Raw genomic sequence first — 57,671 nt, 5'->3', positions numbered from 1 at the left:
ACCCAGTCCCTGGACTGGACGATCATGAATGACGAGAGCCGCACCGGCTACATCAAGAGGCTCCTCGACCACGACGACCTCAAGGTGAAGGCCACCCAGGCCTCCCACATCCCGTACGAGCGCGGCCTCGTACTCCGCCTGCCCTACCACGGGCACATCGAGAAGGACCGCATCGACTGGGAGCGTGTGCCCGGCGAAGTGCAGGCCCGTTTCGGCGAATTGCTCGATGCCGGCATGTTCGAAGAGCGGCCCGGTTCCTACGCGATCACCGAGACCGGATGGACCTGGTACGTCAACATGATGTACTACATGTCGCCGGAGGCGGACCGGAAGATCCTCGACGAATTCATCGAGGCCCGCTCGAAGAACGGCGGAATCACCGACGGGGACCGCCGCATGACCCCCGTCGACACCAACCTCCTCGGTGCAACGCCCCGTAAGCCCCTGCCGCTCGCCGTCGCCGGCTGAGGGGGCCGGCAATGGTTGCCACAGCGAACGCCGCTCACAGGACCGATGACGAACTCCTCGCAGCGGGAGGGCGGTTCCTCGCCGGGACGGACTGGCAGTCGGCGGCGGCGAAGGCCCTCACGCTCGCCGGAACGTCCATCGACTGCAACATCGGCTGGCTGGCCGGCGAAGCGAAGGACGAGGCCTCCGCTTCGCACAACACCGCACGGTACGCGCAGTTCGCCGCCGCCCTCGGCGAACTGCCGCCCGGTACCTGGCTGGAGGCCGACGCACCCCACCTCGGCGTGGACGTCTCCACCGACCTGTGTCTGCACAACCTGCGCACGGTCGCCGGGAATCTGCCTGCCGGGCGCTTCATCCAGGTCGGAGCCGAGGACGCGACCCGCACCGACTCCGTCCTCGCCACGGTGCTCGCCGCACACCGGGAGGGCCTGCCCGTCAGAGCGACCGTGCAGGCCAACCTCCGCCGCAGCGAACGGGACGTGGAGAAGCTGGTCCGGGCGGGAACACCGGTCAGGCTCGTCAAGGGCGGGTTCGCCGAGACCAGTGCGACGGCGTTCCAGAGCCGTGCCGAGATCGACGCGGTCTTCGTCCGACTCGCCCGGCGCATCCGGGATGCCGGCACTCCGCTCAGCCTGGCCACACACGACGCCCGCATGTGGGACAGGCTGCTGCCCGTGACCCCGGGGGCCACGGTCGAGCTTCTGCTGGGGGTGCTGCCGGACGAGGCGCGGAGACTGCGCGCCTCGGGAGTTCCCGTGCGTCTCTACACGCCCTTCGGCTCCGACTGGCGGGGCTACGTGGCCAAGAGGATCAGCGACGAAGCAGCCCTCACCCCCCTGAGCGACGGGGCCGACGCCGAGGAGGAGCCGGAATGCAGGTGACCGTGGAGACCGCCGTACCGGGTTCCGCCTCCCGTCGGCGACCCCGGCTGCGCGACGCCGTCGTCCTCGTCGACGGGGTCCTCAACGGCGAACCGTTCAAACGGGCTTGCATGGACGCCGGCCTGCCCGTGATCGGCGTGTACACCTTCGACAGGCCGACCCTGGAGTCGATGTCTCCGCTGCACGCGCAGGGCGACACCGTCAGCTTGTACGGCAGCGATCCGCACAGTCTCGACGGCCGGTTACGGGAGTTGACCGAGTCGGTCGCGGCGGTCATCCCGGCAACGGAGCCGGGAGTGTGCTGCGCCGCCTCGCTGGCGGCCCGGTGGGGACTCCCCTCGAACCCGGTCTCCACCGCGGCCGCCTGCCGGGACAAGCGCCTCATGCGGGAACTGGCACGACGCGAGGGGCTCAGGGTTCCCCGCCATCAGGTCGCGGACAGCGCGGAGGCCGTCCACGACGCGGCATTGCGCATCGGGTTCCCGGTGATCGTGAAGCCGGCGACGGGCGCGGCCTCTCACAACGTCTTCCTCGTGGACGGCCCGGCGGCTCTCTCGGAGATCTTCGAGAAGGACCGGCGCGACCTGTTCGGAGCCTCGGTGGACCAGTGGCTGGTCGAGGAGTACGTACGGGGACGCGAGTTCGCGGTCAACACCTTCACGGTAAACGGACGGCACACCGTGCTCGACACCTGGGAGTACCGGATGCCGTCCGGGGAGGACTACGACAACCCCTACTGGGACTTCGTACAGCTCGACGAGCCCAGCACCGTCCGGACCGCCGTCGAGCGCTTCGCGATCGCCGTCCTCGAAGCCTTCGGCATCCGGATCGGGCCGTGCCACATCGAGGTGAAGGCGGACGAAGCAGGCAGGCCCGTGCTGATCGAAGTGGGTGCACGGCTTCCGGGTGCGGGCATCCCCCTGATGTGGGAGCGGCACAGCACGTGGCGGCCGTACCACGACACCCTGGCCTGCTACCTGGGACGGCGGCCTTCGCTGTCCCATGCACCGCCCAGCTTCGACGCCACGATCGGCATGTGCTTCATCCGCAACGACGGTGAACCCGGTGTCCTGCGCGAGCTGACGGGTCTCGACCTGATCGCCGGTCAGCCCGGTGTGGAGCAGGTCCTCGCTCCGTACACCGTCGGCGATCTCGTCCCGACGACCCGGGACCTGGGCACCGAACTGGCGAAGGTCCGCATGTCCGCTCCGTCCGGTGCGGCCTTGAGTTCCCTGATCCGCACGGTCCGCCGGACGGTGCGGGCCGACATCGAGCGCGAAGCGGTGATCGTATGACTCCCACGCCCGACGCGGGCCCGCTGCCGCCCGCCCGCTCCCTGTACTGGGACGACGGCACCGTCGTGGCCGTCGACCAGCGCGCCCTGCCGCACGAGGTGCGGCAACTGCGCCTGAGGACCGCCGACGACGTGATCGACGCGGTCAAGTCCCTTGCCGTGCGCGGCGCCCCGGCCATCGGCCTGGCAGGCGGACTGGGCGTCGCCCTGAGCGCCGTGGCGCACACCTCCGGCGACGCAGGCACCGACGAGGCGGCCGTACGCGCCGACGCCGAGCGCCTCATCGCGGCCCGCCCCACTGCGGTGAACCTCGAATGGGGAGTCCGCAGAGCCGTCGCACAGCTGGGGAAGGGGCCGGAGGCCGTCGTGGACGAGGCGGTCGGCATGCTGCGCGAGGACGCGGCTTTGAACGCCGCCCTCGCCGAACGGGCGTGCGCCCTGGTGGAGTCGCTGACGCCGGGCAGGCCGCTGCGGCTGCTCACCCACTGCAACACCGGGCACCTCGCGACCGGGGCGGTGGGAACCGCGCTGGGCGCGGTCATCGGGCTGGCGGCCGAGGGCCGCGTGGAGAGCGTGCTGGTGGACGAGACGCGGCCGCTCCTGCAGGGCTCCCGGCTGACCGCCTGGGAACTGGAGCAGGCAGGCATCCCGTACCGGCTGTGCGTCGACTCCGCGGCCGCGGCAGCCATGGCCCGGGGCATGGTCGACTGTGTGCTCGTGGGCGCGGACCGCATCGCCGCGAACGGCGACACCGCGAACAAGATCGGTACGTACGGGCTGGCCGTCGCCGCCGCACGCCACGGCATACCTCTCGTGGTCGTCGCCCCCGAGTCCACGTGGGACGGCCAACTGGCGGACGGGGCGGGGATCGTCGTCGAGGAACGCTCCGCGGAGGAGGTGACCGGCTTCGCCGGAACTCCCTGTGCCCCGGCCGGCGCGGGAGCGTTCAACCCGGCTTTCGACGTGACTCCCGCCGAGCTGATCACCGCGATCGTCACGGAGCAGCGGGTCTTCCGCCCGAGCCGCGCGGACAGGCCCCTTCCGGAGCCTTCGGGTGACCACAGCGCGTCTTCCGGCCGGATCGCCGGGCTCATCGAAGAGTTCCCGGACCATCCCGCACCCGGTGTCCTCTTCCGCGACCTTTCGGCGCTGTATGCCGAGCCCGGAGTGCTGGCCGCTCTCGCCGACCGGCTGGCGGAGCGCTACTTCGGCGAGTACGACCGCGTACTCGCCGTCGAGTCAAGGGGGTTCGTGCTCGGGGCCGCGCTCGCGGCCCGGACCGCGACGCCGCTGACGCTCGCGCGCAAACCGGGCAAGCTGCCGGGCGAGGTGCTCTCGGCCGCGTACGCCCTGGAGTACGGCGATGACCGGCTCGAACTGCGGCGGGATGCGTTTCGCCCCGGCGAACGGGTGCTGTGCGTCGACGATGTCCTCGCCACCGGCGGCACGCTGGGTGCCGCGGCCCGGCTGGTCGAGGAGTGCGGAGCCAAGGTCGCGGGGATGGCGGTCGTGGCCGATCTTGCACTCGGCGGCGGCGAGCGGCTCTCCCCGTACCGGGTGGAGGCGCTGTGGGAGGTGCCGGCATGAGCCGCCCCCCGGCCGCCGTGCGGTCTGCGCCGTCTCCGGTCCCGCAGCCGCCGGCCGCACCTGCCGGGCACTCGGCAGGTGCGGCGGCCCAGGCCGCCGAGATCGCTCGATGCGCACGGGACCTGTACGAGCGCGGCTGGATGCCCGGAACCTCCGGCAACCTCTCCGTGCGCCTGCGCGGAGAGCTGTCCGGCACGGCTCTGATCACCGCGAGCGGCCGGAGCAAGGGGGAGCTGAACGAGGACGACATGGTCGCGGTAGACGCGGAGACGGGCGAGGCGCTGCGGACCGGCGCACCTCGCGCTTCCGCGGAGACCGCGATCCACGCCGCCGTGTACCGCACGACACGGGCCGGTGCCGTCATCCACGTGCATTCCCCGTTCGCCACGGCCGTCGCCTGCGGGACGGACACCCCCGAGCGGCAGAGCACCCTCGAACTGAGCCGGTTCGAGCTGCTGAAGGGACTGGGGCTCGACGACCCGTCGCGCACCGGGATTCCGGTCTTCCCCAACCGGCCCGTCGTGGCGGAACTCGCCCGGGAGGTGGCCGCCCGTCTGCGCGAGGCCCCGCAGGGACCTCCCGCTCTGCTCGTCGTCGACCACGGGATCACCGTTTGGGGACGCGACCTCACGCAGGCACGCAACCGCCTGGAATGCATCGAAAGCATCTGCCAGCTCTGCACGCTCGGAGCGCGGTCGGTCACCTTCCGGCCGGCCGCCTGACGCCCGCCCGCCACGGCGGAGAAACGGACTCGGTATGACCAGAAGCAACCCTCACGCGGACGTCGCGGTCATCGGCGGCAGCGGCTTCTACTCCCTGCTCGACAACGCCCGGCAGGTGAAGGTGGAGACACCGTTCGGCGAGCCGTCCGACGCCATAGCAGTGGGCGAGGCGGGCGGCCGCGGGGTGGCGTTCCTTCCACGGCACGGACAGGGACACGCGATTCCCGCGCACCGGATCAACTACCGGGCGAACCTCTGGGCCCTCCGCTCGCTCGGCGTGCGCCAGATCCTCGCCCCCTGCGCGGTCGGCTCGCTCAAGCGGGAGCTGGGGCCTGGCAGCGTCGTCGTCCCCGACCAGCTCGTCGACCGCACCGGCGGCCGGGTGCAGAGCTTCTACGACGAGGGAGCCGTGCATGTCTCCTTCGCCGACCCCTACTGCGAGACGGGCCGGACCACCGTCCTCAAGCAGTGTGCGGCAGCGGGATCGGCCGCGTCGGACGGCGGAACGATGGTCGTGGTCGACGGCCCCCGCTTCTCCACCCGCGCCGAGTCCCGCTGGTACGCGGCCGCCGGCTGGTCGCTGGTGAACATGACCGGGCACCCCGAAGCCGTCCTCGCCCGCGAGCTGGCTCTCTGCTACACGTCGGTGGCTCTCGTCACGGACTTCGACGCCGGCATCGACGCTGCGGACAGCGTCTCGCAGCAGGAGGTGTTCTCGGTCTTCGCGGAGAACGTCGGCCGCCTCAAGGACGTGATGTCCGAAGCGGTCACGGCTCTTCCGGCAGAGCGGACTTGCAGGTGCGCGCACGCGCTCGACGGCATGAAGCCTCCGCCTCTCCCCGGACTCCCCTAGGGGGTGTCCGACAAATCCCTCCCCCAGCTGCCGCTGGGAGGTGCCCCCAGGCGCGCGGTGGCTTGCACGCACGCTCTCCCCCGCTTCGCGGGAGGTGCCCCCAGCGTTGTCGGTCGTCGGCGCAGCCCTCCCCCTGGCTTCGCCGGGGTGGGGTCTCCCCCGCGGAGCCAGGGGAAGTACCCCCAGCGCTCTCTCCCCCTGGGCCTGGCGGCCCGGGAGGTACCCCCACCCTCCGCCTTGCGATCGCACGCACCAGCCACCGCGCGCCCCACCCTGCTCGGCCCGGCCCGGCGGCCAGGCCCAGAGGAGGACGACGCTATTTGTCAGACGCCCCCTAGGGGCTGTCCGACGCCGTTCGCCGGAGAGGCCCAGCGATTCTCTCCGCCTCCCTCTACTCCCCTGCCGATTGGATGAGTTGGCATGACATTGCTTGTCACCTGGCCGGAGACGGATCCGGGCACCGAGGTGCGCCGAACCACCGACCCCGCCGTCGTCGAAGCGGTGCTGGCGCCGCTCGGTGTGCGCTACGAACAGTGGCCGGTGCGCGAGAACCTGCGCCCCGGCGCGGGCGAAGCCGCCGTGCTCGGCGCCTACCGGGCGGAAGTCGGCAGGCTGAAGGAACAGGAGAGGTTCTCCACCGTCGACGTGGTCTCCCTGCACCCGGACGGGACATCCGAGTGGCGCGCCACGGCGTCCGCCGCACGCGAGCGGTTCCTCAGCGAACACACCCACGACGATGACGACGAGGTCCGGTTCTTCGTCCACGGAGCAGGCGCGTTCTACCTTCACGTGCACGGTGAAGTTCACGCCGTGCGCTGCGAAGCGGGTGATCTTTTGGGACTGCCCAGAGGCATGTCCCACTGGTTCGACATGGGCAGTGAGCCCTCCTTCACAGCGATCCGCTTCTTCCACGAGGAGGACGGCTGGGTCGGGACCTTCAGTGGAAGCGGAATCGCCGCCAGGTTCCCCGGCTTCGAAACTCTGCACGCCGGAAGTGCCGCATGACGCAACGGTTCGAAGCCGACAGCGTGCTGCTCGACATCGAGGGCACGACAAGCGCCTCTCGTTACGTCACGGAGGTGCTCTTCCCGTACTGCGAGGGCCGGCTGGGGGCTCTGCTCGCCGAGCGGGCCGCCGAGCCGGAGGTCCGGCGCGCCGTGGACCAGGTCCGCGAGATGACCGGAGAGCCCGGCGCGGACACCGCACGTGTCGAAGCCGTTCTGGCGGCCTGGATCCGGGAAGACCGCAAGGCCACTCCGCTGAAGACGCTTCAGGGCCTGCTGTGGGCGGATGCCTTCGCCCGCGGCGACCTCGTTCCGCACTTCTACGGCGACGTCCCGGCGGCGCTGCGGCGCTGGAGTTCCTCGGGCGTGCGGCTGTACGTCTACTCGTCCGGGTCCGTCACGGCTCAGCGCGCATGGTTCTCCCACGGCGCGACGGGCGGCACGCCGCTGCCGCCCGTCGACGGCTTCTTCGACACCGGGAACGCCGGTCCCAAGCACTTTCCCGCCTCCTACCGGACCATCACCGACTCCCTGGCCTCTCCCCCGGGACGGACTCTCTTCCTCTCCGACCGCCCCGGGGAACTGGACGCGGCGGGTGCCGCCGGTCTGCTGACCGCCGGTGTGCGGCGTCCGGGAGAACCCGGCTACGAGGCGGGTACGCCCGGCCACCCGGAGGTGGCGTCGTTCGCCGAACTGGATGTCGTGCGCCGAGCGAAGGACGAGTGCGACGTGTGACCAGGAAGGACGCGCACTCCCGCAGGGTCACGGTCGGGCGGGGCGAGTCGCCTGCTTTCGGGTAAGACCCGTGCGCGCAAGGGGATTTGGGACGGTTGCCCCGACCAGGGGGCGTGTGACCGGGTAGATTGCCCCCGTGTCGTCCACCAAAGGGTCATCGCAGCCACCGAACGTGGGATCGACCCCGGCCGGCCGCCCCGAGCCGGTCGCGCCCGCCGCAGGGCGGTGCCCGGCCGGCGGGGCAAGGCGGTGCCCGGCCGGCGGCGGCCCGCGTGGGACGCCGCCGGCATCGCGCCACCGTCGGCCGGTGCGTACCCGACGCAGCTGAGGGGCGCCTGTCCCGAAGTCGCGAGCCGGACCGGGCCCGCTGCGGCGCTGCGGCGGACCAGGTACCCAAGCCCGGAGCTGACGTCTCGTTCGGCTTCCGCGGTGGTCACTCCGGCGCCACCGGCGGCCGGCCTGACGCCCGGTCAGCGTGCGTTCCGAGTCGGACTGACGGAAGACCACCCCCGCGCGGCCGCACGGGGGAACTGCGTTCTGGCAAGGAGAGCGATGGAACAGGCGAACCTCGGTTTCCTGGGAGTCGGCCCCGAGGACGAGGAGTTGTACAGGCTTCTGCTGCGCCGCGGCCATTTCAGCCAGTCGGAACTCGAACGCCACCTTGCCGACGACCACGGCCGGGGAGGGGACGCGCGGGAGATCTACCACCAGTTGACCGAGCTGGGGCTGGCGCGGGAATCGCCCTCGGGCCAGCTCCTGCCCGTCTCACCCGCCAGGGCGGTGGAGGGGCTGGTCGAGAACAAGGTCAGGCACTTCCGCGGCGAGCTGGAAAGCCGGACCGCCACGAGTCGGGTCGTCGACTCCCTGCTGCTCGAACAGGAGAAGTCCCTGGCCGTGGACACCGCCGCCACGAACCCCGGGGAATCGGTTCAGCACATCGAGGGGATGGGCGCGGTACGGGCAGTGATCGACGAGCTGACGTTCTTCACCCGCACCGAGAGCATGACCACCAACCCGAGAGGGGTCCTGAGCGAGGAGAGCATCGCCCACGCGCGGCTGCTGGACACCCGGGTGCTGCGCCGCGGAGTGCACATGCGGACCCTGCTCGACTCGGCGGCCCTCGACTGTCCCACCACGATGAGCTACGTACGGGAACTCACGGCGGCCGGAGCCCAGATACGCATCTCCTACCAGCCTCTTGAACGCCTGATCATCTGTGACCGTTCCGCCGCGCTCACCCCCATAGACCCCGCGCGCACGTCGAAGGGGGCGATTCTCACGCGCGATCCGGGTCTCGTCGCGGCCCTTGTGGCGCTGTTCGAGCGCATGTGGGACATGGGCCGTGAACTCCCCGCGCCCGAGGACGAGGAGACGGCCGAGAACGCCGTCGCGAACGCGTTCGAACGGCAGATCCTCCACTCCCTGTGCACCGCGGAGAAGGACGAGACGGGAGCGCGGGAACTCGGCATAGCCGTACGCACATACCGCAAGCACGTGGCTTCGCTGATGCGGCGGCTCAATGCGACCAACCGTTTCCAGGCCGCCCTGCTCGCCCGCGAACGAGGATGGATCTGAACGACCGGCGCCGGTGCGCCGCCTGACCACGTGGGTGGTGCCCGGAGCCGGACTTGAACCGGCACGGCCCTCAGGGCCAACGAGGTTTAAGCTCGTCGTGTCTACATTCCACCATCCGGGCACCGGCTCCGAACCCGCGATCGGTTACTCAGCGCGCGGGCTCCTATACCCCAGGGTGCAGGAAGAGCCTATCCAGCGTCAGGCCCCCAACTGCGGGGCGTCAGCCCGATGTTGTCTTATTTTATGGGCAACTGACGAGGCGTCAGTACCGCGTCTCCCACTTCGGAGCGCGTCCGGATCACGTCCCTGGCGCGGGGAAATGACGGAAAGTCGCCGTCCGGACACCGGAACCCGTCTTCCGCCGGCCGGCTCCCGCCCCCGCCCGCCGTTCATGAGCGATGCCCCCGCCTCGGGGACGCCGTCATACCCAGGGATGACCGCGCGAGCGGGAGGTACCTCGCAAGGGGTGCCCAGATACCGGCACGGGGGGTGATCCGCGGGGGCGCACGGAAGGACAACATGGTGTGGTCCCGAGATCACTACACCGTCCGACAGGAGCGCACTCCCGTGACCACCACCTACTCCTCCCGCGTACCGGCCGCCGCAGCGCCCGCCGGCATCGCCGCAGCGCGCGCCACGGACCTCTCGAAGGTCTACGGGCAGGGCGAGACCAAGGTGGTCGCGCTCGACCGGGTCTCCGTCGAATTCCGCAAGGCCGAATTCACCGCGATCATGGGGCCGTCGGGGTCCGGCAAGTCGACCCTGATGCACTGCATGGCCGGCCTCGACTCGGTCTCCAGCGGCAGCGCCCTGATCGGCGACACCGAACTGACCAAGCTCAAGGACAAGAAGCTGACGAAGCTGCGCCGCGACCGCATCGGCTTCATCTTCCAGGCGTACAACCTGCTTCCGACACTCAACGCCCTGGAGAACATCACGCTGCCCCTCGACATCGCGGGCCGCAAGACGGAACAGGCCTGGCTGGACCGCGTCATCGAGACGGTGGGACTCTCCGGACGGCTCAAGCACCGCCCGAGCCAGCTCTCCGGCGGTCAGCAGCAGCGCGTCGCCGTGGCCCGCGCACTCGCGAGCAGGCCGGAGATCATCTTCGGCGACGAGCCGACGGGCAACCTCGACTCCCGCGCCGGAGCGGAGGTACTGGGCTTCCTGCGCAACTCCGTACGGGAGTTGGGCCAGACGATCGTCATGGTCACCCACGACCCGGTGGCCGCCTCCTACGCGGACCGCGTCGTCTTCCTCGCGGACGGGCGCATCGTCGACGACATGTCCGGGCCGACCGCCGAGTCGGTGCTCGAGCGCATGAAGAACCTCGACGCCAGGGTGCGCACGAACTGAGCCGCGCCCCGGCGGACACCCCGGCGCGGGACGCACAGCCGCGCCACTCCCGCCGAGGCGAACGACAGCAGGACCCGGACCCGGAACCCGGAGCCGGCCCAGGACAGCCGGGCCGCCCCGCGGCCCCCAGAACCCGCGTTCCCGGAACCCCGCGTCCCCGGAACCCCGCGTCCCCGGAACCCCGAATTCAGGACTCACCGATGCTCCGTACAGCCTTGCGCAACGTCTTCGCGCACAAGGCCCGGCTGCTGATGACCGTGCTCGCCGTGATGCTCGGCGTGGCATTCGTCTCCGGCACCCTGGTCTTCACATCGACCATCTCCGACGCGTACCAGAAGAGTTCGGAGAAGGGATACAGCAACGTCGACCTCGCCATCGAACCGGCGGCGGGGGGCGACCCCGGAGCGCCGGGCCGGCCCCCGGGTGACCGGAAGCGGCTGACGCAGGCCACTCTCGACAAGGCACGCGAGCTGCCCGGCACCGAGAGCGCCAGCGGCTCCGTCACCGGCTTCACCGCGCTCGCCGACAAGGACGGCAAACTCGTCGGCGAGGGCTGGCAGACCACCGGCGGCAACTACGACTCCGGCCGCAACGGCAAGGGCGAGGACGCCCGTTACCCGATGAAGAACGGCCGGGCCCCGCAGAACTCCGACGAGGTGGCCATCGACTCCGCGACGGCGAAGCGCGTCGGCTTCGAGGTCGGCGACACCGCCCGCATGTCGGTCGACGGCCCGGTCCTGGAACAGCGCGTGGTCGGCATCTTCACCACCGACGACGGCAATGTGGCCGCGGGCGGCACGCTCGTACTCTTCGACACCCCCACCGCGCAGCGGCTCTACGCCCAGCCCGGACAGTACGACCAGATCACGCTGAAGGCCGCGGACGGCACTTCGCAGGCCCAGTTGAAGTCCCAGGCAGAGAAGATCATTCCCAAGGGCGCGGACGCGGTCACCGGCAAGAAGCTCGCCGCCGACCAGTCCGAGAGGATCAAGGAGGGCATGAGCGGCATGCAGACGGCGATGCTGGTCTTCGCCGGCATCTCGCTGTTCGTCGGCATCTTCATCATCGCCAACACCTTCACCATGCTCGTCGCGCAGCGCACGAAGGAACTCGCGCTGCTGCGCGCAGTGGGCGCGGGCCGCCGTCAGGTGACGCGCTCGGTGCTCGTCGAAGCTCTGGTCGTGGGCTCCGTCGCCGCGGTGGCGGGGCTGGCGGCAGGCGTCGGCATCGGGGCGGCCCTGCGTTCGCTCATGGGCAGCTTCGGCGCGACCGTGCCGGACGGGCCGCTCGTCGTGGACGGAACGGCCGTCGGGGCCTCGCTCGCCACGGGCATCGTGGTGACGGTGCTCGCCGCCTGGCTTCCCGCCCGCAAGGCCGCGAAGATCCCGCCGGTGGCTGCGATGAGCAGCGTGCACGCGGCGGCGACGACGCGTTCGCTGGTCATCCGCAACACGATCGGCGCGCTTCTGGCCGGCGCGGGCACGGCACTGGTGCTGTACGGGGCCGGGATGGACGACCGGGACACGGCCAAGATTCCGCTTTCGGCGGGCGCCGCCACCCTCCTCATAGGCGTCTTCGTCCTGACGCCGCTGCTGTCGCGGCCGCTGATCGCCGCGGCCGCCCCGTTCATGCGGATCTTCGGCGTCGCAGGGAAGCTGGCCCGGCAGAACTCGGTGCGCAATCCGCGCCGTACCGCCGCGACGGCGTCCGCGCTGATGATCGGGCTCACCCTGATCACCGGTCTGACCGTGGTCGCAGGGAGTGTGCAGCAGGCCGTCGAGAAGATGGCGACCGACTCCCTCCGGGCGGACTACACCGTCAGCATGGCCAACCAGACGCCGCTCTCAGCGGACGTCGAGCGGAAGCTGCTCCGCGAGGACCAGGTGGAGTCGGTGAGCCCGATGCGCAACTCCCCCGCCCGGGTGGGCAGTTCCACCGAGTACCTGACGGGCGTCAACGGCTCGACGATCAGCGACCTCACCGACCTGCCGTTCGTCTCCGGCGGCTGGGACGGGCTGTCCGGCAACAAGGCCGTGGTGGACAAGGACACCGCGGAGAGGAAGAAGTGGAAGACCGGTTCCACCTTCCCCGTCACCTTCGAGGACGGGAAGAAGACCCGGATGACCGTCTCGGGGGTCTACGAGGGCAACGAGTTGATCAGGGGCATCATGCTCGACACCGGGACTCTCGACCCCCACATGAAGCAGCTGTCGAGCATGCAGGTGATGGTCAAGACGAAGGAGGGCGCGAGCAGTTCGGTCAAGGCGTCCCTGGAGAAGGCCCTGGGCGACAATCCGGCGGTGCTCGTCCAGGACGAGAAGGACGTCACGGAGTCCATCGCCAAGATCTTCACGCTGATGCTCAACATGCTCTACGGGCTGCTCGCGATGGCGGTGGTCGTGGCCGTACTGGGTGTGGTCAACACCCTGGCGATGTCCGTCTTCGAACGCTCGCAGGAGATCGGGATGCTGCGCGCCATCGGCCTGGACCGGAGGGGCATCAAGCGGATGGTGCGGCTGGAGTCGCTCGTCATCTCACTCTTCGGCGGGGTGCTCGGCATCGGGCTCGGCGTGTTCTTCGGCTGGGCGGCGGGCAAGGTCGTGGGACTGTCGCTGTCGACGTACTCACTGGTGCTGCCGTGGGAACGGATCGGGATCTTCCTCGGGCTGGCAGCGGTCGTGGGCATGCTGGCCGCGCTGTGGCCGGCGCGGCGGGCCGCCAGGCTCAACATGCTCACCGCCATCAAGACCGAGTAGTCCCGCTGCCGTTGCCGCGCCCACGGGACCGCCGCCAGGCGAAGCCGACGGCCCGGCACGGGCACAACCACGGCCCGGCCCCCTCACCCTGGGGGCCGGGCCGCGGTGCTGTTCGGGGCTCCTGTGCGAGGGCTCAGCCGGGCGCGTCACCGAAGTCGGGGACGGGGAGCCGTTCCCCGTCCCGCAGCGCCGAGTCGTGCGCGACGACGCCGGGCAGCGTGTAGCGGGCCGCGACCCACGCGTTGACCGAGGGCAGCGTGCTGTCGTTCACGGCGTTGACGAAGTCGTCGACGAGGAAGTGGTGGCTTCCCTCGTGCCCGTTGGGCGCGTGGGCGAACTCCGCGGGCAGCCGGACGCGGTCGTGCACCGGAGCCGTACCGGAGATGAAGGCGTCACGCAGCGCGGGCGAGACGTCGGCAAGCGACGGGTCGTCCGCGGAGAGGGTCGGGACGGCCTGAAGATGCTCCGAGACGTCCCGCACACCGGTCTTGTCCTGCCAGAAGCTGACGGTCGCCAGCTGCTCGAAGCTGCCCTCGGTGCCGAAGAAGCGGAAGCGGGACTCGCGGATGTGTGAGGGGTATCCGACGCGGCGGAACTCGTTCGTGCGGAACGATCCCCCGCCTGCGACCTCGAAGAGCGCCGTCGCGTTGGAGAAGTCGTTGCCGAACTGGCTGATCTCCCGGTCGAAGACGCCGTCGCCGCGCTCGTCCCGGACACCGACCGCGCTGACACTGGTCGCGTACGTCTGCCAGGCGCCCAGCACGCCGCCGATGCTGTGCGTGGGGTAGAGCAGCGGCGGGTAGCTGGCCGTCTCCTTCCACCGCTCGCCCCCGCTGTAGCGGTAGGCGTCGTAGAAGCCGAGGTCCATGTCGTGGACGTAGTCTCCCTCGGCGTAGAACAGCCGCCCGAATCCGCCGTCGGCGATTTTCTCCCGCGCGTAGACGGTTGCCGGGTTGTAGTGGCTGGTCTCGCCCATCATGTACGTCAGGCCGGTCTCCTTGACGGCCTCGATGATGGCTGCCGTCTCCTCCTCCGACACCGCCATGGGCACGGCGGAGTAGACGTGCTTGCCCGCGCGCAGCGCCCGCACCGCGAGCGGGCCGTGGGTCCAGCGCTGGGTGAAGAGGGCGACAGCGTCGACGTCCGATTCGAGCATGTCGTCGAACGAGGCCGCGGTTCCCGCCAGCCCTTCCGCGGCGACGAGCCGTTCGGCGCGCTCGGGCAGGAGGTCGGTGACATGTATTGCGCCGACGCCGGGGTGGAGGCGGAAGAGCTTGGCGAACGATCCGGCGAACTGGCCGGCGCCGACGATTCCGATGGAGAAGGGCACGAGCGAAAGCCTTTCCTGTGCGTGCCGTGGTTACTCGGTACTCGAGTGTCCTGCTGACTCACTTGTCCTGCTGAAAGAGAAAGTTGATCTGTTTGTTCGTCTCCGTGAGGGATTCGGCCGGGGAGTCGCCCGCGTAGATCTCCTGCATGGCGGGGACCAGCATCGCGTTGATGTCGGCGGCGTGATCGCTGATCGGGAAGGAGAAGGTCGTCCCTTCCTCGATGTGGCGGGTGAAGGGCGTAACGTCGAGCCCCTTCTTGCGGTGGGCGGCTGTGGCCCTCTTCGTTCCGGCGGGCGTGGCGGGGAAGACCGTCGCGTCCTCGCCCACCAGCTTCTGGCACTCGTCCGAGGCCAGGAAGGCGACCCACTTCGCCGCGCCCCGCTTGTTCTTCGCTCCCTTCGGTATGGAGTCGGCGAGACCGCCCAGCATCGAGGCGCGCTTGCCCGTCGGACCCTTCGGCGTCGGCGCTATGCCCAGATCGACGCCCTTGAGACCGGCGAACGTGCTGAGCATCCAGGAGCCGTGCATCGCGAGGGCCGCCTTGCCCGAAGCGAGCTGGGTCTCGGGGTGGTTGGTGTCCGAGTAGTCCTCCAGGGGCGCCATGTAGCCCTTCTCGGCGAGGCCGAAGTACCAGCCGAGGGTCTTGTGCAGCGTCTTCTGGTCGTAGTTGTAGTGCTCACCCCACGGGTTCTTGTCCATGTAGTGCCAGCCGGCCGAGGCCGCGAAGGAACTCCACTGCGTCTGGCCGCTGTTGTCTCCCCCGGCGTCGTTGGTGGCCAGTCCGTAGCGCGCGACGTTGTCCTTGTCGAAACCGGGCTCGTCCCCGCGCTTCCCGTTCGCGTCGACCGTCAGCCGGGCGAGGGTCTTCTCGAAGCTGCCGCCGTCGCGCGGATTCCAGGCCAGGTCGCGCAGTTCGGCGTCGCTGACGCCGGCCGCCCTGGTGATCTTCTTGTTGTAGAAGACGCCGACCGTGTCCCAGTCCTTCGGGGCGCCGTAGCGGTGGCCGTCCCGGCCGATCCAGGGTTTGCCGAGGCCCGGTTCGAAGTCCGAGTCCTCGATGCCGCGGGTCGGGCCCAGCTCGTCCAGCGGACTGAGCGCGCCGAGCCCCTCGTACTGCGGGTACTTCGCGACGTGATTGGTGAAGACGTCCGGCTGGGTGCCGGCGATGAAGCTCGACGTGAGCTTCGTCCAGTACGAGTCCCACCCGATCTGGGTGATGTCGACGCGCAGCCCGGGGTTCTCCTTGTGGAACGCCTTCGCGCACGCCTCGTACGCGGGCTTCTGCGCGGCGTCCCACATCCAGTACGAGACCGTGTGCCCGTCCCCTCCGGAGGAGGCTGCCTGCGGTGCACAGCCCGCGGCGGGAAGGGCCAGTGCAAGGGCCAGCGCCACGAAGGAGGCCGCGCGGGCGCGTGCGGACGTGCGGCGCCGGTCGCCGAGTGATGCGGTGCTCATCCCACTCTCCTTCACTTGATGCCGCTGAAGCCGATGGAGTTCACGATGCGTTTCGCCAGCAGGGCGAAGATCAGCACCATGGGCAGCGCGGCGACGAAGGTGGCCGCCATCAGGCCGGCCCAGTCGGTGCCCGTCTGCGGGGTCTGCGAACGGAAGATGCTGAGCGCGACGGTCAGCACACGCGAACTGCCGCTGTAGGAGACCATCAGCGGCCAGAAGTACTCGTTCCAGGCCGTGATGTAGGTGAGGATGCTCAGCGTCGCGACGGGAGCCGTCGACATCGGCAGGATCAGCCGGAAGAAGACGCGGACCCGCCCGGCCCCGTCGATGAGCGCGGCCTCCTCGACCTCGCGGGATATGCCGAGGAAGAACTGACGCAGGAAGAAGACGGCGAACGGCATCGTCATGAACACCATCGGCGTCGCGATGCCGAACAGGCTGTCCACCAGGCCGGTTTCCTTGATCAGTACGAAGTTCGGCAGCAGCGTGAAGACTGCGGGGATCATCAGTCCCCCCAGCACGAAGCCGAACACCGCGTCCCGCCCGGGCCAGCGCAGCCGGGCGAAGGCGTACGCGGCCATCGCGGAGAAGAACACCTGGAAGAAGGTGACGAGCGTGGCGACCACTACCGAGTTGGCCAGGTAGCGCCAGAAGTCCAGCGAGCCGCCTGATCCTCCCTCGGCGAGCGCCTCCTCGGTGCTCTGCAGCCCGAAGACCCTGAGGAAACCACCGGGGCTGAAGTCGACGGGGAGCGGGGAGGCAGGGGCCTGCGCCAGGGCCGTGTTCGTGGACAGTGCCGTTCTCAGCATCCAGTAGAACGGGAACAGCGTGATCAGGGTGACCACGGCCATCGCCGCCCAGGCCAGCACACGCCCCCACGAGAGCGGACGCCGCTCTCGCTTCCGGCCGGCCGGCTCCCCGCGGGTCGCCGGCTCGCTCCCCGTCCCCGCATGCGTCATCGTTGCCGTCACTTCGGACCTTCCCTTCTCAGCCGAGGTCGGTGCGGCCGGCGCGCATGAGCCGGTACTGGAAGACGGTGATGGCGGTCAGTACGAGCATCAGGGCCACCGATATCGCCGAGGCGTAGCCGAACTGCAGCCGGTCGAACGCGAGGTCGTACACGTACAGCTGCAGCACGTTGGTGGCATTGGCGGGCTTGCCGTCGGTGGTGACCGAGACGGTGTCGAACACCTGGAACGAGCCGATGACCGTGATGATCAGGACGAGCGACAGGATCGGCCGCAGCAGCGGAAGGGTGATGGAACGGAACATGCGCCACTCGCTCGCACCGTCGACGCGGCCCGCCTCATAGACCGTCGGCGGTATGGACTGCAGCCCGGCGAAGATCAACAGTGCCGTGTAGCCCACGTGCCGCCACACGTTGACGAGCGCGATCGTCGGTATCGCCCATGAGGCGTCACCGAAGAAGGCGATCCGCTCGAAGCCGAGCCATTCGATGATCTCGTTGCCGACTCCGAGCTGCGTGTCCAGGATCCACAGCCACACGATGCCGGCGACGACGTTCGAGACCAGATACGGAGCGAGGACGACCCCCCGGAGCACCGTCGAGCTGGTGAGCCTGTGCATCAGCACCGCTATCAGCAGCGCGACGACGGTCTGAACGCCGATGTTGACCACGACGTAGTGCAGGGTCACCCCCAGCGAGTCCCAGAAGACGGGGTCGTTGACGAGGCGGCGGTAGTTGTCGAGGCCCACCCACTTCGCCGGGGAGAGCAGGTCGAAGCTGGTGAGGCTCAGATAGACGCCGCGCAGCGTGGGCCACACCAGAAAGGCCAGGTAGCCGAGCATCGCCGGGGCGATGAAGAGGAGAGCCGTACGGGTTTCACCGGAAGCACGTCCCGGTGCCGGACTCGCAGTCGTCGCTTTCGTCACGGCCACCGGCAGACCTCCCTGTCCGCGTCGCCTTCGGAGAGTCACATCACGATGGATTTACTTCTACGTGGAAGTTATTGTGACTGTCAAGACGCCCTGCACGGGAGATTCCGTGCCGGATCCGAGCACTGATAGTTCTGCACAAAATTTAACCGGGGCTCGCATAGGCTGAGAGTCCCCACGTCCAAGTACCGTCGCGGAGGCTGTGATTGAACGGTTCGAAGAGTCCGGGCAGTTCGGGCGGACCGGCCCCGAGCTGGAGGCCGCTGACTCCCACGGAGCGCGCGGTCGCCATCGAGGTGCTCAAGAACGGCCCGACCTCCCGCAGCGAGATCGCCCGGCAGCTGGGCATGTCGGGCGGCAGCCTGACGCGTCTCGCGAAGCCGCTGATCGACTCCGGTCTGCTGCTGGAGGGGCTCACGCCGGTGACCACGGCGGGGCAGGGCCGCCCGGGGCGTCCCCTGGACATCGTCACCGAGCCCTGGCACTTCGTGGGTCTGAAGATCACGAGCGACAGGGTCTACGGGGTGGTCACCACTCTGAAGAGCACCGTCGTCAGGCAGGAGGACCGCAAGCTGGACTCGTCCGAGCCCGATGCCGTCGCCGACCTCGCTCACTCGATCGTGCGATCGTTCGCCGAGGACTTCCCGCATCTCGCGGGCATCGGCGTCGGCCTCGGAGCCCTGGTCCGGGGACGGGCCGTGGCCGTCGACGACCCGTATCTGGGCTGGCGTGAGGTTCCCTTCGCCGACCTGCTGGAGGAGCGGACCGGGCTGCCGGTTGTGGTCGAGAACGACGTCGCGGCGCTGGTCGAGGCGGAGACATGGTTCGGCGCAGGACGCGGCTTCGACCGCTTCGCGCTCCTGACCATCGGCGCGGGCATCGGATACACGCTCGTCATCAACGGGGAGGCCGTCCGGCCCTCCGACAACTACCACCGCACGACGGAGCGCTGGATCCTCGACCCGTACGGCCCGCTGACCCCCCACGGTGAACGCGGCACCGCCGCCTCGCTGCTCACCGTCCAGAGCATCGAGTACCAGGTCCGCGCCGCGACCGGCCGCTCCGTCGGCTACGAGGAGATCCTGCGGCTCGCCCGCGACAAGGACCCGGCGGCCTCTCGCGTCATCGGCGAGGCCGCCCGCGCCCTGGGCATCCTGATCTCGCACATCGCGAACTTCGCGCTGCCGGAGAAGATCCTGCTCGCAGGCGAGGGAGTGGGCCTGATGGACGTGGCCGGGGACGCGGTCTTCGACGCCATCGAAGCCCACACGAATCCGCACGCCGACCCCGTGAACCTGGAGACCAAGGTCTCCGACTTCCACGACTGGGCACGCGGCGCCGCGGTGCTCGCGATCCAGGTGCTCGTGCTCGGCGAAGAGACCCGCGAATGACCGGAGGGGGCGCACCACCACCGGTGGTCGGTGGTGGTGCGCCCCCTCCGGTCAGGCCCCGGCCGTCACGCCGCGCGCCACTCGCGGGTGCGCAGCAGCAGCCCCGAGTCGCCGCCGGGCGTCGTGCGGACCGCGAGGACCTGGTTGATGCCGATCCGGTTGTGCTCGAAGGCGAGCGCCGAAGCGGCCATGTACAGCCGCCACACCCGTGCACGTCCGTACGAGCTGAGACGTGCAGCCTCGCTGAAGGCCGCCTCCAGGTTGGCGACCCAGGCGCGCAGCGTCAGCGCGTAGTGCTCGCGCAGCGATTCGAGGTCGCGCACCTCGAACCCCGCCTCCTCCAGCACGGAGACCGTCTGCCCGACGGGAGCGAGCTCCCCGTCCGGGAAGACGTACGCGTCGATGAACTCGTCGACCTCGTAGGCGGATTCGTCGCTCACGGGGCGGCGCCCGATCTGGTGGTTGAGCAGGCGCCCGCCCGGCCGCAGCAGCTCGTACAGGTCGCCGGCGTATTCGCGGTAGCGCTCCCGGCCGACGTGTTCCGCCATGCCGATCGAGGAGATCGCGTCGTAAGGCCCGTCGCGCACCTCGCGGTAGTCCTGCACACGGATCTCGACACGGTCGGTCAGCCCCTCCTCCGCCACGCGCTTGCGGGCGTAGGTGGCCTGCTCCTGCGAGAGCGTGATGCCGACGGCACGCACTCCGTACTCGCGCGCCGCGTGCAGCACCAGTGAGCCCCATCCGCATCCGACGTCCAGCAGCCGCTGCCCCTCACGCAGCGCCAGCTTGCGGCAGACCAGGTCGAGTTTGGCGCGCTGGGCGTCCTCGAGCATGAAGGTCTTCCCGGCCGCCGCCGGCTCCCAGTAGGCGCACGAGTAGACCATGCTCGGGCCGAGGACGAGCCGGTAGAAGTCGTTGCCCACGTCGTAGTGGTGGCTGATGGCCTGGCGGTCCCGGCTGCGGGTGTGCCGGACGCCCAGCCGCCTGCGCCGCTCCTCCGCGGGCGGCGACGGCGGCGGCAACGTGCCTCCGAGCACGAGCAGTTCTCGGACGGCGGCACGTACGTCCGGGTCGCGTACGCGGTCGAGTGCGGCGCGCAGCCGACCCGGTGAGGACTCCCGCCCGCTCTCGTTCTTCTCCCACATCAGGCCCGCCAGCCGGTCGAGCAGCCCGTACAGCTCACCGTCCCCGTCGGTGTCGAGCTCCCCTGCCACCCAGGCGCGGGCCAGGCCCAGTTCGCCCGGCCGCCACAGGACGCGGCGCAGCGCGCGCCGGTGCCGTACGCGGAGCACGGGAGCGCCGGCCGGTCCGGCTTCGCTGCCGTCCCAGGCGCGGATGCGGACGGGAAGAGGCGCGCCGAGGAGCCGTTCGGTGAGGGCGCAGAGTCGTGACGCGACATCGGTCATTGCACACACCTCCATACGGAAGGGGTGGAACCCCGTATATGCAACACGATTGTCGTGCGAACCATGCCGACTCACACACCGGTTTGTCGCCGCGTCACCTCGCGGGGAGGGTGCGGGGTCCGTGCGGGAACTGCGAAGGGGGCGCCCGCCCCACGGATGGCGGACGCCCCCTTCACGGAGGTCTTCGGTGTCCTTCGCGGATCACCTCACGGGCAGGCTCAGGAGGCCTTGGCCTCTTCCCGGTGGTTCACGGCACGGCTCTCCTTGACCCGGGTCTTGCGCTCGGCCGCGGCCTCCTCCGTCGCGGCGGCGGTCACGGGCGAGGCGGCCTCGTAGAACTCCTCGCGGGGGTGTTCCATCGCGCCGAGGGAGACGACCTCACGCTTGAGGAACATCGCGAGCGTCCAGTCCGCGAAGACGCGGATCTTGCGGTTCCAGGTGGGGACGGCGAGGCCGTGGTACGTGCGGTGCATGTACCAGGCCAGGCGCCCCTTGAGCTTGATCCGGGTCTTGCCGACGACGATCATCGCGACGCCCTTGTGCAGCCCGAGTCCGGCGACGGCGCCCTTGTTGCCGTGCTTGTAGGCGCGCCGCGGGAAGCCGCGGAGCGCCGAGATGATGTTGTCGCCCAGCACCTTCGCCTGCCGCAGAGCGTGCTGCGCGTTCGGCGGGCAGTAGGCGCCGTCCTTGCCCGCGGCCAGGTCCGGCACCTGGGCGTTGTCGCCGGCGGCCCAGATGTGGCCGGAGCCGCGGACCTGCATGGTCGCGTCGACGTCCACGTGCCCCTTGGGGCCCAGCGGCAGACCGAAGCGGGCCAGCGCCGGGTTGGGCTTGACGCCCGCCGTCCACACGATGGTGCTGGAGTCGACCTCGAGGCCGTTGCTGAGTTCGACGTGACCGCCGACGCAGGACTTCATCGAGGTGCCCAGGTAGCACTCGACACCGCGGCTCTTGAGGTGCTCGAGTCCCCACTCGCCCAGCTTCGGACCGACCTCCGGCAGGATGCCGGGGGCGACGTCGACGAGGATGAAGCGCATGTCCTCGCGCCGGACGTTCGGGTAGTACTTCGCCGCGTCGCGGGCCATGTCCTCGACCTCACCGACCGTCTCCGCGCCCGCGAAGCCGCCGCCGACGAAGACGAAGGTCAGCGCGCGGCGCCGAACGTCCTCGTCGTTGGTGGAGTCGGCCTTGTCCAGCTGCTCCAGCACGTGGTTGCGCAGCCCGATGGCCTCCTCGACGCCCTTCATGCCGATGCCGTTCTCGGCAAGTCCGGGGATCGGGAAGGTCCGTGAGACCGCACCCATGGCGATGACGAGGTAGTCGAAGGGCAGGTCGTACGCCTCTCCGACGAGCGGCGCGATCGTTGCGACCTTGCTCTCCTGGTCGATCGTCGTCACACGGCCGGTGAGAACCTCGGCCTTGGGCAGCACACGCCGCAGCGGAACCACGACGTGGCGCGGCGAGATGCTGCCGGCAGCGGCTTCCGGGAGGAACGGCTGGTACGTCATGTACGAACGCGGGTCGACGACGGTGACTGTCGCCTCGCCGTAGCGCATCTTCTTCAGGATGCGCCGTGCGGCGTACAAGCCGACGTACCCGCCACCCACAACGAGGATTCGAGGACGCTCCGTGGTGCTCATGCCATCGAGTATCCACCCGCCCCGGGGGGTGACCTCGTGAGGGGCTTCACAAGCATGGTCGCACCCCCTGCTACACTTCGCGGCCACCTGCCGGAGCCCCTCCGGCATCCGATCCTCCGGCCGGGGCCGTGAAGCGGTCATCCCCGCCGTGAGCTGCGCTTATCGTCCGCGCCCCGAGAGCAGTCCCGAAGCGGCACTCCAGCCTTCATGTGGCTGGAATGCGGCGTTCACAGCAACGCGCCCGCCCCGGAGCTCTCTGCCGGGCCCCTACGGGTGTGATGTGCGTCCGACGAGGCGGTTTTCCACGTGAATTATTTCACGAGACTGCTCCCGACGGCCTTCCGAGAGGTCCCGGGGCACCCTTTCAAAGGAGTCCGGCATCGCTCAAGTGAGGGCCGGCGCGGGGCTGTGGAGCCTCAACTGACGCTCCACGCAATGCCGTCGAGGATGTCGTGCTCGCTGACGACGACCTCCGCCGCCCCCGTACGTTCCATGATCACAAGCAGTATGAGGGCACCGGCCGCGATCACGTCCACGCGCCCGGGATGCATGACCGGGATCGCCGCCCGCTCCTCGTGCGTCGAGGCCAGCAGGCGCTCCACGATCTCCGCGATCTGCTCCCGCGGGACGCGGGAGTGGTGGATGGCGGCGGAATCGTAGGCGTCCAGACCCAGCGCGATGCCCGCGACCGTCGTGACGGTGCCCGCGAGGCCGACGAGGGTGCGGGCGTGCGCCAGCGGCACGCTCCGCTCCACCTCGTCCAGGGCCGCCGACACATCGGCCCGCATCGCCGCGCGCAGGCCGGCGGTGACGGGGCCGGAGATGCCGTGGCGCTCGGTGAGCCGCACACAGCCGATGTCGACGGACCTGGCGGCCCGCACCGAGTCGTCGCCGACGACGAACTCCGTGGAGCCTCCGCCGATGTCCACGACGAGATACGGCTTGTCCAGGTCCGGGCGCCCGGCCAGCTCCCTGGTGGCGCCGGTGAAGGAGAGCTGTGCCTCCTCGTCGCCGGTGATCACCTCCGGCTCCGCCCCGAGGATGTCCACGACGCCCCGCACGAACTCGTCCCGGTTCTCCGCATCGCGCGACGCGGAGGTGGCGACGAAACGCACGTGCCGGGCGCCGTGCTCCTCGATGGCCCGCGCGTAGTCGCGGCAGGCGGCGAACGTGCGCTCCAGCGCCTCCGGCGCGAGACGCCCCGTACGGTCGACGCCCTGACCGAGGCGGACGATCTCCATCCGCCGCTCGAGATCCTTCAGTTCGCCCTGTGCGGGGTCGGTGTCCGCGACCAGCAGCCGGATCGAGTTGGTACCGCAGTCCACGGCGGCGACACGGGGCATGCGCTCTCCTCAGCTCCTCACACGACGGGTCGCCCCCAGCGTATGCGTGTCCCGGCGGGCGCCCGCCGGAACCGCCGCCCGCGACCGCACCCGGGCGGTCCGCGCCGGGCGGATGCGTACCGGGCGGATGCGCACCGGGCGGATGCGCACCGGCAGGCCGGCGTCCGGGCCGGTGCTTGCGGGACGGTGCTTGCGGGACGGTGCTTGCGGGACGGTCAGCCGCGCGCGGCGTCGCCCTGCCGCCCGGCGTCCTCGTACGGGTCGTCGTCCGTACCCTCGTTCACTTCGTGCTCCCCGTCACCGGGGACCGGGACGCAGGGGCCCTTGGCCCACCACTCCGGCAGCATCGCCAGCGCCTCGTCGCCGAGGGGGTTGACTCCCGGACCGGCGACGAGGGAGTGGGCGACGAGCACGTGCAGGCACTTCACGCGGTCCGGCATCCCTCCGGCGCTGGGGAAGCCGGGGAGCACGTCGATGGCGTCGCGACGGGCGAGATAGTCCTCGTGGGCCGCGCGGTAGGCCGCGGCCAGTTCCTCGTCCTCCCCCAGGCGTGCCGTCATCTCGCGCATGACGCCCTCGGCCTCCAGCGTGCCGATGGCGGAGGCGGCCCGCGGGCACGTCAGGTAGTACGTGGTGGGGAAAGGCGTACCGTCCTCCAGCCGCGGTGCCGTCTCCACGACGTCGGGCAGGCCGCACGGGCAGCGGTGCGCGATCGCGCGCAGACCGCGGGGCGGACGGCCCAACTGCGCCTTGAACGCCGCCACATCGGCGTCCGTGGGCGGCGTGGGCTCGGTCTGCGGCGGAGGTTCTTCCATCGGTGCGGGACTCTCTCGGGTGACGTTACGGATGGTCTTCGGGGCGGCGTTCACGCCGGAGGCGCCGAACGGCCGGCGGGCGAAGGGAAGTTCGGCGGAGCTCAGCTGCCCCCGCCGGACAGACCGTTTACCCCGGCGGTCCCCCCGGCGGTCTCCCCGCCGCGCTCCGCCCTGTCGGCCTTGTCCACGCCGTCCCACAGGTTCTGGTACCAGGCGCGGTCGGAACCGCGGCCGGATGGCCGGTGCGCGGCGCCGGTACCGTCCGGCAAGGTGAAACCCGTCTCGCCGGGACGGACGAAGTGCAGGTGCCTGCGGGCCTGTTGCTCGACGTACGCGGGGTCCCGCCAGCGCGCACGCTCCTCGCGCAGGCGCTTGACCTGCTTGCGGGCGTGCTCCGCCTGGCGCTGCTGCTCGGCGATCTCGGTGCGCTGCGAGACGTACTGGCGCATGGGGTAGGCCAGGGCGACCACCAGCGAGCAGACCACCAGGGCGAGCACCGCGGCTCTGCCCGTGAGACGGCTGCGGCGCGGAGCACGCACGGTCCGGCCGCGGGCGCGGTAGACGCGCTCGGCGGCCCGGGTGCCGAGCGCCCTGAGTCTGGTCGCGGTGGAGAAGCGATCCGCGGGCACGTTCCTCCCCTGTCCCCTTCTCAGCTGTCCGTGCGCCGCCACGTCCCGGCTCACGCCCGCACACCGTGCGTGCGCGTGCTGCTTCCGGCGGCCGGGCGGCCCCCGCCACCGTACGGGAACGGCAGCGGGGACGGGCGCAGCGACGGCCGGTCGGGCACCGCGACATGGGCGCTGCCGGCTGCGGAGCTTCGGGTCAGCCCTTGTAGCGGGGGAAGGCGCTGCGTCCGGCGTACACGGCCGCATCGTCGAGGATCTCCTCGATGCGCAGCAGCTGGTTGTACTTCGCGACGCGCTCGGAGCGGGCGGGCGCACCCGTCTTGATCTGGCCGCAGTTGGTGGCCACTGCCAGGTCGGCGATGGTGACGTCCTCGGTCTCGCCGGAGCGGTGGGACATCATGCACTTGAAGCCGTTGCGCTGGGCGAGCTCCACCGCGTCCAGGGTCTCGGTGAGCGAACCGATCTGGTTGACCTTCACCAGCAGGGCGTTCGCGGCGCCGTCCTCGATGCCGCGGGAGAGCCGCTCGGGGTTGGTGACGAACAGGTCGTCGCCGACGAGCTGCACCTTGGTGCCGAGCTTCTCGGTGATGGTCTGCCAGCCGGCCCAGTCGTCCTCGTACAGCGGGTCCTCGATGGAGACGAGCGGGTAGGCGTCCACGAGTTCCGCGTAGTAGTCCGTCATCTCGGCGGCGGTGCGGTCCTTGCCCTCGAAGGAGTAGACACCGTCCTTGTAGAACTCGGACGCGGCGACGTCGAGCGCGAGCGCGATGTCCTGTCCGATGGTGTAGCCGGCCTTCTGCACGGCCTCGACGATCAGGTCGAGCGCCTCGCGGTTGGAGCCAAGGTTGGGGGCGAAGCCGCCCTCGTCGCCCAGGCCGGTGGCCAGGCCCCGCTCCTTCAGCACGCCCTTGAGCGCGTGGTACGTCTCGGCACCCCAGCGCAGCGCCTCGGAGAAGGACTCCGCGCCGATGGGCGCGATCATGAACTCCTGGATGTCCACGTTGGAGTCGGCGTGGGAGCCGCCGTTGAGGATGTTCATCATCGGCACGGGCAGCATGTGTGCGTTCGGACCGCCGAGGTAGCGGAAGAGCGGCAGGTCGGACGCCTCGGAGGCGGCGTGCGCGACGGCGAGCGAGACACCGAGGATGGCGTTGGCGCCGAGCGAGGACTTGTCCGCCGTGGCGTCCAGGTCGAACATCGCCTGGTCGATGAGGCGCTGCTCGGTCGCGTCGTAGCCCACCAGCTCCGGGCCGATCTGCTCGATGACCGCGAGCACGGCCTTCTCCACGCCCTTGCCGCCGTAGCGGCCCGTGTCACCGTCGCGCAGCTCCAGTGCCTCGAAGGCTCCGGTCGAGGCGCCCGACGGAACGGCAGCACGACCGGTGCTGCCGTCGTCGAGGCCGACCTCTACCTCGACCGTGGGGTTGCCTCGCGAGTCGAGGATCTCGCGGGCTACGACGACGTCGATGGACGGCACGAGGATCTCCTTCGTGAAGTGTCTGGCTTACTGCCCAGAGCCTAACGGGCATGGGGTGGTGCCCAAGTCGGCCCGTCGTGTCGGGCTGGGGAACAGCCGGTGACAGGGAGCGAGGGAGCCCTGCTCAGGGGTGCTCCGGCGCTCCCCGTAATTTGTTTGGCCGGGGAAGAAAAGGCGGGCGGGCGGCCCCGCGGGACCGTCCGCCCGCAGAGGAGCGAGACCGGGACGACCCGGGGAGGCCCGAGTCCTCGGCCCCGGACCGGGACCGACTTGGCGGGAAGCGGGGGTCCTCGCGCCCTTCGGTTCAGTCGGCCATGTCAGAGGCGCAGCTCCTGGCCGGGCAGGATGAGGCCGGGGTCGGAGCCGACGACGTCGCGGTTGCGTTCGTACAGCGCGCGCCAACCGCCGTCCACGTCCTGCTCGTCCGCGATGGTGTAGAGCGAATCGCCCGGGGAGACGCGGTATTCGCCGTCCGTGCCGTCCTTGCCGCCTGCGTCGCTCTCGCCGGCACCGCCGGCACCTCCGTCGCGCTCTTCGCTCCCGTCACGGGAGGGACGCTCGTCCGCGTCGCCGCCCGCGCCCGAACCGGCGGAACCGCCCGGCTCGTACGAGGAGCCGCCCCCGGAACCGGACGAGAGGGAGTCTTCGGACGGGTCACCGGACTCGGACGGGCCGGCCGAGCCGGAGGGTTCGGACGGCTCGACGGACGCGTCCGGGGCCGCGTCCGGGTCAGGTGCGGCGCCCCAGTCCTCCGGTGCCTCGGTCGACGGGACGGTGGGGTACGGGCGTTCGGCGACGGGCCCGTCCACGACATCGCCGGAACCGTCCGGGTCGACGTCGGGCGAGTCCGGCGAATCCTGGGACAGCCCGGCGCTCTTGGCGCAGTCGCCGAAGATGTCCGCGCCCTCCTCGTCGAGGACGCTCTCCGCCACGGTGATCTGCTGGTCACGGCTCGCCAGGTCGGGCCGCTCGGCGTACTCGGTGCCGCCGTGCTCCTCCCAGGTCTCCTGGTCCAACTGGAGCCCGCCGTAGTAGCCGTTGTCCTCGTCGGCGCTCCACAGCCCGCCGCTCTCGCACTCGGCGACGGCGTCCCAGGTGGAGTTGTCCGCCGCGCTCGCCGATGTCGCGCCGAGAAGGGGCAGGGCGAGGCCGGCGCCCGTGACCCCTGCCGCGACCACGAAGTTGGGGGCCTGGCGCGGGCGGCGGTGGCGTCCGTTACCGGACAACAAGGGCGGCATACGGGGTGACCTCTCGTGGGGCACGGACCTGGCGGGTGGTGAAGCCGGGGTGGTGCGGGGTGATGCGGGGCGTGGTGCGCCTTTGCTTGCCGCGGGCCGCGCAATGCCGGATCGCACAGTGGCAGTTTCTTGCGGCCGCGGCCCGAAGGTAGCTTCCCGGCGTTCATCATCACAAGGTGGTGTCGCGTACATCACGTGAAAGTCACACCCGTGATGTCCCGTCACTCCTGTCGCACATCGTCACCCGTCGCCCGGCTCGGGCGTGAACTCGACGGGGAGGGTGCGCAGTCCGCGCATGATGAGGCCACCGCGCCACCGCAGCTCGGACGGCGGAACGGCAAGCCTCACATCCGGCAGCCGCCGCAGCAGCGCGCTCAGCGCGAGACGCCCCTCCAGCCGCGCCAGCGGCGCCCCGAGGCAGTAGTGGATGCCGTGCCCGTACCCCAAGTGCTGGTTGTCGCGCCGCTCCAGGTCGAGTACGTCCGGATCGGCGAACTTCGCCGGGTCGCGGTCGGCTGCCGCGAGCACGACGAGCACCGGCTCTCCCTCGGCGATCCGGACACCCCCGATCTCGAGCGCCTCGGTCGCGAAGCGCCAGGTCGCCATCTCCACGGGTCCGTCGTAGCGCAGCAGTTCCTCGACCGCCGTGGCCAGCAGCCGCTCGTCGCCGTCGGCCACGGCGCCGCGCAGCAGAGAGCGCTGCCGTGGATGGCCGAGCAGCGCGAACGTGCCGTTGCCGATGAGATTGACCGTCGTCTCGAAGCCGGCGAAGAGCAGGATGAAGGCCATCGCGGCGGCCTCGTTCTCGCTGAGGTGCTCACCGTGGTCGCTTGCGCGGATGAGCCCCGAGATCAGGTCGTCGCCCGGCATCTCCCGTTTGCGGTGGATGAGTTCGGCGAGGTAGTTGCGCATCTTCTTCACTGCGCGGCCCACGCCGCCGCGCGGCGGGCCCGGCTCGCCGGGCTTGTGGTGGCGCAGCATCATGCCCGCCCAGTCGCGGAAGTCGTCCTGGTCCTCCGCCGGTACGCCGAGCATGTCGCAGATGGCGTAGATGGGCAGGGGGAAGGCGAACTCGTGGATGAGGTCCGCCTCGCCGCGGGCCGCGAAGCCGTCGATGAGCCGGTCCGTCAACTCCCGCACGCGCGGCTCGAACTCGGAGACGCGGGCGGGCGTGAACGCCTTCGACACCAGCCGACGCAGCCGGGTGTGGTCCGGCGGATCGATGTTGAGCAGGTGCGTCATCAGGTTGGCGCTTCGTTCGCCGGGAATGCCCACCTTGCCCTTGCCGTGGGCGGAACGTTCGTGATGGTGCACGGGGTTCTTGCTCAGCCGCTGGTCGGCCAGGGCCTGCCGGGCGTCGGCGTAGCGGGTGACCAGCCATGCCTCGACGCCGCTGGGCAGTTCGGTCCTGCGTACGGGCGCGTGTTCGCGCAGCCACGCGTAGGCCGGGTACGGGTCGGCGGCGAACTCCCAGTCGAAGAGCGGGGGCATGGGCGGCGCCGGGGAGTCGGTCTCGTCTTGCACGCGTCGACGCTAACGGGTGCCCTCCGGCTCGCGGCGCGGGGCTGGGAAGACCCGTCGCCGGGCACGGGCCGTGCCGCCATGATGCCGGGTGCGCCGTCCCGCCATGGGAACGGGTACGGGCCGTTCCGCCCTGGCGCCGGGTACGGGCAGTTCCGCCCTGGTGCCGGGTGGGCGGGACCTGTGCGTCAGGTGTGCCCGGGGCCGCCGCTGCCGAACGAGCCGCTGCTTCCCGGGTCCCACTTCTGCGGCGGCCTCTCGTGCTCGCCGGGATGGCTGTCGGCGTCGTAGTCCTTCAGGTCGTAGGGCAGCCGCCGCTCGCCGTCGTGCGGAACCTCGTCCGGGACCCGGTGCCTCGTCTCGTACTCCAGGGGTTCCTCGGGGCCCTGCTCCCCCGGGCTGGAGGGGCGCTGGTCGCCCCGGGCCCGGATGCGGATGCCGTAGGCGACGGCGGCGATCAGGCCGAAGACGATCAGGAGCCCCAGGGCGAGCGGGCCGATGCCGACGAGCAGGTCGCGCTCGGCGGCGAGGACCGACAGCGGCTGGATTGCGGCGTGCAGCACTGCGTACATGGAGGGCGAGTACCCCTGCCACGGCCGCTATGCCGGTGCGTCGCTCCGATGTGCCGGTGCGTCCCTCGGAGCCCGGCGCCCGTCCCGCGCGCACCGGGCCCGGGCACGGAACGTGAGACAGCTCTCACCCTGTGCCCGGCTTGCCGCACGGTAGGGGCCTCCCGTTGGGCGCCCGTCCTCACCGGGCGCCGGCCTCTCACTCGTCAGTCGGTGCCGGTGCTCGCGTCCTGCGCGTCCAGGCCCTCCCCGTGCCCGTCCGGGCTCGCGTCCTCCGCGTCCAGGCCCTCCCCGTGCCCGTCCGGGCTCGCGTCCTGCGCGTCCAGGCCCTCCGCCGCGCGGATCCCGTCACGGTACGTACGGGCCGCGACCCGCAGCGCCGTCTCCGGATCGACCCCCTCCGCCTCAGCGCGGACGGCCAGCGCCAGCAGCTCGTAGCCGATGCCGCCGGCCCCGGGGGCCGTGACGGCGGGCACGTCCAGCCCCGCGAGCCGCACCCGCTGCGCCAGCTTCGCCGCCAGCGCCAGCGCGGGCTGTCCCAGGGGAATCCCCTCCGTGACCGAGTCCCGGCGCTTCTCGGCGGCCTTCGTGCGGAGCCAGTGCTCCCGGACGTCCTCCGCCGTCGCGGCCTGCTCCTCCCCGAACACGTGGGGGTGGCGGTGGATCAGCTTCTCCACGATTCCGGCGGCGACGTCGTCGATGGAGAAGGGCTCCTGCGGGTCCTCCTGTGCGATGCGGGCGTGGAAGACGACCTGGAGCAGCACGTCCCCCAGCTCCTCGCACAGGGCGCCGCGGTCGCCCTCCTCGATGGCTTCGACGAGCTCGTACATCTCCTCGATGCCGTACTTGACCAGTCCCTCGTGCGTCCGGGCCCCGCTCCACGGGCAGGCCGCGCGGATGCTGTCCATGACCTGGACGAGGTCCAGGAGCCGGGCGCCGGGCAGGTCGTACGACCCGGGCAGCAGCTCCAGCTCGGGCATCGTCGCGCGTCCCGAACCGGCCAGCGCCGCCAGTCCGTCCGTCAGCTGCGGCTCGCCCTCGGCGGCGGCGATCACGACGGTCGTGCGGCCCTCGGCGGACGACTCGACCAGTTCGCGGGCGCCGGGCAGGGCCCCGGTGGCGACGTGGATCCCGGCCTCCCGCACGTACGGCAGCTGCGGGTGCCCCGGGTCCTGGCACAGGACCCGGTCGGCGGTGCGCAGCGCCTCCCAGGCGGGCCAGGACAGCAGTCCGGGTGCCACTCGGTGGCTGGTGGTGAGGAGGACGATGCGGCCGGCAGGGGAACCGGCGGATGCGGAGGCGTTCACGCGTCGAACGTAACGCAGCGACCGGAGAGCCCCGCTCCCGGCCGCCGCCCCGCCCGAGCCGCCCCGGCGCCGGGGCGGCTCGTCACATCTGCGGCTGCTGCTGTTGCTGCTGCCGGTCCTGCTGCCTGCCGGTCAGGTCCCGAAGCCACGGCTCCGTCCGGTTGCCGAGCGTGGCGGCCTGCACGTCCCACTTGCCGTAGCGGGGGTTGACGCTGATGTGGAGCTTCTCGGAGGTCTTGGAGAACTTCTTCCGCAGCGCCTCGTTGCCCTGCGGCGTACGCGGATCGATGCCGCCGGCCTTCGCGATCTTGTCCACGGAGACCTGGATGCGCATCCAGTCGTCGATCTGTGAGGGAGCGACGGCCTGCTGCTGGAGCAGCGCGTCCTTCAGCCTCTTCTCCCCGCCGGCCTGCTTGCGCAACTGGGCCTGGTACTCGCCCACTTCGCGGCGCGTCACGGACACTCCGGCGTCCTTCGCGGCCCGTTCGACGATGCGCTCGCGGATCATGCTGTCGAGCGCCGCCCGCGTCAGCTGGCCACTGCCCTTGATCATTTCCGCGCCCTGGGGAGCCGCGCGCTGCGCGTTCCGCACCGTCTCCACCTTCGCCTGGAGCTGCGCCATGCTGATGCGTTCACCGCCCGCCACGGCAGCGGCGCCGGGGTGCGCGTCGTCGCCGCACCCGGTGAGCAGCGGCGCTGCGACGAGCAGCGCGGCGGCACCGGAGACGGTGAGCGCGGACCTGCGGCGACGGCTTCCTTCAGTGCTGCTGTGCATCGAGTCTCCCGGACGGCGGCTAGGGGCGTGCGACGGTGGTGCACGACCTCGGCGTTGATCGATGTTAAGTAGTGGAAGTGGTGGAGACCACCGCTTCGGCTTTCATCCGGACAACGATTCGGGCGACGAGACGTGCCGCGGCCGGCGCCGCCGGCCTCCTCAACCGCCGCACTGCCTCAGCATCGTCCGCTTGTCCGGCGCGGTGACGGGCAGCTCGTACTCGATGGCGACCTGGGCGAAGCGCACCGAGTAGGCGCAGCGGATGCGCTTGTCGGGAGGCAGCCAGGACGCCGGTCCCGAGTCGCCTTTGGCGCTGTTGGACGAGCCGTCCACCGGGAGGAGATTCAGCGGATCGTTGGCTATGCGCTCCCGTTCGTCCTCGCTCCAGCGGGAGGCCCCCATCTGCCAGTCGTAGGAGAGCGGCATGACGTGGTCGATCTGGACCTCCATGGCCCGCTGCTTGCGCCACTCGACGGTCCTGCCGGTGTACGGGTCGTGCAGGGTCATGGAGACGACGACGCAGTCCGAGCCCTCCTCGCGCACCAGCTTCAGCCCGTCCCTGGCCAGGACGTCGTTCCTGGTGTCACAGCCGTTGCGCCCCAGCGGGACGCCGTCGACGGTGTCCTTCCAGGCGTAGCCGAACGCCTCGCGCTCGTAACCGGTCCTGGGGCCGCGGCCCTTGGTGTGGAGGGTCTCGATCAGGGCACGTGCGCGTTTGCGTTCGGCGTCCGAAGTGACCGGTGCCAGGCCGCGCTTGCTGCCGTCCGGATTGGCGAACGGGCTGACGGCGCCGGAACCGGAGCCGGAGCCGGAACCGGCGCCGTCCGAGGGGCCGGGCCCGCCGTCGGTGGGCGTGGACGATTCACGTGCCGTGGGGCCGGCGGACTTCCCCGGGCTTGAGCCGCCGTCCGGACCGGGAACCTGGCAGCCGGCTGTCAGGAGGCCGACGGCGAGCGGCAGCGCGGTCAGCAGGGTGGTGCGCGTGGTCGGGCGGCGTGGCACGGCGAGACTCCCGTCGGGACCGGTCGGCTGCCGGCGGGACGGCCGGCCGCGCTGCGTTCGACTTTATGTTCCCCGTCCGTGCGCGCCAACAGCATGCCCGCTGTGAGACCGTCGCCGGCCCCAGCCGCCCCGGGCCCCAACCGCGCCCGCACCACTGCGACTTCCCGTGGCCTCCTGTTCACCCGCGGCTCACACCGGGTCCACGCCGCCGCGGAGCGGCCGCCGTAGCGTCACGCCGGAGGGGCTGCACGATCACCGGCGATGAAGCGGGAGGGGGACCTCGTCGATACGGGGAGAGGCACACACCGGAGCACGAAGCGGCAGACGGCCGCTTCAGCCGGCAGCGCCCGGACTCCGCCGCCCGCACGCAAGGTTCGCGACCCGCACTGGGACAACGTCAGATTCCTCTCGGGCACGCTCGTCCTCACCGGGCATCTGATCGAACCGATCGCACACCTCGACGGGCTGCGGTGGCTCTACGTCACCAGCTGGGCGATGCGTGTACCCGTGTTCGTCATCGTGGCCGGCTACTTCAGCAGTGCCGGGCCCCTCGGGCGGCGGGAGCTGCGGCAGCTGACCGAATCGGTGCTCGCCCCGTACCTGCTCATCTCTTTGCTGCACACGGCACAGATCCGGCTGCTGTACGGGAACTGGAAGTTCTTCACCTCCGAACCCGCATGGGGGCTGTGGTTCCTGCTGTCACTGTTCGTGTGGCGGATGCTGCTGCCGTACCTGGCGGTGCTGCGGTACCCGCTGTCGGCCGCCATGGCCGCGGCGCTCGCGGTCGGCCACCTCGACGGCTTCACTCACACCTTCTCCGCCTCCCGCACGGTTGCCTTCCTCCCCTTCTTCCTCCTCGGCCGGCAGTTGCGCCAGGGCCTGGCGGACCAGCTCCTGCACACGGCCCGCAGCCGGGAGGCGGCAGCCGGGGTGCTCGCGGTGACGGCGACGGCGTGCTGGTTCCTGCGGCACGACATCGACGTGGGCTGGCTCGCCATGAACGCGCCGTACGGGGAGACGGTGTCGTTCGCCCCGGCATGGGCGTGGGGTCTGCGCGGCACGGTGCTGCTGTGCGGAATGCTGATCGCGCTGAGCTTCATCCGGCTCGTGCCGAAACGGCGGCTGCCCGTGGTGACGTACCTGGGCGCGGGCGGTCTCTACATATATCTGCTCCACCCGCTGGTCCTGAGAGTCTTCTTCCGCTTCGGCGGCCTGGGGTGGGTGGGCCCGTGGCCGGAGCAGACCGCCCTCCTCGTCCTGGGCGGTGCCCTCGCCGCCGCGCTGGCCTCACCGTGGGTACGGCGGGTGACGAAGCCGGTGGTGCAGCCGCGCCTGCGATGGCTGTACGCGCCGGAGCCGTCCCGCGAAGCACCGGGCACCCCGGCCCCCTCCGCGGCGCGGCACGGGTCAACGCCGCACTGGCCGGCACCGCCGCAACGGCCCGGCGGCGGGCAGCCGTTGGAGACGCAGGCCGCGTGCGCCGACGACGAACGGGCCCGCACACGGTGACGTAGCGGCGTCAAGGCCGAACAACTCAGCCGGAGCGGAACCGGTCGGCCACGTTGAGGATGTTGCACTCCGGAATCGAACTCCCGGCGAGCACCCCGAGGAGAACGCCCCTGTCAACCCCCAGCTGTCCCACACCGGTTCAGGAGCCTGCCGGAGGACTCGGGCGGGGGCCCGCCGGACGCTGATTCAGGGGGCTGCCGGATGTCGGCGCCGCGGCCCGTTCCATAGCGTCCCTGCCATGCCCATCACACGCACCCGACGTCCAGCGGTCCTCGCCTCCGCCGTTCTTGCGCTCGCCCTGCCTCTGCCCGCCGTCACCTCCGCGGACGCCGTCGCTGCCGGACGGTTCGTCGGTGCCGCCTCGGCGGCAGAGACGAGCACCCCCGCGGCGCCCGAGAGCGCGACAGCACGCCAACCGCCCGTCCGTGCAGCGCAGTCCGGGCTGGAGCTGCCACCCCCTTCGGGACCGTACGGCGTGGGCCGGGACGTCCTGCATCTCGTCGACGGCTCCCGCCCCGACCCGTGGCTGCCCGAGACCGGTGCGCGGGAACTGATGGTGTCGATGTACTACCCCACGCGTCACCCGACGCTGCACCTGGCGCGGCACGGCACGGACCGACACAGAGCCCCGTACATGACGGAGCCGGAGGCGAAGGCGCTGCTGGAGGGCCAGAAGCTCGCGGACAAGGTGCCGGCGGAGACGCTGACGTCGGTGCGCACCAACGCCCGTCCAGGCGCGCGGCCCGCGCCCGGACGGCATCCGCTCGTCGTCCTCTCCCCCGGCTTCACCCTCCAGCGGGGCACGCTGAGCGTGCTCGCGGAGGAACTGGCCGGCCGCGGCTACGTCGTCGCCGTGCTCGACCACGCCCACGAGTCCTACGGCACATCCTTCCCCGGCGGCCGCTTCACGGCGTGCGCCGCGTGCGAGGCCGTCGAACAGGTGCCGGACGGAGCGGAGTCGGCGGCGGTAATGGCGAAGGTTGCGCGAGGCCGCTCCGCCGACATCTCCTTCGTCCTCGACCGGCTGACCGGACCCCGCCCCGCATGGCGGCATGCACGGCTGATCGACGGGCGCCGTATCGGCGCGGCCGGGCACTCCATCGGCGGCAACGCCGCGGCGCAGGTCATGGCCGACGACCCGCGCGTACGCGCGGGGGTGAACATGGACGGCACCTTCTTCGCGCCCCTACCGCGACGCGGGCTGCACGGCAGGCCCTTCCTGCTGCTCGGCACGGCCTCCGGTCACAGCCCCGGCGGCGAGGACGAGAGCTGGGACCGTGGCTGGGCCCGCCTCGACGGCTGGAAGCGGTGGCTGACGGTCACCGGCGCCGGCCACTTCACCTTCATCGATCTGCCCGTTCTCGGCGCCCAGTTGGGCATGACCGACCCCGACGCCCCGCTGCCCGGCGACCGTTCCGGCCAGATCACCCGCGACTACGTCGGCGCCTTCTTCGACCGGCAGTTGCGCGGCATTCCGCAGCCGCTGCTGAACGGTCCCTCACCGGCCAACCCCGAGGTCGGCTTCGAACACCCCTGACGCGCGGACGGGCGGCCGGCCGCATTCCGCGACGGTCGGCCGCCCCGCGTCACGCCCCCGGCACCGCCGTGAGGAACTCCCCCACCCATGCCAGCAGTTCGCGCCCCACGAGGGGCTTGCCGCCGATGCCGCCCGGCTTGGGCCGCGGCACCAGCACCTGACGCGTCGCCTTCTTGATGACCGACCCCGGGTAGACGCGCTTGAGGCGCAGCTCCTGCGACTCGCGCAACTCGACGGGGGTGAAGCGCACGTTGCTGCCCTGGAGCGTGATGTCGGTGACGCCGCAGGAGCGCGCCAGCATGCGCAGCCCCGCCACCAGCAGCAGGTTCTCCACCGGCTCCGGCAACGGCCCGTAACGGTCGGCCAGTTCCTCCCGTACGGCGGCGATGTCCTCCTCGGAGTTGGCGGAGGCGATGGCCCGGTACGCCTGGAGGCGCAGCCGCTCGCCCGGTGCGTAGTCGTGCGGCACGTGGGCGTCGACCGGCAGCTCGATCTTGACCTCCAGCGGCGCCTCCTCCACCTCGCCGCCCTGCTCCAGCGCGTTGCGGTAGTCGGCGACGGCCTCGCCGACCATGCGGACGTACAGGTCGAAGCCGACGCCCGCGATGTGGCCGGACTGCTCGCCTCCGAGGAGGTTGCCGGCTCCGCGGATCTCCAGGTCCTTCATGGCGACGTACATGCCCGCACCCATCTCGGTGTGCTGGGCGATCGTGGCGAGGCGCTCGTGCGCCGTCTCCGTCAGGGGCTTCTCGGGCGGGTACAGGAAGTAGGCGTAGCCCCTCTCACGTCCCCGGCCGACGCGGCCGCGCAGCTGATGGAGCTGTGACAGGCCGAAGTTGTCGCCGCGTTCGACGATGAGGGTGTTGGCGTTGGAGATGTCGATGCCGTTCTCGACGATGGTCGTGGCCACCAGCACATCGGACTTCTTCTCCCAGAAGTCCACGACGACCTGCTCCAGCGTCTGCTCCGACATCTGCCCGTGCGCAGTGGCGATCCGCGCCTCGGGCACGATCTGACGCAGCCTCGCCGCGGCACGCTCGATGGACTCCACACGGTTGTGGATGTAGAAGACCTGGCCCTCGCGCAGCAGTTCACGGCGGATGGCGGCACCGATCTGCTTCTCCTCGTACGGGCCGACGAACGTCAGCACCGGATGCCGTTCCTCGGGCGGAGTCGTGATCGTCGACATCTCGCGGATGCCGGTCACGGCCATCTCCAGGGTGCGCGGGATGGGTGTGGCGGACATGCTCAGCACATCGACGTTCGCCCGCAGCTTCTTCAGCTGCTCCTTGTGCTCGACGCCGAAGCGCTGCTCCTCGTCGACGATGAGCAGCCCCAGGTCCTTGAACTTGGTGTCGGAGGAGAAGAGCCGGTGCGTGCCGATGACGACGTCGACCGTGCCCTCCCGCAGGCCGTCGACGACCGCCCGCGCCTCGGCCTCGGTCTGGAAGCGGGACAGCGCCCGCACGTTGACGGGGAACTGCCCGTAGCGCTCGGAGAAGGTGGAGAAGTGCTGCTGGACCAGGAGCGTCGTCGGCACGAGCACCGCGACCTGCTTGCCGTCCTGCACGGCCTTGAACGCCGCCCGCACCGCGATCTCAGTCTTGCCGTAGCCGACGTCGCCGCAGATGAGCCGGTCCATCGGGACGGACTTCTCCATGTCCTCCTTGACCTCGCCGATGGTGGTCAGCTGGTCCGGCGTCTCGGCGTACGGGAAGGCGTCCTCCAGTTCGCGCTGCCAGGGGGAGTCCGCTCCGAAGCTGTGGCCGGGGGCCGCCATGCGCGCCGAGTACAGCCTGATCAGATCGGCCGCGATCTCCTTGACGGCCTTCTTCGCCCGGGCCTTCGTCTTCGTCCAGTCGGCACCGCCGAGGCGGTGCAGCGAGGGCTGCTCGCCGCCGACGTACTTGGTGACCTGCTCCAGCTGGTCCGTGGGCACGAAGAGGCGGTCGCCGGGCTGGCCGCGCTTGGCGGGCGCGTACTCCACCAGCAGATATTCGCGTGTGGCGCCCTGCACGGTGCGCTGGACCATCTCGACGTAGCGGCCCACGCCGTGCTGCTCGTGGACGATGTAGTCGCCGGGGACGAGCGTGAGCGGGTCGATCTGCTTCCGGCGCCGTACCGGCATGCGGGCGGCCTCGCGGCCCGCGGCCCGCTGCCCCGACAGGTCGGTCTCGGTGAGCACCGCGAGCTTCAGCTCCGGTGCGATGAAGCCGTTGTCGAGGCTGCCGCGCGCCACGTGCACCACCGAGGGGGCGATCTCCGCCAGGTCGGCCTCCTGCCGGGCGGCGATGCCCTCGCCGCTGAGGACCTCGACCGTGCGGACCGCCGGCCCGTGGGCCTCGGTGACGTACACGCACCGCCAGCCCGCCGACAGCCACTCCTTGGTGTCGGCGAGGGCGCGAGCGGTGTCCCCGCGGTAGCTCTCGGGGGCGCGCATGCCCAGCCGAAGGACGTCGGCGCCGTCGTCGTCCTCCTGCGCGCCGCCCTCGGGGACGTCGCTCCCGGAGGCGGCTCCGGGGCTGAAGGGGCTGACGGACCACCACATCATCCCCAGCTCGCGGGCGTGCTCGCGCAGGTCGGCGATGCCCCACAGCGACGCCGCACCGAGGTCCACGGGAGCCTCGGCGCTGTCGGACATCGCGGTGGCGCTCCAGGACGCCTGGAGGAACTCCTGCGAGGTGGCCACCAGGTCCGCCGCCCGCGTGCGCACCCGCTCCGGGTCGCACACCAGCGCCATCGTCCCCTTGGGCACGACGTCGAGCAGGAGTTCCATGTCGTCGACGAGGACGGGCGCGAGGGACTCCATGCCCTCGACGGCGATGCCCTCGGTGATCTTCCCCAGCAGCTCGCCGAGCTCGGGGTGCTTCTCGGCAAGGGCGGCGGCCCGCTGCCGCACGTCGTCCGTCAGGAGCAGCTCGCGGCACGGCGGCGCCCACAGCCCGTGCTCGGCGGCCTCCAGCGAACGCTGGTCGGCGACGCGGAAGTAGCGGACCTCCTCGACCTCGTCGCCCCAGAACTCCACGCGCAGCGGATGCTCCTCGGTGGGCGGGAAGACGTCGAGGATGCCGCCCCGGACGGCGAACTCGCCGCGCTTCTCGACCAGCTCCACCCGGGAGTAGGCGGCCGCGGCCAGCGCGTCCACGACCTCCTCCATGTCACAGCTCTGCCCCTGCCGCAGGGCAACCGGCTCCAGGTCCCCCAGGCCCTTGACCTGCGGCTGGAGCACGGCCCTTACGGGCGCGACGACCACGCTGACCGGGCCCGTGCCCGTGTCGCCCGCGTCGTCGGGGTGGGCCAGGCGGCGCAGCACGGCGAGGCGGCGTCCGACGGTGTCGGAGCGGGGCGAGAGACGCTCGTGCGGCAGCGTCTCCCACGACGGGTACTCCACGACGGTCTCGGGCGGCAGCAGGGAACGCAGGGACTCCGTCAGATCCTCCGCCTCGCGGCCCGTTGCGGTCACGGCCAGCACCGGACGGCCGGCCGACCTGGCGAGCGCGGCCACCGCGAAGGGCCGGGCAGCGGCGGGGCCGACGAGGTCGACGTGGTGCCGGTTGCCGTCGGCGGCGGCCTCGACGGCTTCCGTCAGCGCGGGGTCGCGCGAGAGAGCGTCGAGCAGTCCGGTGAGACTCATCTGGGGTGGCTTCCCGTCGGGGGGTGGGCAACGCGAGTAGCCCCGCAACGGCGCGGCGCGGACGTTCCGGGGGATTCCAAGCCTACGGCGGCCCGCCGACGGACGTGGCCGCGATGCCCCTCCGGCCTGCTCACGGCCCGGGCCCGGGGGTCTGCGGTGCCCCGCAGCAGCAGGCACCGGCGGCCCGGTGACCTGGTGGGTCCGGCCGGGCGGCCGGTGCCGGTGCGAACGTTCAGTCACAGCTCGTGCACTCACGCGTGCACTCGCCGCCCGATCCTGATCAGCGGCGGTCAGCAGCGGTCAGCAGCGGCCGGCGTCAGCGCGGGTAGGCGCAGATCGCGAAGACGCTGATGCCGACCGTGGAGTTGCCCGGCTGCCGTCCGAGACCGATCCAGCCCCTGTTGTCGTCCGTGGGGAAGCTGCCGACCAGGATCGCCTCGTTGCCGCGGGCCTCCGCACCGCCGCCGAGGACCTTCTTGCCCTTGGGGCACATCACGGTCCTGCGCTGGAAGTTGGGCACGTTCTGGTTGGCCAGCCGTACGACCTCATAGCCGTGGATCTTGCCGTGACCCGCAGGCTTTTTGGCGGGTGCCGTCTCGGCCTGCGCGGCCCAGCCGCCCCCGGCCACCAGGGCCAGTGTCAGCGCACCCACGCCGAGAACCCGGTTCTTTCCCATTTGAACCTCTCTTTCCGATTCGAACCCGGCGGATGCCGGGCCGAATCAGTATTGAGCGGTCATATGGGAAGAAACGCATGAAACACGGGCAATCCGATCAGCGTCGCGCCATCGCCGTAGCGGCGCCCCTCCCCTGCCCCGCGGCGGACCAGCTCCAGTGACGGCCGGTGATGAGGCGACGAGGTGACGGTGCCCGGGAAGGGGTCGGTGACGACGACACCCCGGCTCCGGCCGGGAACGGAAGGAGCCGGTGCCCGCAGGGCCGTTGACGAGCCGGGGGCCGAGCCCGCGCGGAGCCGAGGCCGAGCCCGCGCGGAGCCGAGGCCGAGCAGGCGCGGCGCCGTCGGAGGCCGGGGCCGAGCCGAAGCCCGGCCCCGGCCCCGGCCCCGTCCGCGTCATTCCGTCGCGATCGCGTTCAGCACGTTCATCCGGCCGGCCCGGAACGCCGGGACCAGCGCCGCCACCAGGCCCACCAGGGCCGAGCCGACGAAGACGGCACCGATCGTCGGCCAGGGGATCTCCAGAACGTTCAGCCCCTCCAGCGCCAGCAGCTTCTGCGCGGCCGCGCCCCAGCACATTCCCAGGCCGAGCCCGAGCATGGCGCCGAAGAGCGCGATGACGACCGACTCCAGGCGGATCATGCGCCGCAGCTGACGCCGCGCGAGGCCGATGGCCCTCATCAGGCCGATCTCGCGGGTGCGTTCGACGACGGAGAGCGCGAGCGTGTTCACCACCCCCAGCACCGCCACGATGATCGCCAGCGCCAGCAGCCCGTAGACCATGTTGAGCATCTGCCCCACCTGGTCCTGCAGGGTCTCCTTGAAGTCGGCCTGGTCGCGCACCTGATACTGCGGGTAGGGCTTCAGCTCCTTCTTCAGCGCCGCGTAGGCGGCGTCCTCCTCGCCGTTCTGCGCCGACCCGAACATCATCACGGTGGGCGGCACCCGGTCCTCGGGGAGATGGCGTCGCGCGGTGTCGATGGCGGTGTACATGGCGCCCTTGTCGACGCCGGTCTCCTCCTTGGTGACCGCGGCGACGGTGAGCTTCGCCGTGCGGCCGTCCGCGAAGGCGACTTTCAGCTCGTCGCCGGTGCTGACGCCGTGTTCCTTCGCGTAGGTCGCGCCGACCGACATGGAGTCGCGGCTGTACGCCCCGCTCAGGTCGCCGGACTGCACCTCACGGCGCAGGTCCTTCATGTACGAGGGGTCCGTCGCGACGAGCTGCTCGTTCCCCGCCTTGCCGTCCGGAGTGGTGATGCGGGCGGCGACCATCTTGTAGGACGTCACCGTCTTCAGGGACTTCGAAGCCTTCAGCTTCTTCTCCACGGCGGGAGTGATCGGCTGGCCGGTGTCGGACTGGACGATGAAGTCCGCGCCGACGGAGCGGTCCAGCTCCCGCGTCGCCGAGGCGACCATCGAGGAGCCCACGACCGACAGCGACGCGACGAGCGCCAGCCCGATCATCAGGGCCGCGGCGGTGGCGCCCGTACGGCGGGGGTTGCGCAGCGCGTTCCGCTCGGCCAGGCGTCCCACCCGGCCGCCGAACGGCCGCAGCGTCACGACCGACAGCACCCGCACCAGCACACCCGCGAGGACCGGCCCGAAGACGACGAACCCGACCAGCGTGAGAACGACGCCCGCACCGAGGTACACCGACCCCTGGTCCGCCTTCTCCGCCTGCGTCGCCGCGTACAGGCAGGCGCCGCCGCCGCCCGTGAGCAGGATGCCCAGGACCGCGCGCACCGCTCCCGCCCTGCCGTCCGCGGGGGTGCCCGCGTCCCGCAGGGCCGCCATCGGGGAGACCCGGCCGGCGCGGCGGGCCGGGAGATACGCCGCGAGCACCGTGACCAGGACGCCCAGGACGAGCCCGGTGACGGGCGTGGTCCACGCGATGGTCAGCTCGGACGTGCTCAGGTTCATGCCGAGCAGGCCCATGAGCTCCATCAGCCCCACCGCCAGGCCCACTCCGGCTCCGACGCCCAGCACGGAACCCACGACGCCCAGCAGCAACGCCTCGATCAGCACCGACCTGTTGACCTGCCGGCGGCTCGACCCGATGGCCCTCATCAGGCCGATCTCACGAGTGCGCTGCGCGACCAGCATCGAGAAGGTGTTGACGATGAGGAAGATGCCCACCAGCAGCGCGATGCCCGCGAAGCCGAGCAGGGCGTACTTCATCACGTCCAGGAAGGAGGCGACCTCCTCCCGGCCGGAGTCCGCGGCCTCCTTCTGGGTCTGGTACTTGTACTCGCCCGCCCCCAGCGCCGCGGTCACGTTCTTCTTCAACAGGGCATGCGTGACGCCCTGTTCGGCGGTGACCGCGATGCCCGTGTACGAGCCGGTGCCGCCGAGCAGCTGCCGCTGGGCGGTCCCGGTGTCGAAGTAGACGATCGCGGCACCCGGGTTGGTGACCTGGAACGTGGCGATACCGGAGATCCGTGCGGAGAAGTCGCCGGTGGCGGCGATGGTCCGCAACTCGTCGCCGATCTTCAGCCCGCGCTTCTCGGCGGTGTCCGCGTCGACCATGACCTCGGACGCATCGCGCGGGGCGTGCCCCGAGGTGACCTTCATCGTCCTGCGGTCGTCAGACGTCCAGTTGGCGGCGATGGTGGGCGCGCCGGTGGTGGAGCCGATGTTCTTGTCGTCGCCGTCGACGACGGTGACCTGCTCGCTGGAGACGACGCCTTCCACGGACTCGGCGCCCTCCGCCTCCCGCGCCTTCTCCAGCGCCGACGCCGGCAGGGTGCGCGGCGTGGCCGGGCGGGGGCCCTGGCCGCCCCCGCCGCCACCGCCGGCCTTCTTCGGACTGACGGTCACGTCGGCCGCGGTGGAGGCGAAGAGCCGGTCGAAGGTGGTGTTCATGGTGTCGGTGAAGACCAGCGTTCCGCACACGAACGCCACGGACAGCAGAACGGCGACGGCGCTGAGTGCCATCCGCCCCTTGTGCGCGAAGAAGTTGCGCAGCGATGCCTTGAACACGGTCACGGCCGGCTCCCGTTGGCGCCGAAGGGATCGAAGCCGGCACCGCGTGCACTGCCGTCCGCCCGGTCCTCGAGGACGTCGTCGAAGTCGCCGAACGCCTCCAGCCCCTCCGGGGTGCGGTGCCCGGCCGGGCCCGCGGCGGGGGCCGCACCCGGCTGTGCGACCGCCTCCGGGTCGGTGCTCTCCGCGAGGCGCAGCATCTTGTCCAGCACGGCCTCGGCGGTCGGCCGGTACATCTCGTCGACGATGCGCCCGTCGGCGAGATACAGCACGCGGTCCGCGTACGCGGCGGCCACCGGGTCGTGCGTGACCATCACGATGGTCTGCCTCAGCTCGTCCACGGAACGGCGCAGGAACCCCAGCATCTCGGCGCCCGCACGGGAGTCGAGGTTGCCGGTCGGCTCGTCACCGAAGATGATCTCGGGGCGTGCCGCCAGCGCACGTGCGACGGCGACCCGCTGCTGCTGTCCGCCGGAGAGCTGTGTCGGCCTGTGCTTGAGGCGCTCCTCGAGCCCGACGGTCGCGATGACCGTCTGCAGCCACTCCTTGTCCGGCTTGCGGCCCGCGATGTCCATGGGAAGGGTGATGTTCTCCAGGGCGTTGAGCGTCGGAAGCAGGTTGTACGCCTGGAAGATGAAGCCGATCCGGTCCCGCCGCAGCTTCGTCAGCTTCTTGTCCTTCAGGCCCGTGATCTCCTGCTCGCCGATCCGGATGCGCCCCTCGCTGACCGAGTCCAGGCCGGCCAGGCAGTGCATCAGCGTCGACTTGCCGGAACCCGAGGGCCCCATGATCGCGGTGAACGCGCCACGCGCTATGTCCACGTCGACGTGGTCGAGTGCGACGACCCGCGTCTCGCCCGACCCGTACGCCTTGACCAGCCCGCGGGCGGATGCCGCAACGGCCGCATGCGCCCCGCTGCCCCCGCTCCTTGGGTCCGCTACAGCCGTTGTCATGGTGTGTGTTCCTCTCCCCGTCCGGTGCTCCCGGCGGTTCCCGCCGTCGTGCGACCGCGCGGCGGCCTCGTGCCGCCGCGCACGTCGGTGAAGTTCTCCTGGAGTGTCCCGGCGCGCGGACGCGCGCCGCGATGGTGCCCGTGCCTCTTCCGGAGCGGGGGTCTGCCCCACCCTGCCAGGCGACGGATGCCGCCGAAGCCGGCCCCGACCGGCCGGGCCGGTCAGGCGCCCCGCCGACTCCGTGAGAGGAGCCTATGCACCGCGAGCGGCGCCCTCGTCCTGCTCCAGGACGATTCCGCAGGGCCGGGTCCGGGCGGAGCGACCCTTAGGGGTGCGGAGGCGGCACCGCGACGGAGCCATGACCTTCAGTGACGATGCTGGAAATGTGACAGATTTCCGTACGGCCCTTCCTACGAACCGACACTCGCCAGTAACGTGCGGTCAACCTCGGGCGTTTCGGCCCCGTACGGGAGGGGAGGCGCGCATGGCCCGCAGCCGCGGCGAACAGCGTGGGTTCTTCGACGACTACGGAGCGTATCCGCCCTCACCCTCACATCCACCCCGTCCGGCCCACCCCCCACGCCCCTCGTACGGCCCGCCACCGGCCCACGCCCCGACCGTCCCGGCCCGCGCCGACACCGAACTCCGACGGCTGCGCGGCGCCTACAAGTGGCTGCGCCGCAGCATGACCGTGGCCGTCCTCGGCTACTTCACCGTCTACCTCGCCATGACCGCATACCTGCCCGGGCTCATGACACAGTCCGTGTTCGGCGCCGTGAACCTCGGCGTCCTCCTCGGACTGCTGCTGCTCCCCATCACCCTGCTGACGGTCCTCACCTACGAGCTCTTCGCCCGCGTCACCGTCGACCCCATGTCGCACAGAGTGCGCATCGCCGACGAGGAACGGCGCGAGAGCGAGGAGGAAGGCGGGTGAACCCGGACTCCGTGGACGCCGGTTCGCAGTCCCTCTCCTTCGCGATCTTCGCCGCTCTGGTCAGCGTCACGCTGCTGCTGTGCATCATGACGAGCGCCGAACGCGACGACCTCGACGAGTTCTACACGGGTTTCCGCACCCTGGCCCCGCTGCGCAACGGCCTCGCCATCGCCGGCGACTACATCTCCGCCGCCACCGTCCTGTCCACGATCGGCATCATCGCGCTCGCGGGGTTCGACGGGCTGCTGCTCGCCCTGGGCACCGCACTGTCGCTGCTGCTGCTGATGGTTCTGCTGGCCGAACCCCTGCGCAACGCCGGCCGGTTCACGATGGGCGACGCCCTCACCCACCGAGGCTCCAGCCGCCCCGTACGCCTCGCCGCGAGCGCCGTCACCCTGGCCTCGCTGCTGCCCCTGATGGTCTTCCAGCTCTCCGGCGCCGGCCATCTCGTCACGCTCGTGCTGGGCTTCGAGGGCTCCTCCGTCCGTACGGTGACGATCGTCGCCCTCGGTGGACTGATGATCGGCTACGCGGCGATCGGCGGGATGAAGGGCACCGCGCTCATCCACATCATCAAACTGGTGGTGCTCTTCGGCGCATCGCTGATGCTCGCGCTGCTCGTCATGGACAAGGTCGGCTGGAACCCCTCACAACTCGTCACCCTCGCCAATGCCGGCAGCGGAGGCGGCTCCGCGTACGCACGCTCCGGGCTGCTGATCGAACCCACCACCATCGGCAAGGCCGACCTGGTCGCCAGTTCGCTGACCGTCGTCTTCGGCGCCGCCTGTCTGCCCCATGTGACGATGCGCATGTACACCGCCCGGAACGCACCCGAGATCCGGCGTGCGATGTCGTACGCCGTCATGATCATGGCGGTCTTCGCGCTGCTCGTCGCGGTCATAGGCGCCGGCGCCACGGCACTCCTCGGCCGCGAAGTCCTCGCGGCGGGCGGCCCGGAGGGCAGTACGGCGATCCTCCAGCTGGCCCGCGCGATCCTCGCCGACTCGGCCGCCCTCTCCACGTTCGTCTTCACCACCGTCTCGACGGCGGTCTTCCTCACGCTGCTCTCGTCCGTCGCCGGAATGATCCTCGCCTGCGGCAACTCGCTCGCGCACGACCTGTACGCGCACGTGCTGGCCCGCGGCGGCGAACCCCCGCAACGGCGCGAACTGCTCGTCGCGCGGGTCGCCGCCTTCGCCGTCGGCGCACCCGCCATCGCGATGGCCGTACTCGTCCAGGACAGGGGGCTGCGGGCGCTGATCATCCTGTCCTTCAGCATCGCGGGGTCCGCCATCGCACCGGCGCTGGTCTACAGCCTCTTCTGGCGGCGCTTCACCCGCGCCGGGCTGGTGGCGACGCTCGTCGGCGGCACCGCCACGGCGATCGTGGTGACGGCCTTCTCCACGACCGTCTCGGGCACGTCGCAGTCCCTCTTCCCCGAAAGGGACTTCGACGTCTTCCCCCTCATCACCAGCGGCATGATCAGCGTTCCCGTGGGCTTCTTCCTGGGCTGGGCGGTCACCTTCCTCGGCGGCCGGCGCGCACGGATGCGCGCTCGCACCGAGTACCTGGCCGCAGAGGCACGGCTGCTCGCCGGGGCGAGGCGCCCCTGAGGGCGCCCGATTCGCGCCCCGCCCCGCGGTCCGCCAAAGTGAGCGCCGCGGGGCGGGAGTTCGCAGTTCGGCGCGGGGCGGTCGGAGCGCGGGCTCGGTGCGCGGGTCCGGTGCGCGGGCTCGGAGTCCCGTGCTGCCGGAGTGAGTGCTGTCGGTCCGGCGTGTGGAACCCGGGCCACGGCACGGCACACCCGCCCTCGCGGGCCCCGCAACCCGCAACCGTAGGGCGGGCGTTCAGTGTCCGCGGCCCCGGACCTGCCCCGGAACGGTGACCACCTCGGACGGTGCGGACTCCTCAGCGGACGCCGCATCCGGCCCGTTGCCCCCGCCGGGCCCCGCGTCCCCCGCCTGCTGCTCCGGACCCTCCTGCTGCTCGCCGCCGGGTGCGAACGTCCGTCCGGTCAGCGATGCCAACGTGCTGCGCACGCGCGCCATGTGCCGCCTCATCTCCGCCGCGCGCTCGGCGTGCTCCCACAGCACACGCTCCGTCTCCCGCTCGACGGCCTCCTCGCGCGCCCGCGCTCCCGCATGGAGCTTCGCACCCCGGGCCTGTGCCTCTTCCTGCCAGCGCCGTGCGTCCTCTTCCGCCTCCTCGCGTTCGCGCCGCACGGCCTCCATCAACTGCTCACCCCGATCCTTCAGTTCACCGACGTACGCCTCGACGGCCCGCTTCCGCTCCGTGAGTTCGCGTTCCGCCTCCTCCAACTCGGCAGCCTGGTCCCGCTCCTGTCCGGCCAGGGTCTCGGCACAGTGCACCTCCGTCTCCCGCAGCGCCTCCTCCGCCGCCCGGCGCGTCTCCTCCGCGGCCTCGCGCGCGGCCGCCTCCACGGCTTCCGCCTCGCTGCGCGCCGCCGCGAGGCTGCGGGCCGCCGCGGCGGCCGCTTCCCTCCGCAGCAGCTCCGCTTCCTCCTCCGCGGCCTCGCGGACCGCGCGAGCGTGCGACTCGGCCTCCTCCGCGGCTTGTTCCGCCTCCGTCTCCGCAGCCGCCCTCACATCGGCCGCCTCCGCCTCGGCCATCGACAGCATCCGGCGGGCCCGGCCGCCGAGCGACTCGTACGTCTGCGGCGGCAGCGATTCGGCAAGGCCCTTCAACCGCTCGGCCTCCGCGGCAAGTTCGCGCTCCCGCGCGGCGAGCCCGGCGATGTGTCTCCGGTGCTCCTCCCGCTGCCCGATCAGCCCGTCGACGGCCTTGTCGACCTGCTCGGGCCGGTATCCACGGCCCCTTACAACGGTGAACGCATGCGGCGACGCACCCATAGCGAGCCCCTTACCTCAGCAACACACTCAACGGCGGACGCACATCTTTCTCGATCCGAGCGAAGCGGTCATAACGCGACACTCCATACGAGCGCACCGTGAACGCGGCGCCGTGCCACACGGAGCGGGCAAGAGACGGGCCCGTTGCGGCCGGAATCGTGCGCGGCACCAGCGACGATGCCCGCACAGCAGGAATCCCGCCGCCCGTCACCTCACTGACGACGCGGACCATCCGTGCGGGTGACGGGCAGCGGGACGGGACGCCGCCGCGAAGAGTGAACGGAGCGGGCGCACGGGCGCGTTGGCCACACGGGCCGGCCATGTGTCAGCGCCCCTGCCGTAGACCTTGACCTTGACCTTGACCTCGATCTCGATCTCCGGCGAGTGTCGTCACCGGTTACAGGGACTCGGTGCAGGTGAGCGGGGTCAGCTCACCCCGGGGGCACTCACGGCCGGATGATCAGCGGCGGCGGCCGCACCCGCCTCTCGGCCGCTCCGCGGGCAAGATCGCGGTCGGCCGCCGGGGGTCGAGGTCACGCTGATGCCACGTGCCCGGCTTACCGCCGAGGTCGGCCGGGCCTGCCGGGCCGACAGGGACGAACCCGGCCTTGACCAGCACCCTCTGCGAAGCGGCGTTGTCGTGTGCGGTGGCCGCCCGCAGGGTGCGCAGCCCGTGGCGCGCCGCCGCCAGCCGGCACAGCTCCAGGACGGCCGCGGTCGCCACTCCGCGGCCGGCGACATGCTGCGCGACCCGGTAGCCGACTTCGGCGGCGCCGTCCTCCAAGTCGTACAGGTTGAACCGGCCCAGGACCGCACCGTCCCCCGCGACAAGCACATGGAAGGCGCAGACACCGGACTCCTGCTCGGCCAGCAGAGCGCTGTACCGGTCGGCGAACCGGTCGAAGAACTCGTCGCCGCGGTCGGGCACCGAGGCAGCGAAGTAGGCGCGATTCGCCAGCTCGAAGTCCAGGACCGCCGGGGCATGTCCGGCACACAGCCGCTCCAGCTCGGGCACGGCCGGACTGTACCGGGCCGGTGCGCCGGGGCCACCTGAATTTCCCCGGCGGCCCCGACTGCCCCCGGACCACAGCAGATCCGGTCAACGGGGTGGAGCATCAGCCCTGTACGCGCCCCGCCGGGACGGGCGGCCCCAGCGCGCACTCCACAGGCGGAGAGGCGGAGGAGGCCGCAACAGGCCGCGGACGGGCACGCAGCGGGACGTGCGCAAGCGCCGGCACACCCCGGGCTCTTCCTCGGGCCCGGGACGCCGGAACGCCGGGCGGGGACGCACTAGAACAGCCCGTCCCACATCTGTTCCAGCAGCACCGCCCACCAGTTCTCCGGGGAAGAGAACGCGGCCGGATCCAGCGCTGCCAGCTGTGCCTGGAAGTCGACCGTCCACCGCCCCGCCTGCTCCTGCGTGAGCCCGTACCGCAGCGGCCACATACGGCCGAGCAGCGCGAGCGCGCGCACGAACTCCGGCAGCCCCGTGCTGACGAACTGCGGCTGCGCGGGCTGCCCTTCGGGGCCGCCTTCCAGCGGCACCGCCACGATGTGCGCGGTGCCGTACTGGACGCACATCTGCCTGCCGAAGTCGTTGCCCACGACCAGATACGAGCCCGCGTCGGCGCCGGGCTGCACGCCCCTCTCCTGCGCCAGCTCGGCCAGTGTCGGCACGGGACGGCCCGGCTGGACCTGGCCCCAGAAGAACGGGCCGACGTCCACCGGCAGGCCGGCCCGCACCAGCGTCTGCCCCACGATGTCCGGAACGCCCTGCCGGGAGACGGAGTGCTGGTCGAAGCGGAAGACGGCCTGCGGACCGAACGCCTGCAACAGCTCCTGCCCTATGGCGTCCGGCGGCAGCGGCGGCACGGGCGGGATCTGGTGCTGCGGCGGCAGCGGCACACGGAACGGCGCGGGACGCGACGGGCCGTCCGCCACCTGGTGCAACTCGCCCTGGTGCTCCAGCAGATGGCGCATGCCCTGCTGACGTGAAGCGTGGTCACGCCCGTACGGCGCGGTGTGCGTCACACGGACCTGCGGCCAGGTCTCGCGGATCATGCGGGCGCAGTAACCGCCGGGCAGCTCACAGGACTCCAACTCCGTGTGCAGCTCCACCACTTGCTGCGGCGGCACGTTCATGTTGCGCAGCTCGTGCAGGATCTGCCACTCCGGGTGCGGGGTTCCGGGCGCGGAGCGCCTGATCAGCTGCTGCTCCGAGCCGTCGGGCGCGCGGTAGCGCAGCACCGCCATGTAACCGGGGCCCACGGTGGGCACGCCGGCGGGCTGCTGATGGCCGTACGCGGGCGGAGCGGCGCCGGGCATGCCGGGCGCCCCGGGCGGGGGACCGGCGGGCGGCCCCTGCTGCGGGAAGCCGTAACCCTGCGGCGGACCTCCGGGGGCCGCGGGAGCGGCCGGCGGCGGAGGCGGAGGCCCGGGCGGCGGGGGCGTGCCGGGACCGCTCTGCCCGGGCCCCGCAAGCATCGTCGCCGCATGATGCACACCTCCCCCGGAACCGGCGTCACCACCGCCGGCACCCGGACCCCCGGGCTGCCCCGGCGCGGGCGGCGGAGGCGGAGGCGTGCCGGGAGCCCCGGGAGGCGTGGCCTGGCCGGGAGCACCTGGTGGCGGGGGTGTGCCGGGGACTCCGGGCGGCGGAGGCGTGCCGGGACCGCCCTGCCCGGGCCCCGCAAGCATCGTCGCCGCATGATGCACACCTCCCCCGGAACCGGCGTCACCACCGCCGGCACCCGGACCCCCCGCCTGACCCGGCGCGGCATCGGCACCATCGGCACCGTCCCGCAGCCGGGCCACCTCGTCCGCGGAGACCATCTGCGTCGGCACGTAACCCCCGCCGGCTCCTCCGGCTGCGTCTCCACCCGCGCCGGGAGGCCTGGCTCCGGGTGTGCCGGGAGCACCGGGCGGCGGCGGTACGGACGGGCCGCTCCCCCGCGAGGGACCGGACCCGTCGGCAGCCGCTCTGCCCGTGTCGGCGTCGGCGCCGCCCGGCGTGCCGCCCGCCCCGGGAGGACCGGGAGGACCGGGAGGCGGCGGAGGTGCGCCGACGCCGGAGGGGCCGCCCAGCGAGGGGCCCACCAGCATCGTCGACGCATCGTGCACATCGCCCCCGGCACCGGAATCACCGCCGCCCGAACCCGGGGGCGGTGGGGGTGCGTCGGGCGGAAGGGGCGGTCGCGGCGGCACCGCGGAGCCCTGCCCCGGGCCCTGGGCCGAGCCGGGCGGCCGGCCCTGCTCGTGCCCCTGCTGGTCCGTGCCGTCCACCGCCGGGGAGACCGCCGTCCCCGGAAGAGGAGGGCCCTCGGGAATCAACTCCGTCCTGGCGTCCGCGGACCCCTCTCCGCCGGAGAGGGGCGGGGCGAAGACCGTGGCGGGAGGCAGCTGGGCCTCACCGCCGCCGGAGCTGCTGGTGTCCGCCGCGTCCCACGGGCTGACGCCTGCGGGCGGCGGCGCCGGGGCAGCCGCGGCACCGCCCGTGCCGGCCCCGCCTCCCGTGCCGGACGCCGCCCCCGTGCCGGCGCCCCGCCGGTCCGGGATGCCCATCTCGTCGGCGGCCTGCTGAAGCCAGTCCGGCGGCGTCAGCAGGAAGGACGTCGCCTCCAGATCCACACGCTGCTGGGCCGACGCACCGCGCTGAGAGGCCGCGGGCACGCCGGGCGAGCCGTACTCCTCCTCGTAGCGGCGGATGACCTCACCCACGGGCAGCGCCGGCCACAGCGTCGTCTCCCCGCTGTCCCGCGCTATCACCAGCCGCGCACGCGTCCCTTCCTCCCCGGACCCCAAGCCGGGCCCGGACCCGGACCCGGCGGGGGACTCCGCCCACGCCACGAAGCCCAGATCGAACTCCCGCACCCGCACCTCCCGGTGCCGGTCGGCGGGCACGTCGCCGTTGACCCAGCGCTCCGCGCGCTCCTGAGCCTGTGCGAAGGTCACCATCGCGCGCTCACTTCCCAACTCTCAACGAGGCCCTCACACCTGGACCGCACGTGCGAAACCGCCGTCCACCATCAGGTTCGCGACGGTCTCCAACTCCGGCGGGCTGCCCGCGAGCCGCAGCAGGAACTCGTCGAAGTCGGCGCCGCACGGCCGCAGAAGTCGCTCCGACCGCGTCTGCACGTCGAACCCGTCCTGGTCACGCGCGTCGTCGAAGGCGCAGAACCACACCGAACCGACGGCCTCGCCCTTGACCTTCACGGCGATCAGACCACCCTGCACGAAACCCACCCCGAGGAAATCCTTCGTGAAGTGGTCGCGCAGACACTTGTTGACGTACACGAGGTCGTTGACCGCCGCGTCCTCCCGCACCGTGAAGAACGGCTGGTCGACCAGCAGCCCCAACTCGGCGTCCAGCCCGACGCCGCGCGGCGCGCAGCCGCCCGCCGCCTTCAGGAACGCGCGGTAGGCGCCCGGCAGCCGGTACCCCAGACGCTCCTCCGCATCCAGCACCTGCGCCTCGGTCACCGCGACCGAATGCGGCACCTCGAAGTGCACCGGCCTGGTTTCCTGCAGCGGACGCGTGCCGCTCTTGGCGTGGTCGACTCTCGCGGTCGCCAGTCCACCGTGATGCCGCAGCAGCACCTTCACCTCGACGGGGATCAGCTCCATGCGGCGGCCGTACGCCACGTGATGCCACGTCCAGCCGTGCGGAGTCGCCACCGGAGACAGGTCCGCCCACAGCTCGTGACCCGCGGCGTGCAGCGCGGCGTTCGCCGACACGTAGTCCGTGAGCCGCAGTTCGTCACCGCCGAAGCCCTCCGGAGGCTCCGCGATCTCGGCCGCGGCACGCGCGTACGGGGAGAAGACGGGGAGGCCGTTCTCATCCACCCGGACCCCCGACGGATGCCGGGCGGCCCGCACCGGATCGGGAAAGTTCACCACCTGGCCGGCGTAGGCCCGGTTCGGCGGGGCGGTACTCCCCCCGGCCCCCGCCCCGGGAGTTCCCTGGGGGTCCCCCCGGCCGAGCGAGGGGGAGGAGCCAGCGGGAGGAGCGTGAGGCGGTGCGCCCGCCCCGGACCGGCCTGTCGTCATCGCGGAAGCCCCCTGCTGAACATCTGGCTGACGTGGGACAGCCTATGCGGTACGCCAACTGCGGGGCACCGGCGCCGGTATCGCGATCACCCCTCGCACACGACGGAACCGACCGGGCCCGCCGTGTGCGAGGGGCGGGCGCCGCCGGGCCACTCGGCGCCGCTCCGGCCGCCGGGACCGCCTGTCCCCCGGCTGCTTCCCGACCGGTTCCCTGCCGATGCCCGGACCGGTTTCCAAGCCGGGTCCGGCGCGCGCAAACCCTGCTGAGGGCTGTCCGCCGGGCACCGCCTAGTCGCCGGCCGCCTCCGTCAGCTTCTCGTGCTGCTTCTTCACCAGCGACTTGGCCACCGCCTGCGGCTCGTCCGACAGCGAGACCGACATGAACGACGCCGTGTTGCCGCCCGTGCGGACGATGGTGAAGACCGTCGGAGAGTCCTTCCCCTTCACGTCCTCCATCGTGAAACGGACCGAATCGTCACCGACGCCTACCGACCCGACCCGCTTGATCCGCAGCTGCGTCCTCTCCCCCGTACCGATCTTCCCCGCGAACGAACCGCACTCGCTCAAAGCCTTCTTCAGATCCCCGAACCACTTCACGGCACCCCCGTCGCCGTACGAGGAGAGCAGCACCTGCTGAACCGCACCGCCCGTACTGAGTGAACCTTTCATCAGCACACCACTGGCGAACGCCTCGCGCTCACGCTCCGGCTGGGAATCCACCACATCGGTGATCGGGGAACACCGGGGATCCTCCGACTCGATCGAGCCCTGGCCCTCCAGCGCGTCCTCCTTGTTGCGCTGCGCCCGATACCCCTTCACATCACCGGTCTTGAGCAGCGCCTCGTTCAACTGCTTCTCGTCCAGCGGCGGCACACCACTGCCGGCGCCGTCGCCACCCTCCTCCGCTCCCCCGCCGCCGGAACCCCCGGACTGCCGGCCCCGGTTGTCCTCCTTCTTCGCCGCACCGCCACCCTCGTCACCCCCGCCACTGCAGGCCACAGCCGTCACAGCGAGCACCGGCACAACCACCGCCACCCCCAGCGCACGGCGGACACGCACACCGAGGTGACTCCCCCTGCGACCACACGTGCGACTGTGTCGGTCACCATCACTGCGACCACGAAGAGAGGTGCGGCCCATCACGGAACTCCTGCCTCGGAAAAACGACGCACGCCAGATGCCCACCCCACTATTCCCGGTCAACCAGCCCCGATTCACCCCACCCCGGAAACCATCACATCCCCCTGACATGCCCACTGGCATGATCGACTCTCCCCCCACACTGCATACTTGGCCCGTCACACAGCACACACCACGACACAAACGGCAGAAGGGTCCGTGCGGGGAGGAACCACCACATGAACACCGCATCGCTGAATTCCCCGGCGTCCACACCGGCAACACCGGCAACACCGCCCACGTCTGCGACGCCCGCGCCCACGGCAACAGGCGCCGCAGCGGCCCCCGGAGCGGCCACGCCCACCGCACCGGCCACGAATCACACCCCCGACGACCCCCGCGTCGGATGGACCGCCGCACCCGACAACACCACACCCCCGCTCCACGAACGCCGCGACGGCATCCTCCCCGCAGTCGCCGCCGCCCTGTCCGTACGCGGCCGCACCCTCACCTCCACCGGCAACAAGGGCGACCAGCCCCCCGCACCCCACCCCCTCGTGCAGGACTTCCTCGACACCCTCACCACCGAACACCGCGCACGCCACACCGGCCGCTGCCCCGAAACGGTCCTGCTCTCCCGCTACCTCACGACCACCGAGAACGCCCGCGCCGCCAAACGCGGCAACCGCCGCACAGGCAACGCCAAACCCCGCGCCCTCACCCACAGCGAAGCCAAACGCGCCCTCAAGCACGCCAAACTCACCGCCCGCCACATCCGCGAGGACGGCGACCCCCTGCACGGCCGCTACGCACCCCCTTGCCGGGCATGCAGCGCACTCCTCACCCACTTCGGCGTACGCCCCGTCGACCCCGGAACCACCGGCGAAAAGGCACCCCGGTGAACCGCCCCCCGCACCAGCGCACCTCCACCACCCGCTTCCCCGTCGCCGTCGACGACGCCCTGCGCAACGCAGGCTGGAAACCCGGACGATGGGACATCCGCCAGGCCGAGGAATGGGCCGACGCCCTCCGCGGCCACATCTCACCCGGCGGCCACCGGCACGCCATCGTCCCCGCCGCCGTCGAAGTCTGGGCCGAATTCGGCAACCTGCCCATCGCCCCCACCGGACCCGGCCGCAACATCGCCCCGGCCAGCGTGCACATCGACCCCATGCACGCCCTCCACGCCGCCCGCACCCTCGCCGACCTCGGCCGCGCCCTGCGCACCCGGATCTGCCCACTCGGCACCGACGGAGCCGACGCCGCCCTCCTCGCCATCGACACCGAGGCACGCGTCTACAGCCTCGACCACACCGGCGACTGGTACCTCGGCCAGGACTTCGACACCGCCCTCGCCGCGCTCCTCACCGGCACCCGCCCCGAACGCCTCACCAGACCGCTCGACGCCGCGACAGGCACGGGCACCGCCGCCGACCCCGGCACGGGCGCGGCCACCGCCGCACGCACACGCACCGGCTCCCCGGCCCGCCCCGGCCCGGACCCCTCGTCCACCGTCTCCGGAACGGTCCACACCGCCCGCCCACGCGGACCCCGCTGACCTCCCGGCCTGCACAGCACCCGGAGCCGCGCACCGCCCGGCCCCGCACCCCTCGCGCCGGCTGGACGCACACCGCCCGGAGCCGACCGCACACACCCCGCGCGCCGCCACGGCCCCCGCACAGGGAACCCCGCCGCGGCCCCTCCGCGGCAGCCCCACCGCGGGCGTCCACCGCAGGCCACCGCAGGCCTCTACCGCGAAGCCGCCCCGTCCGGCCCCACTGCCTGCGGCCTTCCGACCGGAATCACCGCCGACACCCGGAAACCCCCCACATCGGTCGGCCCCGACACGAACCCCCCGCCGAGCGCCGTCACCCGCTCCTTCATCCCCACAAGCCCGTTGCCACCGCTCGGCAACTCCGCACCGGCCGCACCGGCACCGTCCGCCGGCCGCTCGTTCTCCACCTGAACCGCGACCTCACCCTCGCGATGCGCCAGCCGCACCCTCGTACGAGCACCCGCCGCATGCTTGTGCACGTTCGTCAGCGCCTCCTGCACCACACGGAACGCCGTCTGCTCCACACCCGCCCCGTAATCACCCGGCGAACCGTCCACCGAGAAATCCACGGACATCCCCGTCTCCCGCGACTGCCCCACCAGGGCATCCAGCTCCGACAGACACGGCCCCTCGCCGGCAGACCGCCCCTCGGCCGAGACGTCTCCCGCACCGGAAGCACCCCCCGCAACCGCGACCGCGGCCTCCCCCGCCGCCGAGCCCGCACCCGCGGCGCCTTCACCCGAGGCCTGTCGCGGCACACCCTCACGCCCCCGCTCACCCGGACCGCCCTTCGCCGACCCCGCGGCAGCCGCCGCGAACTCGGCCAGCCGCACCGACGCACCCCCGGCACCCGCATCCCGCACACCGGCATCCCGCGAACGCTCCGGCGAACGCAGCACCCCGAGCATCGTCCGCAGCTCCGTCAGCGCCTGCCGGCCCATGTCGCCCACCAGCGCCGCGTTCTTCGACGCCTTCTCCGGATCCTTCAGCGCCACCGCCTGCAACGCCGCCGCATGCACCACCATCAGACTCACCCGGTGCGCCACCACGTCGTGCATCTCCCGGGCGATGCGCGTGCGCTCCTCGCTGCGCGCCCATTCCGCGCGCTCCTCCGCCCGGTCCGCGAGCAGCGCCAACTCCCGCTCCAGGCCGTCCGCGCGCTCCCGCAGCGACTCCACGAGGCGGCGGCGGGCACCCACGTACAGACCCGTCAGCACCGGCGGCGTCGTCAGCCCGATCGCCACCAGGACGGACATCAGCGGAATGAACCACGCCGGAGGGTCGAACCCGGGGTCCTGGCCGATGCTCTGGTGCATCCGCACGATCGTGATGATCACGACGGCTGCCGCCTGCATCCCCGTGAGCAGCACCGTGACCCGGCGCGGCACGTCCGCGGCGACCGCCAGGCTGTAGAGACCGACGAAGCCGAGCAGAAAGCCCATCTCCGCCGGTGTCAGCGCGATGGCCACCAGCACCACGGCGATCGGCCAGCGCCGCCGGAGCACCAGCGTCGACCCGGCCACCAGCCCCAGAACCACGCCGGAAGCCGCGGGCAACCCGGCCTCACCTGCGAAGTCGACACCCTGGACCGCGCACTCCACGGCAGAAACCAGGCCGAGCGAGATGTCCAGCGCGGCGCTCCGCCGGCGCTTCCACCACCATGGTCCGCCGACGGTCCGCCTCTCCCCCGTCTCGGTCATACGGACCAGCGTACGACCGGGCGCCAACCAGTTTTCCGGCTCGTGAAGGAACCGACGATTCCGTAGCGGGACCTGCATGTTCCGGTTAACAGCAACCACCGTCCCGACGCGCAACGGAAACGCCCGTTCCC

Annotated in this window: 43 protein-coding genes, 1 tRNA gene and 1 pseudogene (1 of these 45 running past the window's edge); 18 read left to right on the top strand and 27 right to left on the bottom strand. The window is 71.4% G+C overall.

Annotated elements, in window-relative coordinates:
• The 9 genes from H180DRAFT_RS03135 to H180DRAFT_RS03095 form a co-directional block, all read left to right on the top strand.
• Positions 1-468, top strand: partial view of a radical SAM protein gene (locus tag H180DRAFT_RS03135; RefSeq protein ID WP_055484342.1) — the end only. Its footprint begins 996 nt before the window's first position; 468 of the gene's 1,464 nt are visible here — the last part of the coding sequence; its start codon lies beyond the left edge, outside the window; the stop codon is at positions 466-468.
• Positions 469-479: 11 nt separating this feature from the next.
• Positions 480-1,352, top strand: coding sequence for a proline dehydrogenase family protein (locus H180DRAFT_RS03130; protein ID WP_055484341.1), 873 nt, complete (start codon positions 480-482; stop codon positions 1,350-1,352).
• Positions 1,343-2,647, top strand: coding sequence for an ATP-grasp domain-containing protein (locus H180DRAFT_RS03125; protein ID WP_055484340.1), 1,305 nt, complete (start codon positions 1,343-1,345; stop codon positions 2,645-2,647). Before H180DRAFT_RS03130 ends, H180DRAFT_RS03125 begins: the two co-directional genes overlap by 10 nt.
• Positions 2,644-4,233, top strand: coding sequence for an S-methyl-5-thioribose-1-phosphate isomerase (gene mtnA, locus H180DRAFT_RS03120; protein ID WP_074466575.1), 1,590 nt, complete (start codon positions 2,644-2,646; stop codon positions 4,231-4,233). The genes H180DRAFT_RS03125 and mtnA overlap by 4 nt, the downstream gene beginning before the upstream one ends.
• Positions 4,230-4,955 (top strand): methylthioribulose 1-phosphate dehydratase, encoded by a 726-nt coding sequence (mtnB, locus tag H180DRAFT_RS03115; protein WP_055484504.1) that lies wholly within the window; start codon positions 4,230-4,232, stop codon positions 4,953-4,955. Before mtnA ends, mtnB begins: the two co-directional genes overlap by 4 nt.
• Before the next feature lie 34 nt (positions 4,956-4,989).
• Complete coding sequence (locus tag H180DRAFT_RS03110) at positions 4,990-5,808, top strand: S-methyl-5'-thioadenosine phosphorylase (RefSeq protein ID WP_055484339.1); 819 nt, start codon at positions 4,990-4,992, stop codon at positions 5,806-5,808.
• A gap of 420 nt (positions 5,809-6,228) precedes the next feature.
• Complete coding sequence (locus H180DRAFT_RS03105; RefSeq protein WP_055484338.1) at positions 6,229-6,813, top strand: 1,2-dihydroxy-3-keto-5-methylthiopentene dioxygenase; 585 nt, start codon at positions 6,229-6,231, stop codon at positions 6,811-6,813.
• Entirely contained in the window at positions 6,810-7,547 is a 738-nt protein-coding gene (gene mtnC, locus H180DRAFT_RS03100) for an acireductone synthase (RefSeq protein WP_055484337.1), read from the top strand. The genes H180DRAFT_RS03105 and mtnC overlap by 4 nt, the downstream gene beginning before the upstream one ends.
• 552 nt (positions 7,548-8,099) lie before the next feature.
• Entirely contained in the window at positions 8,100-9,122 is a 1,023-nt protein-coding gene (locus H180DRAFT_RS03095) for a helix-turn-helix transcriptional regulator (RefSeq protein ID WP_055484336.1), read from the top strand.
• A gap of 35 nt (positions 9,123-9,157) precedes the next feature.
• Here H180DRAFT_RS03095 and H180DRAFT_RS03090 read toward each other — a convergent pair.
• A tRNA-Leu gene (locus H180DRAFT_RS03090) sits at positions 9,158-9,243 on the bottom strand.
• A gap of 446 nt (positions 9,244-9,689) precedes the next feature.
• Between H180DRAFT_RS03090 and H180DRAFT_RS03085 the strand changes: the two genes are divergently transcribed.
• Together H180DRAFT_RS03085 and H180DRAFT_RS03080 are read left to right on the top strand one after the other, a co-directional pair.
• Positions 9,690-10,478 carry an ABC transporter ATP-binding protein gene (locus tag H180DRAFT_RS03085; RefSeq protein ID WP_055484335.1) on the top strand — a complete coding sequence of 263 codons (789 nt, stop codon included), beginning with the start codon at positions 9,690-9,692 and terminating at the stop codon, positions 10,476-10,478.
• A gap of 200 nt (positions 10,479-10,678) precedes the next feature.
• On the top strand, positions 10,679-13,234 hold the full coding sequence (locus tag H180DRAFT_RS03080) for an ABC transporter permease (RefSeq protein ID WP_055484334.1): 2,556 nt from the start codon (positions 10,679-10,681) through the stop codon (positions 13,232-13,234).
• A 133-nt stretch (positions 13,235-13,367) separates the two neighbouring features.
• Here the strand turns inward: H180DRAFT_RS03080 and H180DRAFT_RS03075 are convergent, their stop codons facing one another.
• The 4 genes from H180DRAFT_RS03075 to H180DRAFT_RS03060 are packed head-to-tail and all read right to left on the bottom strand — an operon-like array spanning position 13,368 to position 17,913.
• Positions 13,368-14,564, bottom strand: coding sequence for a Gfo/Idh/MocA family protein (locus H180DRAFT_RS03075; protein ID WP_055484333.1), 1,197 nt, complete (start codon positions 14,562-14,564; stop codon positions 13,368-13,370).
• 58 nt (positions 14,565-14,622) lie between these two features.
• A complete protein-coding gene (locus H180DRAFT_RS03070) occupies positions 14,623-16,020 on the bottom strand; it encodes an ABC transporter substrate-binding protein (protein ID WP_055484332.1) in 1,398 nt (465 codons plus the stop codon).
• A gap of 11 nt (positions 16,021-16,031) precedes the next feature.
• Positions 16,032-16,979 carry a carbohydrate ABC transporter permease gene (locus tag H180DRAFT_RS03065; RefSeq protein ID WP_055484503.1) on the bottom strand — a complete coding sequence of 316 codons (948 nt, stop codon included), beginning with the start codon at positions 16,977-16,979 and terminating at the stop codon, positions 16,032-16,034.
• 28 nt (positions 16,980-17,007) lie between these two features.
• Positions 17,008-17,913 carry a carbohydrate ABC transporter permease gene (locus H180DRAFT_RS03060; protein ID WP_254665855.1) on the bottom strand — a complete coding sequence of 302 codons (906 nt, stop codon included), beginning with the start codon at positions 17,911-17,913 and terminating at the stop codon, positions 17,008-17,010.
• A gap of 209 nt (positions 17,914-18,122) precedes the next feature.
• On the opposite strand from H180DRAFT_RS03060, the gene H180DRAFT_RS03055 reads away from it, so the two are divergent.
• Positions 18,123-19,307 carry an ROK family transcriptional regulator gene (locus H180DRAFT_RS03055; RefSeq protein ID WP_055484331.1) on the top strand — a complete coding sequence of 395 codons (1,185 nt, stop codon included), beginning with the start codon at positions 18,123-18,125 and terminating at the stop codon, positions 19,305-19,307.
• A 65-nt stretch (positions 19,308-19,372) separates the two neighbouring features.
• Here H180DRAFT_RS03055 and H180DRAFT_RS03050 read toward each other — a convergent pair whose 3' ends face one another.
• The 12 genes from H180DRAFT_RS03050 to H180DRAFT_RS02995 form a co-directional block, all read right to left on the bottom strand.
• Positions 19,373-20,713, bottom strand: coding sequence for an SAM-dependent methyltransferase (locus tag H180DRAFT_RS03050; RefSeq protein WP_055484330.1), 1,341 nt, complete (start codon positions 20,711-20,713; stop codon positions 19,373-19,375).
• Between the two features lie 218 nt (positions 20,714-20,931).
• Positions 20,932-22,353, bottom strand: a complete 1,422-nt coding sequence (locus H180DRAFT_RS03045; protein WP_055484329.1) for an NAD(P)/FAD-dependent oxidoreductase — start codon at positions 22,351-22,353, stop codon at positions 20,932-20,934.
• Positions 22,354-22,769: 416 nt separating this feature from the next.
• Entirely contained in the window at positions 22,770-23,696 is a 927-nt protein-coding gene (locus tag H180DRAFT_RS03040; protein ID WP_055484328.1) for a Ppx/GppA phosphatase family protein, read from the bottom strand.
• 215 nt (positions 23,697-23,911) lie between these two features.
• Positions 23,912-24,511: a DUF501 domain-containing protein gene (locus H180DRAFT_RS03035; RefSeq protein WP_055484327.1), complete on the bottom strand. Its 600-nt coding sequence runs from the start codon at positions 24,509-24,511 to the stop codon at positions 23,912-23,914.
• Positions 24,512-24,612: 101 nt separating this feature from the next.
• On the bottom strand, positions 24,613-25,140 hold the full coding sequence (locus tag H180DRAFT_RS03030) for an FtsB family cell division protein (RefSeq protein WP_055484326.1): 528 nt from the start codon (positions 25,138-25,140) through the stop codon (positions 24,613-24,615).
• A gap of 193 nt (positions 25,141-25,333) precedes the next feature.
• Positions 25,334-26,614 carry a phosphopyruvate hydratase gene (gene eno, locus H180DRAFT_RS03025; protein ID WP_055484325.1) on the bottom strand — a complete coding sequence of 427 codons (1,281 nt, stop codon included), beginning with the start codon at positions 26,612-26,614 and terminating at the stop codon, positions 25,334-25,336.
• A 317-nt stretch (positions 26,615-26,931) separates the two neighbouring features.
• Complete coding sequence (locus H180DRAFT_RS30745; protein ID WP_302622423.1) at positions 26,932-27,840, bottom strand: LysM peptidoglycan-binding domain-containing protein; 909 nt, start codon at positions 27,838-27,840, stop codon at positions 26,932-26,934.
• 252 nt (positions 27,841-28,092) lie between these two features.
• Positions 28,093-29,343 (bottom strand): cytochrome P450 family protein, encoded by a 1,251-nt coding sequence (locus H180DRAFT_RS03015; protein ID WP_055484501.1) that lies wholly within the window; start codon positions 29,341-29,343, stop codon positions 28,093-28,095.
• Positions 29,344-29,561: 218 nt separating this feature from the next.
• Positions 29,562-29,945 (bottom strand): DUF6479 family protein, encoded by a 384-nt coding sequence (locus H180DRAFT_RS03010; protein WP_055484324.1) that lies wholly within the window; start codon positions 29,943-29,945, stop codon positions 29,562-29,564.
• Positions 29,946-30,148: 203 nt separating this feature from the next.
• Entirely contained in the window at positions 30,149-31,249 is a 1,101-nt protein-coding gene (locus tag H180DRAFT_RS03005) for a nucleoside triphosphate pyrophosphohydrolase (protein WP_079099785.1), read from the bottom strand.
• 82 nt (positions 31,250-31,331) lie between these two features.
• Positions 31,332-32,024, bottom strand: a complete 693-nt coding sequence (locus H180DRAFT_RS03000) for a SurA N-terminal domain-containing protein (RefSeq protein ID WP_055484323.1) — start codon at positions 32,022-32,024, stop codon at positions 31,332-31,334.
• Positions 32,025-32,183: 159 nt separating this feature from the next.
• A complete protein-coding gene (locus H180DRAFT_RS02995) occupies positions 32,184-33,026 on the bottom strand; it encodes an HNH endonuclease family protein (RefSeq protein WP_055484322.1) in 843 nt (280 codons plus the stop codon).
• Between the two features lie 261 nt (positions 33,027-33,287).
• On the opposite strand from H180DRAFT_RS02995, the gene H180DRAFT_RS02990 reads away from it, so the two are divergent.
• Both H180DRAFT_RS02990 and H180DRAFT_RS02985 read left to right on the top strand, forming a co-directional pair.
• Entirely contained in the window at positions 33,288-34,535 is a 1,248-nt protein-coding gene (locus H180DRAFT_RS02990; RefSeq protein ID WP_074466574.1) for an acyltransferase family protein, read from the top strand.
• A 238-nt stretch (positions 34,536-34,773) separates the two neighbouring features.
• On the top strand, positions 34,774-36,072 hold the full coding sequence (locus tag H180DRAFT_RS02985) for an alpha/beta hydrolase family protein (protein WP_055484321.1): 1,299 nt from the start codon (positions 34,774-34,776) through the stop codon (positions 36,070-36,072).
• 49 nt (positions 36,073-36,121) lie between these two features.
• Here the strand turns inward: H180DRAFT_RS02985 and mfd are convergent, their stop codons facing one another.
• The 4 genes from mfd to H180DRAFT_RS02965 form a co-directional block, all read right to left on the bottom strand.
• Positions 36,122-39,706 (bottom strand): transcription-repair coupling factor, encoded by a 3,585-nt coding sequence (gene mfd, locus H180DRAFT_RS02980; RefSeq protein WP_055484320.1) that lies wholly within the window; start codon positions 39,704-39,706, stop codon positions 36,122-36,124.
• Positions 39,707-40,022: 316 nt separating this feature from the next.
• Positions 40,023-40,382: a hypothetical protein gene (locus H180DRAFT_RS02975; RefSeq protein ID WP_055484319.1), complete on the bottom strand. Its 360-nt coding sequence runs from the start codon at positions 40,380-40,382 to the stop codon at positions 40,023-40,025.
• Positions 40,383-40,777: 395 nt separating this feature from the next.
• Complete coding sequence (locus tag H180DRAFT_RS02970) at positions 40,778-43,366, bottom strand: ABC transporter permease (protein ID WP_055484318.1); 2,589 nt, start codon at positions 43,364-43,366, stop codon at positions 40,778-40,780.
• Complete coding sequence (locus H180DRAFT_RS02965) at positions 43,363-44,316, bottom strand: ABC transporter ATP-binding protein (RefSeq protein ID WP_079099784.1); 954 nt, start codon at positions 44,314-44,316, stop codon at positions 43,363-43,365. Before H180DRAFT_RS02965 ends, H180DRAFT_RS02970 begins: the two co-directional genes overlap by 4 nt.
• Positions 44,317-44,800: 484 nt before the next feature.
• Between H180DRAFT_RS02965 and H180DRAFT_RS02960 the strand changes: the two genes are divergently transcribed.
• Entirely contained in the window at positions 44,801-45,250 is a 450-nt protein-coding gene (locus tag H180DRAFT_RS02960) for a DUF485 domain-containing protein (protein WP_055484317.1), read from the top strand.
• Positions 45,247-46,863 (top strand): sodium/solute symporter, encoded by a 1,617-nt coding sequence (locus tag H180DRAFT_RS02955; protein ID WP_055484316.1) that lies wholly within the window; start codon positions 45,247-45,249, stop codon positions 46,861-46,863. Before H180DRAFT_RS02960 ends, H180DRAFT_RS02955 begins: the two co-directional genes overlap by 4 nt.
• A gap of 234 nt (positions 46,864-47,097) precedes the next feature.
• On the opposite strand, the gene H180DRAFT_RS02950 is transcribed toward H180DRAFT_RS02955, so the two are convergent.
• From H180DRAFT_RS02950 to H180DRAFT_RS02930, 5 genes are all read right to left on the bottom strand, one after another.
• Positions 47,098-48,120, bottom strand: a complete 1,023-nt coding sequence (locus H180DRAFT_RS02950) for a hypothetical protein (protein ID WP_074466573.1) — start codon at positions 48,118-48,120, stop codon at positions 47,098-47,100.
• A gap of 460 nt (positions 48,121-48,580) precedes the next feature.
• Positions 48,581-49,135 (bottom strand): GNAT family N-acetyltransferase, encoded by a 555-nt coding sequence (locus H180DRAFT_RS02945; protein WP_055484315.1) that lies wholly within the window; start codon positions 49,133-49,135, stop codon positions 48,581-48,583.
• Positions 49,136-49,410: 275 nt separating this feature from the next.
• Positions 49,411-52,074: an SUKH-4 family immunity protein gene (locus H180DRAFT_RS02940; protein WP_055484314.1), complete on the bottom strand. Its 2,664-nt coding sequence runs from the start codon at positions 52,072-52,074 to the stop codon at positions 49,411-49,413.
• 33 nt (positions 52,075-52,107) lie between these two features.
• Positions 52,108-53,166: an SMI1/KNR4 family protein gene (locus H180DRAFT_RS02935; RefSeq protein WP_079099782.1), complete on the bottom strand. Its 1,059-nt coding sequence runs from the start codon at positions 53,164-53,166 to the stop codon at positions 52,108-52,110.
• Between the two features lie 288 nt (positions 53,167-53,454).
• Positions 53,455-54,225, bottom strand: a complete 771-nt coding sequence (locus tag H180DRAFT_RS02930; RefSeq protein WP_055484312.1) for a hypothetical protein — start codon at positions 54,223-54,225, stop codon at positions 53,455-53,457.
• 299 nt (positions 54,226-54,524) lie between these two features.
• Between H180DRAFT_RS02930 and H180DRAFT_RS02925 the strand changes: the two genes are divergently transcribed.
• Both H180DRAFT_RS02925 and H180DRAFT_RS02920 read left to right on the top strand, forming a co-directional pair.
• Entirely contained in the window at positions 54,525-55,187 is a 663-nt protein-coding gene (locus tag H180DRAFT_RS02925; protein WP_079099781.1) for a YwqJ-related putative deaminase, read from the top strand.
• Positions 55,112-55,678, top strand: a pseudogene (locus H180DRAFT_RS02920) (SUKH-3 domain-containing protein); the annotation flags it as partial. The gene H180DRAFT_RS02925 and the pseudogene H180DRAFT_RS02920, both read left to right, overlap by 76 nt.
• 356 nt (positions 55,679-56,034) lie before the next feature.
• On the opposite strand, the gene H180DRAFT_RS02915 reads toward H180DRAFT_RS02920, so the two are convergent.
• Positions 56,035-57,540 (bottom strand): histidine kinase, encoded by a 1,506-nt coding sequence (locus H180DRAFT_RS02915; RefSeq protein ID WP_055484311.1) that lies wholly within the window; start codon positions 57,538-57,540, stop codon positions 56,035-56,037.
• Between the last annotated feature and the right edge of the window lie 131 nt (positions 57,541-57,671).

It is taken from the genome of Streptomyces sp. WMMB 322, from assembly GCF_900090145.1.
Lineage (GTDB): Bacteria > Actinomycetota > Actinomycetes > Streptomycetales > Streptomycetaceae > Streptomyces.
The sequence above is the reverse complement of the archived record's forward strand: the minus strand, read 5'-3'. Positions and strand labels throughout refer to the sequence as shown.

What these genes read in the sequence shown, in the direction of transcription:
- H180DRAFT_RS03130 (WP_055484341.1), top strand. Translation starts at nt 480, where the DNA reads ATGGTTGCCACAGCGAACGCCGCTCACAGGACCGATGACGAACTCCTC.
- H180DRAFT_RS03125 (WP_055484340.1), top strand. Translation starts at nt 1,343, where the DNA reads ATGCAGGTGACCGTGGAGACCGCCGTACCGGGTTCCGCCTCCCGTCGG.
- mtnA (WP_074466575.1), top strand. Translation starts at nt 2,644, where the DNA reads ATGACTCCCACGCCCGACGCGGGCCCGCTGCCGCCCGCCCGCTCCCTG.
- mtnB (WP_055484504.1), top strand. Translation starts at nt 4,230, where the DNA reads ATGAGCCGCCCCCCGGCCGCCGTGCGGTCTGCGCCGTCTCCGGTCCCG.
- H180DRAFT_RS03110 (WP_055484339.1), top strand. Translation starts at nt 4,990, where the DNA reads ATGACCAGAAGCAACCCTCACGCGGACGTCGCGGTCATCGGCGGCAGC.
- H180DRAFT_RS03105 (WP_055484338.1), top strand. Translation starts at nt 6,229, where the DNA reads ATGACATTGCTTGTCACCTGGCCGGAGACGGATCCGGGCACCGAGGTG.
- mtnC (WP_055484337.1), top strand. Translation starts at nt 6,810, where the DNA reads ATGACGCAACGGTTCGAAGCCGACAGCGTGCTGCTCGACATCGAGGGC.
- H180DRAFT_RS03095 (WP_055484336.1), top strand. Translation starts at nt 8,100, where the DNA reads ATGGAACAGGCGAACCTCGGTTTCCTGGGAGTCGGCCCCGAGGACGAG.
- H180DRAFT_RS03080 (WP_055484334.1), top strand. Translation starts at nt 10,679, where the DNA reads ATGCTCCGTACAGCCTTGCGCAACGTCTTCGCGCACAAGGCCCGGCTG.
- H180DRAFT_RS03070 (WP_055484332.1), bottom strand. Translation starts at nt 16,020, where the DNA reads ATGAGCACCGCATCACTCGGCGACCGGCGCCGCACGTCCGCACGCGCC.
- H180DRAFT_RS03065 (WP_055484503.1), bottom strand. Translation starts at nt 16,979, where the DNA reads ATGACGCATGCGGGGACGGGGAGCGAGCCGGCGACCCGCGGGGAGCCG.
- H180DRAFT_RS03050 (WP_055484330.1), bottom strand. Translation starts at nt 20,713, where the DNA reads ATGACCGATGTCGCGTCACGACTCTGCGCCCTCACCGAACGGCTCCTC.
- H180DRAFT_RS03045 (WP_055484329.1), bottom strand. Translation starts at nt 22,353, where the DNA reads ATGAGCACCACGGAGCGTCCTCGAATCCTCGTTGTGGGTGGCGGGTAC.
- H180DRAFT_RS03040 (WP_055484328.1), bottom strand. Translation starts at nt 23,696, where the DNA reads ATGCCCCGTGTCGCCGCCGTGGACTGCGGTACCAACTCGATCCGGCTG.
- H180DRAFT_RS03035 (WP_055484327.1), bottom strand. Translation starts at nt 24,511, where the DNA reads ATGGAAGAACCTCCGCCGCAGACCGAGCCCACGCCGCCCACGGACGCC.
- H180DRAFT_RS03015 (WP_055484501.1), bottom strand. Translation starts at nt 29,343, where the DNA reads ATGCCCCCGCTCTTCGACTGGGAGTTCGCCGCCGACCCGTACCCGGCC.
- H180DRAFT_RS03010 (WP_055484324.1), bottom strand. Translation starts at nt 29,945, where the DNA reads ATGTACGCAGTGCTGCACGCCGCAATCCAGCCGCTGTCGGTCCTCGCC.
- H180DRAFT_RS03000 (WP_055484323.1), bottom strand. Translation starts at nt 32,024, where the DNA reads ATGCACAGCAGCACTGAAGGAAGCCGTCGCCGCAGGTCCGCGCTCACC.
- H180DRAFT_RS02990 (WP_074466574.1), top strand. Translation starts at nt 33,288, where the DNA reads ATGAAGCGGGAGGGGGACCTCGTCGATACGGGGAGAGGCACACACCGG.
- H180DRAFT_RS02985 (WP_055484321.1), top strand. Translation starts at nt 34,774, where the DNA reads ATGCCCATCACACGCACCCGACGTCCAGCGGTCCTCGCCTCCGCCGTT.
- mfd (WP_055484320.1), bottom strand. Translation starts at nt 39,706, where the DNA reads ATGAGTCTCACCGGACTGCTCGACGCTCTCTCGCGCGACCCCGCGCTG.
- H180DRAFT_RS02975 (WP_055484319.1), bottom strand. Translation starts at nt 40,382, where the DNA reads ATGGGAAAGAACCGGGTTCTCGGCGTGGGTGCGCTGACACTGGCCCTG.
- H180DRAFT_RS02965 (WP_079099784.1), bottom strand. Translation starts at nt 44,316, where the DNA reads ATGACAACGGCTGTAGCGGACCCAAGGAGCGGGGGCAGCGGGGCGCAT.
- H180DRAFT_RS02960 (WP_055484317.1), top strand. Translation starts at nt 44,801, where the DNA reads ATGGCCCGCAGCCGCGGCGAACAGCGTGGGTTCTTCGACGACTACGGA.
- H180DRAFT_RS02950 (WP_074466573.1), bottom strand. Translation starts at nt 48,120, where the DNA reads ATGGGTGCGTCGCCGCATGCGTTCACCGTTGTAAGGGGCCGTGGATAC.
- H180DRAFT_RS02940 (WP_055484314.1), bottom strand. Translation starts at nt 52,074, where the DNA reads ATGGTGACCTTCGCACAGGCTCAGGAGCGCGCGGAGCGCTGGGTCAAC.
- H180DRAFT_RS02935 (WP_079099782.1), bottom strand. Translation starts at nt 53,166, where the DNA reads ATGACGACAGGCCGGTCCGGGGCGGGCGCACCGCCTCACGCTCCTCCC.
- H180DRAFT_RS02925 (WP_079099781.1), top strand. Translation starts at nt 54,525, where the DNA reads ATGAACACCGCATCGCTGAATTCCCCGGCGTCCACACCGGCAACACCG.
- H180DRAFT_RS02915 (WP_055484311.1), bottom strand. Translation starts at nt 57,540, where the DNA reads ATGACCGAGACGGGGGAGAGGCGGACCGTCGGCGGACCATGGTGGTGG.